At 62.5% G+C, this 57,671-nt stretch carries 51 protein-coding genes and 1 pseudogene (2 of these 52 running past the window's edge); 20 read left to right on the top strand and 32 right to left on the bottom strand.

The genetic code is table 11. The annotated features are described in order from the left end of the window. Both OCA5_RS07700 and OCA5_RS07695 read left to right on the top strand, forming a co-directional pair. A protein-coding gene (locus tag OCA5_RS07700; protein WP_013913021.1) for a TRAP transporter small permease subunit crosses the window boundary here: on the top strand, nt 1-101 show its end. The gene continues 496 nt to the left of window position 1, outside the view; 101 of the gene's 597 nt are visible here — the last part of the coding sequence; the start codon falls outside the window, past its left edge; its stop codon occupies nt 99-101. Between the two features lie 43 nt (nt 102-144). After that, on the top strand, nt 145-1,995 hold the full coding sequence (locus OCA5_RS07695; RefSeq protein ID WP_012563672.1) for a TRAP transporter large permease: 1,851 nt from the start codon (nt 145-147) through the stop codon (nt 1,993-1,995). A 105-nt stretch (nt 1,996-2,100) separates the two neighbouring features. Here the strand turns inward: OCA5_RS07695 and OCA5_RS07690 are convergent, their stop codons facing one another. From OCA5_RS07690 to OCA5_RS07680, 3 genes are all read right to left on the bottom strand, one after another. Next, the gene (locus tag OCA5_RS07690; RefSeq protein WP_012563673.1) at nt 2,101-3,186 is read right to left on the bottom strand and encodes a TRAP transporter substrate-binding protein; all 1,086 of its coding nucleotides are present in this window, start codon (nt 3,184-3,186) and stop codon (nt 2,101-2,103) included. Between the two features lie 189 nt (nt 3,187-3,375). Continuing rightward, entirely contained in the window at nt 3,376-4,464 is a 1,089-nt protein-coding gene (locus OCA5_RS07685; RefSeq protein WP_012563675.1) for a TRAP transporter substrate-binding protein, read from the bottom strand. A 141-nt stretch (nt 4,465-4,605) separates the two neighbouring features. After that, nucleotides 4,606-5,706 (bottom strand): Mrp/NBP35 family ATP-binding protein, encoded by a 1,101-nt coding sequence (locus OCA5_RS07680; protein ID WP_013913020.1) that lies wholly within the window; start codon nt 5,704-5,706, stop codon nt 4,606-4,608. A 253-nt stretch (nt 5,707-5,959) separates the two neighbouring features. Between OCA5_RS07680 and OCA5_RS07675 the strand changes: the two genes are divergently transcribed. The 6 genes from OCA5_RS07675 to OCA5_RS07650 all read left to right on the top strand — a co-directional run bounded on the left by OCA5_RS07675 (nt 5,960) and on the right by OCA5_RS07650 (nt 10,886). After that, on the top strand, nt 5,960-6,601 hold the full coding sequence (locus OCA5_RS07675) for a DUF47 domain-containing protein (RefSeq protein WP_013913019.1): 642 nt from the start codon (nt 5,960-5,962) through the stop codon (nt 6,599-6,601). Nucleotides 6,602-6,613: 12 nt separating this feature from the next. Next, complete coding sequence (locus OCA5_RS07670) at nt 6,614-7,618, top strand: inorganic phosphate transporter (protein WP_012563678.1); 1,005 nt, start codon at nt 6,614-6,616, stop codon at nt 7,616-7,618. 30 nt (nt 7,619-7,648) lie between these two features. After that, complete coding sequence (locus tag OCA5_RS07665; protein WP_012563679.1) at nt 7,649-8,344, top strand: MgtC/SapB family protein; 696 nt, start codon at nt 7,649-7,651, stop codon at nt 8,342-8,344. Nucleotides 8,345-8,502: 158 nt separating this feature from the next. Then, nucleotides 8,503-10,074 (top strand): sensor histidine kinase, encoded by a 1,572-nt coding sequence (locus tag OCA5_RS07660; protein ID WP_012563680.1) that lies wholly within the window; start codon nt 8,503-8,505, stop codon nt 10,072-10,074. Further along, on the top strand, nt 10,055-10,345 hold the full coding sequence (locus OCA5_RS07655) for a DUF1289 domain-containing protein (RefSeq protein WP_422836365.1): 291 nt from the start codon (nt 10,055-10,057) through the stop codon (nt 10,343-10,345). The genes OCA5_RS07660 and OCA5_RS07655 overlap by 20 nt, the downstream gene beginning before the upstream one ends. Before the next feature lie 28 nt (nt 10,346-10,373). Continuing rightward, nucleotides 10,374-10,886, top strand: a complete 513-nt coding sequence (locus OCA5_RS07650; protein ID WP_013913018.1) for a TIGR02281 family clan AA aspartic protease — start codon at nt 10,374-10,376, stop codon at nt 10,884-10,886. Here OCA5_RS07650 and dusA read toward each other — a convergent pair whose 3' ends face one another. Both dusA and OCA5_RS07640 read right to left on the bottom strand, forming a co-directional pair. After that, entirely contained in the window at nt 10,887-11,885 is a 999-nt protein-coding gene (gene dusA, locus OCA5_RS07645; protein WP_012563683.1) for a tRNA dihydrouridine(20/20a) synthase DusA, read from the bottom strand. It abuts the gene before it with no gap. A 112-nt stretch (nt 11,886-11,997) separates the two neighbouring features. Continuing rightward, a complete protein-coding gene (locus tag OCA5_RS07640; RefSeq protein ID WP_013913017.1) occupies nt 11,998-12,462 on the bottom strand; it encodes a cupin domain-containing protein in 465 nt (154 codons plus the stop codon). A 279-nt stretch (nt 12,463-12,741) separates the two neighbouring features. On the opposite strand from OCA5_RS07640, the gene OCA5_RS07635 reads away from it, so the two are divergent. The 3 genes from OCA5_RS07635 to OCA5_RS07625 all read left to right on the top strand — a co-directional run bounded on the left by OCA5_RS07635 (nt 12,742) and on the right by OCA5_RS07625 (nt 14,631). Further along, nucleotides 12,742-13,098 carry a YbaN family protein gene (locus OCA5_RS07635; RefSeq protein ID WP_012563685.1) on the top strand — a complete coding sequence of 119 codons (357 nt, stop codon included), beginning with the start codon at nt 12,742-12,744 and terminating at the stop codon, nt 13,096-13,098. A gap of 166 nt (nt 13,099-13,264) precedes the next feature. Beyond that, on the top strand, nt 13,265-13,957 hold the full coding sequence (locus tag OCA5_RS07630; protein ID WP_012563686.1) for a MarR family winged helix-turn-helix transcriptional regulator: 693 nt from the start codon (nt 13,265-13,267) through the stop codon (nt 13,955-13,957). 128 nt (nt 13,958-14,085) lie between these two features. Then, complete coding sequence (locus tag OCA5_RS07625) at nt 14,086-14,631, top strand: carboxymuconolactone decarboxylase family protein (RefSeq protein WP_012563687.1); 546 nt, start codon at nt 14,086-14,088, stop codon at nt 14,629-14,631. Between the two features lie 184 nt (nt 14,632-14,815). On the opposite strand, the gene frc is transcribed toward OCA5_RS07625, so the two are convergent. Further along, complete coding sequence (gene frc, locus OCA5_RS07620; RefSeq protein WP_012563688.1) at nt 14,816-16,090, bottom strand: formyl-CoA transferase; 1,275 nt, start codon at nt 16,088-16,090, stop codon at nt 14,816-14,818. Nucleotides 16,091-16,163: 73 nt separating this feature from the next. Further along, nucleotides 16,164-17,909: an oxalyl-CoA decarboxylase gene (gene oxc, locus OCA5_RS07615; protein WP_012563689.1), complete on the bottom strand. Its 1,746-nt coding sequence runs from the start codon at nt 17,907-17,909 to the stop codon at nt 16,164-16,166. Between the two features lie 669 nt (nt 17,910-18,578). On the opposite strand from oxc, the gene oxlT reads away from it, so the two are divergent. From oxlT to OCA5_RS07590, 5 genes are all read left to right on the top strand, one after another. Beyond that, entirely contained in the window at nt 18,579-19,883 is a 1,305-nt protein-coding gene (gene oxlT / locus OCA5_RS07610; protein ID WP_012563690.1) for an oxalate/formate MFS antiporter, read from the top strand. Between the two features lie 333 nt (nt 19,884-20,216). Then, nucleotides 20,217-22,349: an acetate--CoA ligase family protein gene (locus tag OCA5_RS07605; RefSeq protein ID WP_012563691.1), complete on the top strand. Its 2,133-nt coding sequence runs from the start codon at nt 20,217-20,219 to the stop codon at nt 22,347-22,349. 12 nt (nt 22,350-22,361) lie between these two features. Continuing rightward, on the top strand, nt 22,362-23,558 hold the full coding sequence (gene sucC / locus OCA5_RS07600) for an ADP-forming succinate--CoA ligase subunit beta (RefSeq protein WP_012563692.1): 1,197 nt from the start codon (nt 22,362-22,364) through the stop codon (nt 23,556-23,558). Nucleotides 23,559-23,562: 4 nt separating this feature from the next. Further along, nucleotides 23,563-24,471, top strand: a complete 909-nt coding sequence (gene sucD, locus OCA5_RS07595) for a succinate--CoA ligase subunit alpha (RefSeq protein ID WP_012563693.1) — start codon at nt 23,563-23,565, stop codon at nt 24,469-24,471. Nucleotides 24,472-24,631: 160 nt separating this feature from the next. Next, the gene (locus OCA5_RS07590; protein ID WP_193372370.1) at nt 24,632-25,369 is read left to right on the top strand and encodes a GntR family transcriptional regulator; all 738 of its coding nucleotides are present in this window, start codon (nt 24,632-24,634) and stop codon (nt 25,367-25,369) included. 274 nt (nt 25,370-25,643) lie between these two features. Here OCA5_RS07590 and OCA5_RS07585 read toward each other — a convergent pair whose 3' ends face one another. The 6 genes from OCA5_RS07585 to gcl form a co-directional block, all read right to left on the bottom strand. Then, nucleotides 25,644-26,417: a fumarylacetoacetate hydrolase family protein gene (locus OCA5_RS07585; RefSeq protein WP_012563695.1), complete on the bottom strand. Its 774-nt coding sequence runs from the start codon at nt 26,415-26,417 to the stop codon at nt 25,644-25,646. Nucleotides 26,418-26,453: 36 nt separating this feature from the next. Further along, a complete protein-coding gene (pyk, locus tag OCA5_RS07580; protein WP_012563696.1) occupies nt 26,454-27,863 on the bottom strand; it encodes a pyruvate kinase in 1,410 nt (469 codons plus the stop codon). Nucleotides 27,864-28,018: 155 nt separating this feature from the next. After that, nucleotides 28,019-29,038 carry a 2-dehydropantoate 2-reductase gene (locus OCA5_RS07575; protein WP_012563697.1) on the bottom strand — a complete coding sequence of 340 codons (1,020 nt, stop codon included), beginning with the start codon at nt 29,036-29,038 and terminating at the stop codon, nt 28,019-28,021. 64 nt (nt 29,039-29,102) lie between these two features. Beyond that, nucleotides 29,103-29,993 carry a 2-hydroxy-3-oxopropionate reductase gene (gene glxR, locus OCA5_RS07570; RefSeq protein ID WP_012563698.1) on the bottom strand — a complete coding sequence of 297 codons (891 nt, stop codon included), beginning with the start codon at nt 29,991-29,993 and terminating at the stop codon, nt 29,103-29,105. Nucleotides 29,994-30,032: 39 nt separating this feature from the next. Beyond that, nucleotides 30,033-30,803, bottom strand: a complete 771-nt coding sequence (gene hyi, locus OCA5_RS07565; RefSeq protein ID WP_013913015.1) for a hydroxypyruvate isomerase — start codon at nt 30,801-30,803, stop codon at nt 30,033-30,035. Between the two features lie 54 nt (nt 30,804-30,857). Next, a complete protein-coding gene (gene gcl, locus OCA5_RS07560; protein WP_012563700.1) occupies nt 30,858-32,651 on the bottom strand; it encodes a glyoxylate carboligase in 1,794 nt (597 codons plus the stop codon). Nucleotides 32,652-32,938: 287 nt separating this feature from the next. Here gcl and bhcR point away from each other — a divergent pair, with 287 nt between their 5' ends. Beyond that, nucleotides 32,939-33,763 carry an HTH-type transcriptional regulator BhcR gene (bhcR, locus tag OCA5_RS07555; RefSeq protein ID WP_012563701.1) on the top strand — a complete coding sequence of 275 codons (825 nt, stop codon included), beginning with the start codon at nt 32,939-32,941 and terminating at the stop codon, nt 33,761-33,763. Nucleotides 33,764-33,862: 99 nt separating this feature from the next. Continuing rightward, entirely contained in the window at nt 33,863-34,216 is a 354-nt protein-coding gene (locus OCA5_RS07550) for a GFA family protein (protein WP_012563702.1), read from the top strand. Between the two features lie 188 nt (nt 34,217-34,404). Here the strand turns inward: OCA5_RS07550 and sucD (OCA5_RS07545) are convergent, their stop codons facing one another. Beyond that, nucleotides 34,405-35,286 carry a succinate--CoA ligase subunit alpha gene (gene sucD, locus OCA5_RS07545; protein WP_012563703.1) on the bottom strand — a complete coding sequence of 294 codons (882 nt, stop codon included), beginning with the start codon at nt 35,284-35,286 and terminating at the stop codon, nt 34,405-34,407. A 1-nt stretch (nt 35,287) separates the two neighbouring features. After that, the gene (gene sucC, locus OCA5_RS07540; RefSeq protein WP_012563704.1) at nt 35,288-36,460 is read right to left on the bottom strand and encodes an ADP-forming succinate--CoA ligase subunit beta; all 1,173 of its coding nucleotides are present in this window, start codon (nt 36,458-36,460) and stop codon (nt 35,288-35,290) included. Between the two features lie 530 nt (nt 36,461-36,990). On the opposite strand from sucC (OCA5_RS07540), the gene OCA5_RS07535 reads away from it, so the two are divergent. Further along, nucleotides 36,991-39,426, top strand: coding sequence for a PAS domain-containing sensor histidine kinase (locus tag OCA5_RS07535; protein ID WP_013913014.1), 2,436 nt, complete (start codon nt 36,991-36,993; stop codon nt 39,424-39,426). Here OCA5_RS07535 and OCA5_RS18725 read toward each other — a convergent pair. From OCA5_RS18725 to OCA5_RS07460, 16 genes and pseudogenes are all read right to left on the bottom strand, one after another. After that, a pseudogene (locus OCA5_RS18725) lies at nt 39,347-42,244 on the bottom strand (bifunctional [glutamine synthetase] adenylyltransferase/[glutamine synthetase]-adenylyl-L-tyrosine phosphorylase); the annotation flags it as partial. The gene OCA5_RS07535 and the pseudogene OCA5_RS18725 sit on opposite strands and share 80 nt — an antisense overlap. Beyond that, nucleotides 42,241-43,650 (bottom strand): sensor histidine kinase, encoded by a 1,410-nt coding sequence (locus OCA5_RS07530; RefSeq protein ID WP_012563708.1) that lies wholly within the window; start codon nt 43,648-43,650, stop codon nt 42,241-42,243. The gene OCA5_RS07530 and the pseudogene OCA5_RS18725, both read right to left, overlap by 4 nt. Further along, a complete protein-coding gene (locus OCA5_RS07525) occupies nt 43,634-44,353 on the bottom strand; it encodes a response regulator transcription factor (RefSeq protein ID WP_041559586.1) in 720 nt (239 codons plus the stop codon). Before OCA5_RS07525 ends, OCA5_RS07530 begins: the two co-directional genes overlap by 17 nt. 140 nt (nt 44,354-44,493) lie before the next feature. Then, nucleotides 44,494-46,080, bottom strand: a complete 1,587-nt coding sequence (locus tag OCA5_RS07520; protein ID WP_012563710.1) for a Do family serine endopeptidase — start codon at nt 46,078-46,080, stop codon at nt 44,494-44,496. Nucleotides 46,081-46,242: 162 nt separating this feature from the next. Then, nucleotides 46,243-46,809, bottom strand: a complete 567-nt coding sequence (locus tag OCA5_RS07515; RefSeq protein ID WP_012563711.1) for a cytochrome c-type biogenesis protein — start codon at nt 46,807-46,809, stop codon at nt 46,243-46,245. A gap of 82 nt (nt 46,810-46,891) precedes the next feature. After that, complete coding sequence (locus OCA5_RS07510) at nt 46,892-48,877, bottom strand: heme lyase CcmF/NrfE family subunit (RefSeq protein ID WP_012563712.1); 1,986 nt, start codon at nt 48,875-48,877, stop codon at nt 46,892-46,894. After that, the gene (gene ccmE / locus OCA5_RS07505) at nt 48,874-49,368 is read right to left on the bottom strand and encodes a cytochrome c maturation protein CcmE (protein ID WP_013913013.1); all 495 of its coding nucleotides are present in this window, start codon (nt 49,366-49,368) and stop codon (nt 48,874-48,876) included. The genes OCA5_RS07510 and ccmE overlap by 4 nt, the downstream gene beginning before the upstream one ends. A 59-nt stretch (nt 49,369-49,427) precedes the next feature. Then, nucleotides 49,428-50,528, bottom strand: coding sequence for a c-type cytochrome biogenesis protein CcmI (gene ccmI, locus OCA5_RS07500; RefSeq protein WP_012563714.1), 1,101 nt, complete (start codon nt 50,526-50,528; stop codon nt 49,428-49,430). A 110-nt stretch (nt 50,529-50,638) separates the two neighbouring features. After that, nucleotides 50,639-52,021, bottom strand: coding sequence for a hypothetical protein (locus OCA5_RS07495; protein WP_012563715.1), 1,383 nt, complete (start codon nt 52,019-52,021; stop codon nt 50,639-50,641). A 128-nt stretch (nt 52,022-52,149) separates the two neighbouring features. Continuing rightward, a complete protein-coding gene (locus OCA5_RS07490) occupies nt 52,150-53,532 on the bottom strand; it encodes a sensor histidine kinase (RefSeq protein WP_012563716.1) in 1,383 nt (460 codons plus the stop codon). After that, a complete protein-coding gene (locus OCA5_RS07485; protein WP_012563717.1) occupies nt 53,522-54,196 on the bottom strand; it encodes a response regulator transcription factor in 675 nt (224 codons plus the stop codon). Before OCA5_RS07485 ends, OCA5_RS07490 begins: the two co-directional genes overlap by 11 nt. 148 nt (nt 54,197-54,344) lie before the next feature. After that, nucleotides 54,345-54,650, bottom strand: a complete 306-nt coding sequence (locus OCA5_RS07480) for a PilZ domain-containing protein (protein WP_012563718.1) — start codon at nt 54,648-54,650, stop codon at nt 54,345-54,347. A 158-nt stretch (nt 54,651-54,808) separates the two neighbouring features. Then, nucleotides 54,809-55,060 (bottom strand): hypothetical protein, encoded by a 252-nt coding sequence (locus tag OCA5_RS07475; RefSeq protein WP_012563719.1) that lies wholly within the window; start codon nt 55,058-55,060, stop codon nt 54,809-54,811. 1 nt (nt 55,061) lies between these two features. Next, complete coding sequence (locus OCA5_RS07470; RefSeq protein WP_012563720.1) at nt 55,062-55,454, bottom strand: hypothetical protein; 393 nt, start codon at nt 55,452-55,454, stop codon at nt 55,062-55,064. Between the two features lie 19 nt (nt 55,455-55,473). After that, the gene (locus OCA5_RS07465) at nt 55,474-55,722 is read right to left on the bottom strand and encodes a hypothetical protein (RefSeq protein WP_012563721.1); all 249 of its coding nucleotides are present in this window, start codon (nt 55,720-55,722) and stop codon (nt 55,474-55,476) included. 64 nt (nt 55,723-55,786) lie between these two features. Continuing rightward, on the bottom strand, nt 55,787-56,317 hold the full coding sequence (locus OCA5_RS07460; RefSeq protein ID WP_012563722.1) for a lysozyme: 531 nt from the start codon (nt 56,315-56,317) through the stop codon (nt 55,787-55,789). 104 nt (nt 56,318-56,421) lie between these two features. Here OCA5_RS07460 and OCA5_RS07455 point away from each other — a divergent pair, with 104 nt between their 5' ends. After that, a complete protein-coding gene (locus OCA5_RS07455; protein WP_013913012.1) occupies nt 56,422-57,093 on the top strand; it encodes an acetyltransferase in 672 nt (223 codons plus the stop codon). Nucleotides 57,094-57,133: 40 nt separating this feature from the next. On the opposite strand, the gene OCA5_RS07450 is transcribed toward OCA5_RS07455, so the two are convergent. Further along, nucleotides 57,134-57,671, bottom strand: the final stretch of a protein-coding gene (locus tag OCA5_RS07450; protein WP_012563724.1) for a DUF2793 domain-containing protein. The gene runs 932 nt beyond the window's last position; the window shows 538 of its 1,470 coding nt (coding positions 933-1,470); its start codon lies off the right edge, out of view; its stop codon occupies nt 57,134-57,136.

The following is a 57,671-nucleotide window of genomic DNA, read 5'->3' as shown; positions in this document are numbered from 1 at the left end:
GCCTGCTGCCTGATCCGAACAAACTCGCGCTCTCCGCCCATGAGCAGGCTGCCCTCGAGGCAGAGCGGCTTGCCGAGGCTATTTCGTCAGAAACCAAATAACAGTGCCACAGCGCCACTCTCTTAATTCAAAGGACGCAACTGAATGGCTGCGATGTTTATTCACTACATGGCGCCGATCATGTTCGCGTCGCTGGTGCTGTTTCTGCTGCTCGGCTACCCGGTCGCCTTTTCACTCGCCGCAAACGGCCTCCTGTTCGCAATCATCGGCATCGAACTCGGCCTGTTCCGCCCGGACTTCCTTCAGGCTCTGCCTGAACGCGTCTATGGCGTGATGAACAACGAGACGCTGCTCGCTATTCCCTTCTTCACATTCATGGGGCTGATCCTCGAACGATCAGGAATGGCCGAAGACCTGCTCGAAACCATCGGGCAGCTTTTTGGCAGCGTCCGCGGCGGTATCGCCTATGCCGTGGTATTCGTCGGCGCCCTGCTCGCCGCGACCACCGGCGTCGTTGCGGCCTCCGTCATTTCGATGGGTCTGATCTCGCTGCCCATCATGCTGCGCTACGGCTACGACCGCCGCGTCGCGACGGGCATCATCGCCGCCTCCGGCACGCTCGCGCAAATCATTCCGCCCTCGCTCGTCCTCATCGTGATGGCCGACCAGCTCGGGCGCTCCGTCGGCGACATGTATGAAGGCGCCTTCATCCCGGGTATCGTGCTCTCGATCCTGTATGCAAGCTATATCTTCCTGCTGACGGTCTTCGCGCCAAAGGCCGTGCCCGGCCTGCCGCTCGAGGCACAGACGCTTCGCGATCCTGAGACGGCGCACCACCGCCTGGTCCTGCCCGTCGCAGCACTTGCCGCCGCCGGCGCCGCCTACCTGTTCGCGGTCAAGATCGGCCTGTTCGACTGGACAGCGCCGGTCTTCAACATGATCACGGAGAATGCCCAGATCCGGCACGGATTCTGGTTCATGATCCTGCTCGCGATCTTCACGAAGCCGTTCATCGGCATCGTGCGCACCATGACGCTGTCGCTGTTCTTAGTGTTCATCATTTCGACGGCTCTCGCCATGTTCGCGATGAGCTTCACCAACGTCAAAGGCGGTGCGGACTACGTCGTGCTGACGATGTCGCTCGTCGTGGCAATCTCCTTTATCATCGCTGTCCTGAACAAGATCACCCGGCTCCACCTGCTCTCGCGTCTCGCCGAGCAGGTCGTGTTCGTCATGGTTCCTCCGCTCGGACTCGTCTTCCTCGTTCTCGGCACCATCTTCATCGGCGTCGCAACGCCCACCGAAGGCGGCGCGATGGGCGCTGCAGGCGCTCTCATCCTCGGCATGGTGAAGCGCCGGCTGACTTTCAATCTCACCCGCCAGGCCGTCGAATCGACCGCGAAGCTCTCCGCGTTCGTGATGTTCATTCTGGTCGGCGCGCGCGTCTTCTCGCTCACCTTCTACGGCGTCGACGGCCACCGCTGGGTGGAAGAGATGCTGGTGTCGTTGCCCGGCGGACAGATCGGCTTCCTGCTGTTCGTCAACGCCTTCGTCTTCGTCCTCGCCTTCTTCCTCGACTTCTTCGAGCTCGCATTCATCATCATCCCGCTGCTCGGACCGGTCGCGGAGAAACTTGGCATCGACCTGATCTGGTTCGGCGTCATCCTCGGCGTCAACATGCAGACCTCGTTCATGCACCCGCCGTTCGGCTTCGCCCTCTTCTACCTGCGCTCGGTTGCGCCAAAGGATTCGTATATCGACCGCATCAGCCGCAAGCGGATGGAGCCCGTCACCACCGCCCAGATCTATTGGGGCTCGGTGCCGTTCGTCATCATTCAAGTCATCATGATCTGCCTGGTGATCCTGTTTCCGCAGATGGTGATGCACTACAAGGGAGTGGCTTCGACCGTCGATCCAACCAAGATAGACATCCAGATTCCGCAGATCGATATGCCAATGCCAAATCTCGATCTCGGCATTCCAAACATCAAATAGCACTCCAAAACAAAGACCCGGCTCTCACGAGCCGGGTCTTTTGCTTTGAACAGGGTTTTTCAGGCGAAGCAGGCGCGCGCGCGAGAAGCTTTCGCCTCTCTCGCGTCAGCCACGGCGCGAGCGGATCTGGAAGTTGTCGAAGGTGAACTCGGCAACCTGCCACCACAGATATTCGTTGCCGCGGTAGGCATGCATCGCGTCGAACGTCTTCTTGAACGTCGCGTTCTTCGCAGAGATTTCGTCCCACAGCTCCTTGGTCGCCTTGTGGGCCGCCTCCATGATCTCAACACTGAACGGACGCAGCAACGTGCCGTTCGCGACAAGGCGCTTCAGCGCTTCGGGGTTCTGCTGATCGTAGCGCGCGGCCATATAGGTGTTGGCGTTCGCGGACGCATTGGCGAGGATCGCCTGATAGGTCTTCGGCAGCGAATTCCACTTCTCAAGATTGGTGAAGACGTGGATCATCGGGCCACCTTCCCAGAAGCCCGGGTAATAATAGAACGGCGCCACCTTCTGGAAGCCGAGCTTCTCGTCGTCATAGGGACCGACCCATTCGGCCGCGTCGATGGTGCCTTTCTCCAGCGACGGATAGATATCGCTGCCGGCGAGCTGCTGCGGCACGACACCGAGCTTTGCCATCACCTGCCCCGCGATGCCGCCGATACGCATCTTCAATCCGCGCAGATCGGCAAGCGTCTTGATCTCCTTGCGAAACCAGCCGCCCATCTGCGTGCCGGTGTTGCCGCATGGATGCGCGATCACGCCATATTTCTTGAAGAACTCATTCCCGAGCTGATCGCCCCCGCCCTGATACCACCAGGAGTTCTGCATCCGCGCATTGAGGCCGAATGGCACACAGGAGAACAGCGCGAAGGTCGGGTCTTTTCCGACATAGTAGTAAGCGACACTGTGGCTCATCTCGACCGTGCCGTTCGCGGCCGTGTCGAACGCCTGCAAACCGGGAACGAGCTCACCCGCAGCGAACACCTCGATCTGAAATTTGTTATCGGTCATTTCGGCGACTTGCTTCGCCATCATCAGGCCGGCACCGAACAGCGTATCGAGAGATTTCGGAAAGCTCGATGTCATTCGCCACTTGATCGTGGGCATCGATTGCGCAAGCGCCGGTGCAGCGACAGCCGTGCCCGCAGCACCAGCCACTGACGCTTTCAGAAATTCACGACGCTTCATCCGACATCCCCCAATCATGTTCCCAATCTTTTATAGAATGGGCTCTAGCATGGAATGACCAGCGCAAAAACTTTGATTCAGATTCTGCAGTGCAGCGGAATTGTTGTTGCATTCTTCATTACACAAATAAAAAACCCGGCCTCGATGGAGGCCGGGTTGTCTTTTTGAATGCGCTTCGAAGCGCCGCGATCAGCCGCGGGTACGCGAGCGGATCTGGAAGCTGTCGAACGTATATTCGGCGACCTGCCACCACAGGTACTCGTCGCCGCGATAGGCCTGCATGGCTTCGATCGACTTCTTGAAGTCCGCGTTCTTCGCGGAAATCTCGGCCCACAGCTCGTTGGTCGCCTTGAGGGCAGCCTCGAGGATTTCGTTGCTGTAGGGACGAAGCTGTGTGCCACCGGCGACGAGACGCTTCAGTGCGCCGGGGTTCTGCAAGTCGTAACGTGCAGCCATCAGCGTGTTGGCGTTGGCATTCGCGTTCGCGAGAATGGCCTGATAGTTCTTCGGCAACGAATTCCACTTCTCGAGATTGGTGAGCGAGTGGACCACGAGGCCGCCTTCCCAGAAGCCCGGATAGTAGTAGTACGGCGCAACCTTGTTGAAGCCGAGCTTCTCGTCGTCGTAGGGGCCGATCCACTCGGCTGCGTCGATCGTGCCCTTTTCCAGCGACGGATAGATGTCGCCGCCGGCGAGCTGCTGCGGCACGACGCCGAGCTTCGCAAGCACCTGCCCCGCGATGCCGCCGATGCGCATCTTCAGGCCGGAGAGGTCAGCGACCGACTTGATTTCCTTGCGGAACCAGCCGCCCATCTGCGTGCCGGTGTTGCCGCACGGATGTCCGATCACACCATGTTTCTTGAAGAACTCGTTAGCGAGCTTGTCGCCGCCGCCCTGATACCACCAGGAATTCTGCATGCGCGCATTGAGGCCGAACGGGACAGCCGCATAAATCGCGAAGGTCGGGTCCTTGCCAACGTAGTAATAGGTCGCGGTGTGGCACATCTCGACGGTGCCGTTCGAGGTGGCGTCAAGCGCCTGCAGACCCGGCACAACTTCGCCCGCGGCAAAGACCTGGATCTGAAACTTGTTGTCGGTCATTTCGGCGACTTGCTTCGCCATCAATTCGGCGCCGCCGTAAATCGTGTCGAGCGACTTCGGGAAGCTCGAGGTCAAGCGCCATTTGATCTCAGGCGATGACTGCGCAATCGCCGGCGAAGCAACAGCCGCCGTCGCGGCGCCTGCAGCCGTTACTTTCAGAAAATCGCGACGCTTCATTACTCTGTACCTCCCATTGGCATCATTTCGAGTCGGCCTTAAAGTCTCCGTCTAGCACGGAACTTTCAAGCTCAAAACGCGACAAGAGGCTCGGCACTTCTTAAACAAAGGTCGCATGATCGTTTGGGTAAGATTCAACGATCAGGCGACCACGGCCTGCAAGCGCAATCCGGTTTTGATCTTGTCGGCGATCGCGCGGTAGATTTCCGCGTGCGCACCGGTCGGGTCGGTCTCGACCACCGGCTGGCCCGCATCTGATCCCTCGCGAATCGACATATGGAGCGGAATTTCCCCAAGGAACGGCACGCCGAGCCGCTCCGCCTCGTGGCGTGCACCGCCATGGCCGAAGATGTCCGACCGCGTATTGCAGTGCGGGCACAGGAAATAGCTCATGTTCTCGACAATGCCGAGGGTCGGGACATCGACCTTCTTGAACATCGTGATTCCGCGCCGCGCGTCGATCAAGGCGAGGTCCTGCGGCGTCGAAACGATGACCGCGCCTGCCAACGGCACATGCTGGGCGAGCGAAAGCTGGACGTCGCCCGTCCCCGGCGGCATGTCGACCACCAGCACATCGAGTTCTCCCCAAGCGACATCCTGCAACATCTGCTTGACCGCCGACTGGATCATCGGCCCGCGCCAGATCATCGCGGTCTCTTCTTGCACGAGGAAGCCGATCGACATCAGCGACAGGCCGAAGCGCTGCAGCGGGATCATCTTCTTGTCGTCGGTGAGCTTCGGCATCTCCTTGACGCCGGTCAGCCTCGGGACCGAGGGACCGTAAATATCGGCATCCAGCAGCCCGATCTTGAAGCCGAGATCCCGCAGGCCGAGCGCAATGTTGATGGCCGTCGTCGACTTGCCGACACCGCCCTTGCCCGAAGCGACCGCAACGATCGCCTTGATGCCGGGAATGGCCTTCTGCTTGCCCATGGGCGAGTCGCCCGCCCCGTGCCGGTGCGAGGCACTCGGCTTGATGCCGGACGGCGATCCGGGCTGCCGCTCCGCCGTCAGTGCCACTAGCGCGGTTTTGACGCCCGGAATGGCGCGAACCGCCTCCTCCGCCTGCGCCCGGATGCCCTCCCAGGCGCGGGCTTCTGCGGCGTCCACCGTCATGGAGAAGAATACTTTGCCGTCGGTCGCCGTGATTTCGGAAAGGACCTTTGCGAGGGTGAGAGGGACCCCCCCGGGGGTCTGAATCTTCGCCAAGCTGTTCAAAACGTCGTCCTTAGTCACACTCACGTCGAGTCTCCTGACAAGCCGGCCTCACGGAATCCGTCTTCGCGCACCGGCCCTCCGGCGCTGTGCGGCCAGCACCGTCATACCACCGTGTTCCGGGGGCGACCACCACCACCCGTAATGATCCGGAGCCGGAATATGGTCGCACGCGAGGGTGCTTAAAGTGGTGGATGAAGCCCGAGGCTGCGGAAATTTCTGCGCCTGAAAGCAAAAATGACATAAAAGGTTCACGCGATCGAAAACTAGAGGCGTGTCCATGCAATGGCTTAAGGCATTGATGCCAAAAGAACATTCGTTCTTCGAGTTATTTGCCAGACACTCCAGGACTCTCGTGGACGGCGCCGAAGCCCTTCAGGGCATGCTGCGGGGCGGTGCCCAGATCGACTTCTACTGCGACAAGATCAGCCAGCACGAGAACGAGGCCGACAACATCACCCGCGAAGTGATGATGGCGATCCGCCGCTCTTTCATCACCCCGTTCGACCGCGGCGACATCAAGAACCTGATTGCCTCGATGGACGATGCGATCGACCAGATGCAGCAGACCGCCAAGGCCGTCCGGCTGTTCGAGGTGCGGGAATTCCAGCAGCCGATGCAGGAGATGGGCGCGATTATCGAGCATTGCGCCGAGCTCGTGGTGCGCGCCATCCCTCTTCTGCAGTCGATCGGCTCCAACGTCACCACCCTCTCGACCATCACCGAGGAATTGACGCGGCTGGAAGGCAAGGTTGACGACCTGCACGATCTCGGCCTCAAGGAGCTGTTCCTCAAGCACCGCGACGGCAATGCCATGGACTACATCGTCGGCGCTGAAGTCTACGACCACCTCGAAAAGGTCGCCGACCGTTTCGACGACGTCGCCAACGAGATCAACAGCATCGTGATTGATCAGGTCTGAACGGACAGCTTTGTGACCGCCTCACTCACGCCCCACCTGCTGATCGGCCTGATCGCCATCGCGCTCATTTTCGATTTTCTCAACGGCCTTCACGACGCCGCGAACTCGATTGCGACCATCGTCTCGACGCGGGTTCTGAGGCCGCAATATGCGGTTCTCTGGGCCGCTTTCTTCAATTTCATCGCCTTCCTGTTCTTCGGCCTGCATGTCGCCGAAACGCTCGGGACCGGGATCATCGATCCCGGCATCGTCGATCCTCGTGTGATCTTCGCGGCCCTTGTCGGCGCGATCGTCTGGAATCTGATCACCTGGTGGGCAAGCATTCCCTCCTCGAGTTCGCATGCGCTGATCGGCGGCCTCGTCGGTGCGGGTCTCGCGAAGGCAGGCTTTGTCGCGCTCGAATGGTCGGGTCTCACCAAGACCATTCTGGCGATTTTCCTTTCCCCGCTGATCGGCTTCGTTCTCGCCCTCATTCTTGTCGTCATCGTTGCCTGGTGCTCAGCGCGCTCGACCCCGTACATGGTGGATAGCGCCTTCCGCGTGCTGCAGTTCGGTTCGGCCTCGCTTTACTCACTGGGCCATGGCGGCAATGACGCTCAGAAGACCATGGGCATCATCGCGATCCTGCTCTACTCGCAGGGCTACGGCGGCGACCACTTCCACGTCCCATTTTGGGTGGTGCTGTCCTGTCAGGCGGCGATGGCGCTCGGCACGCTGATGGGAGGGTGGCGCATCGTGCGCACCATGGGCAGCCGCATCACCCATCTCACGCCCATGCAGGGCTTCTGCGCCGAGACCGGCGGCGCGCTGACGCTGTTCTCCGCGACCGCGCTCGGCGTCCCGGTCTCCACCACCCACACCATTACCGGTGCCATCGTCGGTGTCGGCTCGGCGCGGAGTTTGGCGGCCGTCCGCTGGAACATCGCAAGCTCCATCGTCGTTGCATGGATCATCACCGTTCCGGCCGCCGCCTTCGTCGCCGCTCTTGCTTACTGGCTCGTTCCGATTTTTCATTAGGCGGTCCCCCCTCAAGCAGAAGGGAGCGTCATGATCAGCAACGTCGAGATTCTGCTCAGGCTGGCCGTCGCCGCAGCCTTGGGCAGCCTGGTGGGCTTCGAGCGCGAACGTCTGCTCTGGGCCGCGGGCATCCGCACCCACATGCTGGTGTGCGTCGGCTCCTGCCTCATCATGGTCGTATCGGCCTATGGCTTCGCCGGCGTGCTGGGCCAGGAGCACACCGTGCTCGACCCGTCCCGCGTCGCGGCGCAGGTCGTCTCCGGTATCGGCTTCCTTGGCGCCGGCTCGATCCTCGCCCGCGGCGAGATCGTCAAAGGCCTCACCACGGCGGCGAGCATCTGGACCGTGGCGGCGATCGGGCTTGCGATCGGCGGCGGGCTCTACTTCGCGGGGGTCGCTTCGACCATCGTGATCCTCATCATCCTTGCCGGTGTGAAGCCGCTGGAAGAGGCCTACCGCGCCCGCAACCAGACCGCCCACCTCAAGATCACCGTGGATCACGGCACCTTCACGCCGGACGAACTGCGGCAGGCGCTCTCGCTGCGGACAAGCCAGATCAAGCGCTTCGTGGTCGAAAACCGCAACGGCGATAACGACAGCGACGAGATCGCGGTGCTGCTCAACAAGGTCTCGTCGGAAGACATCGCCGACTTCAAGGCAAGGCTGAACGATGTCGGCGTGGTGCGGAAGGTTGAGCTCATCAAGCGTTCGCCGACAAGCGGCTGATCCCGCCGCATGGCAGCGGTAAAGCGCATGGCCCGCCCGAAAATTCACGCTTCATTAACCAGATTAAACCTGAGTTTAAGGCCTGTCTTAATGATTTCCCGCCAGAAATAGATGGGCGGGTGTTGTGGCCTGTTGCGTACCGGGAAGTATGTTTGTCGATGAGTGATCTCGTGCCCTCTCCGGCCGATACGGCGTCCGCTGCGCCTGCACGGACACGGCGCGTGGCCGCCCAGCGCGTGAGGGAAGCGCGGGATCGCCTGACATCGTCGAGCGGCACGCGGCCGGCCTTCGACCACGAACTGTTGCGCCAATACGCCCAAACCCGCACGTCTGCCTCGCTCGTCGTCATCCTGCTCGTCGTCACCACCGGCGCGCTGTCGAGCCTCTGGGTCTCGATGGTGAATGCGGCGCTCTGGACCTGCGGCATTCTCGCAATCCACGCAGTGGTGATCCGTTCCTGCGCAAAATTCCTGGGTCAGCCGCCTGCCCCCGCCACCACGCGGAAGTGGCGGCGCCGTTTCGTTACCCTCGATCTGCTCTACGGCCTCGGCTGGACGGTGATCCTCATTCACCCGACTGACGTCGGCGTCGTGTCGAACACGCTGATGCTGTTCATCATGCTGCTCGTCGTTGCGGTGTCGAGCATGCTCGCCGCAAGCCTGCCGATTGCAGCTTTTGCATCCACCGTGCCGGTGACCGCGGCGATCGCCACCAACTTCGTGTTGCGCGGCACGCTCGACAATTACATCCTCGCGGCACTCGCGGTGCTGGCCGAATGCTATTTTGCCCTGCTCGCTCACCGCCTGCACTCCACAACGCTCGCAACGCTCGAAGCGCGCGCCGAGAAGGATGCACTGATTGGCGAGCTCGAACAGGCGAAGGCGATTTCAGACGAGGCACGCCACCGCGCCGAAGCCGCCAACGTCTCGAAATCCCGCTTTCTCGCGCAGATGAGCCATGAGCTGCGCACGCCGCTCAACGCCATCCTCGGTTTCTCCGAGGTGATGAAGAGCGAGATCTTCGGCCCGCATGCCGTGCCCGTCTACAAGGACTACTCGGCCGACATCCACAATTCGGGCGTGCACCTTCTCAATCTCATCAACGAAATTCTCGATCTGTCGCGCATCGAGGCCGGTCGCTATGAACTCAACGAAGAACCGTTCTCGCTCGTGCATGCGGTGGCCGATTGCCATCACCTGTTGAAGCTGCGTGCCTCGAACCGCGGAATCACGATCCACGAAGCCTTTGAAGAAGACATGCCAAAGCTGTGGGGCGACGAGCGCGCGACGCGCCAGATCGTGCTCAATCTTCTCTCGAACGCCATCAAGTTCACCCCGCAGGGCGGCGAGATCTGGCTGAAGGCCGGTTGGACCGCGTCAGGCGGGCAATACCTCATCGTCAAGGACACCGGATCCGGCATTCCGGACGACGAAATCCCGATCGTGCTCGCCTCCTTCGGGCAAGGCTCGAACTCGATCAAATCCGCCGAGCAAGGCGCAGGCCTCGGTCTGCCGATCGCAAAGAGCCTGATCGACATGCACGGTGGCACCTTCACGCTGAAATCGAAGCTGCGGATCGGCACGGAAGTCATCATCACCTTCCCGCCTGAGCGCGTGATGGCCGCGCTTGCGCCGCTGCCGGAAGACACGCCGCCGCTGCAGCCGGACGACAGCTATGAAAGGGCAAGCGCGCGCGGACGCCCGATCATGAATGCGGGGACGGGACTCTGAGCCATGGCACAAGGCACGGCTTGCGCTGACGCACCAGCGGTTCTTTATAGGAGGCATGAGCTACGAGTCGCCCTGCATTGCTGTCTGCGTCATAAGCCACGAGACCGGGCTATGCCGAGGCTGCGGTCGGACGCGGCAGGAGATTTCAGACTGGGCCACCCTCACACCCGAGGAGCGAGCCACCATTATGACGACGCTGGTGCAGCGCATGACCAACGCCGGCATGAAAGTGTCGCCCGCGCTGGTGCGCTGGCTCGAGGTCTGCTGCTGACCCCTGACAGCATCATGGCAGGTGCGTGGTGATCCGGTTTCTGACAGTCGTCATCGTGCTGCTCGGCACTGCCGGCTCGATCTACGCCGTGCAGAACCCTAAGGAGTTCGAGAGCGCCAAACGCACCGCGCTGAACGTCGTCAATCGCTATACCCGCCCCAGCACCCGCGCAGTCGAGATCTCCCGCACCCACAGCGGCGAATTCTCGCTGCGCGCCAAGATCAACGGTGTCGCAACGCCGATGGTGATCGATACCGGCGCAACATCCGTCGTCCTCACCTATGAGGCCGCGAAGGCCGCCGGCCTGCCGCTCGATCTTGCAAGCTATGACATCGATGTGGAAACCGCAGGCGGGCGCGTGCGTGCGGCGCGCGTAACGCTCGAGCGACTTGCGATCGGCAAGCTTGTCGAGTTGTCAGTGCCGGCGCTTGTCGTGCCGCGCGGGCGGCTCAAGACCAACCTGTTGGGCATGAGCTTCCTCAACCGGCTGGAGAGCTGGGAAGTGCGGCCCGATAAACTCCTTCTGCGCGGTTATCCGTAATCAGGCCGCGACGCTTGCAGCGCTGACCGGCGTGACCAGCCGCAGCGCCGCACGCAGTTCATCGATCCCCGCCTCCGGCTTCACACAGGTCTCCGCAAGCGCACGGCGAAACGCGCGCGCACCGGCAACACCGTGAAACGCGCCGACCATATGACGGGTGATCGAATGCAGCCGCGTACCGCGAGCCCGCTCTTTCTCGATATAAGGAAACAGCGTCTCGATCGCCTCATGCATCGAGGCATGCGGCGGCGGCGCGTCGAACAACTCAGGATCAACCGCGAGCAGCCGCCACGGCTCCTGATAGGCAGCGCGCCCCAGCATCACGCCGTCGACATGCTGCAAATGGCCCCGTGCCTCTTCGATCGACGCAATGCCGCCATTGATCGCGATCGTCATATCCGGCATCGCCGCTTTCAGACGATAGACGCGATCGTAATCGAGCGGCGGAACGTTGCGGTTCTCTTTAGGTGACAGACCCTGCAGCCACGCCTTGCGCGCATGCACGATCAAAGCATCAGCACCTGCTGTCACCACGCTGCGTGCAAGATCGTCGAGCGCGCGCTCCGGGTCCTGATCATCAATGCCAATGCGGCATTTCACCGTGACCGGCACACGCACGGCCGCTTTCATGGCAACAACGCATTCGCCAACGAGTTGCGGCTCGGCCATCAGGCAGGCACCGAAGCGGCCATCCTGCACGCGATCCGACGGGCAACCGACATTGAGATTGATTTCGTCGTAGCCGAAGCCCTCGCCAATCTTCGCGCTCTCGGCGAGATCGCGCGGATTCGAGCCTCCCAGTTGCAGCGCCACTGGGTGTTCGCATGCATCGAACCCGAGGAGCCGCTCGCGACTGCCATGGATCACCGCACCGGTCGTCACCATCTCGGTGTAGAGAAGCGCACGACGCGTCAGCGCACGATGGAAAACACGGCAATGCCGGTCAGTCCAATCCATCATCGGGGCGACGGAAAAGATCGGGGTCGAGGGGTGGTTCATGCCCCCTATTTGTCCAATCTCTCGCCCTCGGTAAAGGGCGATTGCGCATCCCCGGCCGGCAAACGCTGCACCACTAACGGATTGCCAGAGCCGGGTATGGCGGGGCGTCCCGCTATTTGGTTCCGAGCCACGTCGGCGCGACCGATGCCTTCGGCGCGGCCACCAGCATCAATTCGACCGGGCCGTTCCCGGTGCGGGCGAAATGCTTGGGATCGGTATCGCGCAAAACGATCACGCCACCCGGAGCAACCGTCTTCAGGCCCGCTTCATCGAACTTGTCGCCAAGGCCGATCTTGAAGTCGCCCGACAAGACCACAACGATTGCCACCTTCCCGGCAGGGTGCGCATGCGGAGCGATATCGCTGTTCGCCGGCAACGACACACGGGCCGACGTGGTATCCCCACCCGGCTGCAGGAACGGCCGCACAATTAACTTGTCCGGCGTGGTCTTGCCGGGCAAGGCGTTGATCGCCGCCGCATCGAACGTGATCAGATTTTCCGCGTCGGCAACACCCGGCATCGCAAGCAGCGCAGCGAATCCGAATGACGCTGCCAACACCTTGATCATCTTTTGCATGTTCTCTTTCCCTTGCATGACAGGCGCTTCGTCGCCGCCAATAAAAAAGTATTTCAGATGCATCTTATCTGAGCATCGGAGCCGGACAAGGCATGGAAGCCGTCAGCAGCGTTGCAACTGACATTCGATTTAATTGACCTGTCTCAAAGCGTTAGGACACCAGCGCTGCATGCAGCACGATTAGAAATCCTCGAAGCTATTGCCTTTTGAGGAAGCGTCGTCCCTGTGGCATCCTTGCGGGTGAGGTCACGGGGTTAACTTGCATGGTGGCAGCATCCGATGCGTCGCGTCTATCTTGTTCTGGGTCTCATATGCGTCGCGCTGGGTTTCATCGGCGTGTTTCTGCCTGTGCTCCCGACGACACCGTTCCTCATCCTCGCGGCCGCCTGCTTTGCCCGTTCGTCCCCGCGGCTTGAAAACTGGCTGCTCTCGCATCCTCGCTTCGGGCCGATGCTGCGCGACTGGCGCGAGCGAGGCGCAATTCCCCGCAAGGCAAAACTGATGGCGCTCGCCGGCACGAGCATCGGCTTTCTCGCGTTCTGGGCGGGAAGCAATCCCGGCCCGCTGCTGATGGCCGGCGTTGCCATCCTGATGCTGTCGGGTCTCGCTTACGTGTTCAGCCGGCCCTCGGCCTGATTGAGCGCGAACAAGCGTCGCGGCGTAGAAACAAGTCACGCCACGATCACGCGTGCGGTCTCCTTCCTGCTCTGCAGCACCGCTCCCATAATCGATACGTGCCGCCACACCTCACAATCGGCTCTCTTGACTCAATTAGGAGTCCTAACTATCCTGGAGCATCGGCATGGGCGAGCATCCACCATTCGATTTCGAGACTGCGAGCCAGCCGGTTGCCGCGCGCGTCGGCGCGGGGCTTGCCAAGATCGGCATCGCCCTCAAAAGCCGCGCCTGGCGCGACGCGGGACCCGAACGCCTCACCCCGACCCAAGGTCAGGCGATCGTCATCCTCAAGAATGCGCAGCGCGGCCTGCGTCTCGACGAGATCGCCGTGGCGCTTGGCGTCACCGCGCCGACCGCGAGCGATGCCGTCAAAGCCCTGGTGCAGAAAAAACTCGTCACGCGGCGGAACGCCAAGGACGATCGCCGGGCCGTATCCGTGACGTTGACGGCGCGGGGTGAAGAACTCGCCGGCCGCGTCGCCGGCTGGCCGGATTTCCTGCTGCGCGCGCTCGATACGCTCGACGAAGCCGAGCAGACCGCCTTCCTCCGCTCGCTGGTGAAGATCATCCGCGGGCTGCAGGACGCCGGCGACATCCCCGTCCAGCGCATGTGCATCGGCTGCCGCTTCTTCCGCCCTCATCTGCACGACGATCCGGTGCAGCCGCACCATTGTGCGTTTGTGGATGCGCCGTTCGGCGATCGGCATCTGCGCCTCGATTGCAACGAGTATGAATCAGCCGCGCCGGATGAGGCCCGCTCGAACTGGCGTTCATGGAGCGGCAACGCACCGGCATCCGGCCTCGAAGGAGCGATATGAGTTTTTTGTGAGCTTCCCCCGGAAGATCAGACCACAAGTTGATCTTCCGGTTGAAGAAGTGCGGCCGCCGACTGGCATCGGCGACCGCGTATGAAAACCACCCCTACCGCAAAGCAAGGAGAGTCTTCATGACCCGAGTTAATCTCGTCGATCCCGCGTCCGCAAGTGGAGCTGCCGCCCCTCTGCTCAAGGACATCACCGGCGCATTCGGCGTCACACCCAACATGTTCCGCGCCGTCGCGAACTCCCCCGCCGCTCTCAAGAGCATGTGGAGCTCATTCGGAGCGCTCGGCGGCGGCAAGCTCGGGGCAAAGCTCGGCGAGCAGATCGCCGTGGCGATCGCCAACCGCAATGCCTGCCAGTACTGTCTGTCGGCACACACCGTGCTGGGCCAAAAGGCCGGCGCGACCGCCGCACAGATGGCGGAGGCGCAAACCGGACGTTCGTCCGATCCCAGGACCGCGGCAGCGCTCGCGTTCGCTCTCAAGGTGGTCGAACACCGCGCCCAGGTAAACGATGCCGACGTTCAGGCGCTGCGCGCGGCGGGCTTCAACGACGAGGAGATCGTCGAGATCATCGCTCACGTCGCGCTCAATCTGTTCACTAACTACGTCAACGTCGCCTTCGACGTGCCGCTGGATTTCCCGGCAGTAGCGTTGCGCAAGGTTGCCTGATCGCCTTCGCCCAAAACAAAACTGCCGCCATGAAAATGGCGGCAGTTGCATTTGATGACGAGGCTACTGATGCCCTCGTCATGTACCGGCATAAAAGCTGTCGGCAATATTGCATCGCAGCACGATGGAGACAAAAAAATGCCGGGGCTAAGCCCCGGCAAGGTCATCCTCGGGGGAGAGGTAATTACTCTGCGGCGAGCGGAACTTCGCCGAGAGCGCCGGACGAACGGATGTCCGACACCTGGCTCTCGGAGAACTTCAACACGTCGCGAAGGATTTCGTCGGTGTGCTCACCGAGCAGCGGCGAGCGGCGAACGTCCGCCGGGCTGTCGGACAGCTTGATCGGGTTGCCGACCGAGATGTACTTGCCGCGGGTCGGATGATCGACCTCGACCAGCGTGCCGGTCGCGTACAGCGACTTGTCCTCGGCGATTTCCTTCATCGACAGGATCGGGCCGCACGGAATGTCGAACGGGTTGCAGATGTTCATGACTTCGAACTTGGTCTTGGTCATGGTCCACTGCTCGATGCGGCCGAAGATCTCGTTCAGACGCGGCAGACGGGCACCCGGCTTGGCGTAGTTCGGGTCGGTCTTCCAGGTCGGCTCACCGATGACGTCGCAGATCTTCTCCCACACAGCCGCCTGCGTGATGAAATAGATGTAAGCGTTCGGGTCGGTCTCCCAGCCCTTGCACTTCAGGATACGGCCCGGCTGGCCGCCACCCGAGTCGTTGCCGGCGCGCGGGGTGGCATCGCCGAACGGAATGCCTTCGCCGAACTGGCTGTATTCCTTGAGCGGGCCGTGAGCGAGACGCTGCTGGTCGCGCATCTTGACGCGGCAGAGGTTGAGCACGCTGTCCTGCATCGCGACGGTGACGCGCTGGCCCTTGCCCGAGTGGGTGCGGTGGAAAAGAGCGGTGACGATACCGAGAGCGAGGTGGAGGCCGGTGCCGCTGTCGCCAATCTGGGCGCCAGTCACGAGCGGCAGACCATCACGGAAGCCCGTGGTCGAAGCCGAACCGCCGGTGCACTGCGCGACGTTCTCGTAGACCTTGCAGTCTTCGAACGGGCCCGGACCGAAGCCCTTGATCGAGGCAACGATCAGCTTCGGGTTGATCTTCTGAATGTTCTCCCAGGAGAAGCCCATGCGGTCGAGCACGCCGGGGGCGAAGTTTTCGACCATCACATCGCAGCTCTTGATGAGCGCTGTCAGAACTTCCTTGCCCTTGGGGTTCTTCGCATCGAGGGTGATCGAGCGCTTGTTGTGGTTCAGCATCGTGAAGTAGAGGCTGTCCGCGTTCGGAACGTCCTGCAGCTGTCCACGGGTGATGTCGCCGGTGCCGGGACGCTCAACCTTGATCACATCCGCGCCGAACCACGCGAGCAATTGAGTACACGTCGGACCCGATTGCACGTGCGTGAAATCAAGAATCCGAACACCGTTGAGCGCCTTTGCCATAACTTTCCTCCAGTTGTTTCTTATCGGCCGCTGAACCCGACGCCGTCTTTCGGACGGCGCCGGAGTTGATCTCTTACTTCTTCCTCACGACAACGCTCTGCGGGTTGAGGCTGCCAATGTTGCCGCTCTCGGTGCCCGCCGCGGGGTCAATGACCGCGTTGATGAGGGTCGGCTTGCCGGAGTCCATCGCAGCGCTGACAGCGCGCTTGAGCTCGTCCGGGGTCGTGACATGCACGCCCACACCGCCGAAGGCTTCCATCATCTTGTCGTACCGGGCATCCTTGACGAACACCATCGGCGCAACATCCGGACCGCCCGTCGGGTTGACGTCAGTGCCGCGATAGATGCCGTTGTTGTTGAAGATAACGATGCAGACCGGCAGGTTGTAGCGGCAGATCGTCTCCACCTCCATGCCGGAGAAACCGAAGGCGCTGTCGCCTTCGATCGCGAGCACCGGCTTGCCGGTTTCGACCGCAGCCGCCACCGCAAAGCCCATGCCGATGCCCATAACACCCCAGGTGCCGACGTCGAGGCGCTTGCGCGGCTGATACATGTCGATGATGCCGCGGGCGAGGTCGAGCGTGTTGGCACCCTCGTTGACCAGGATCGCGTCCGGACGCTCCTTGATGACCGCACGCAGCGCACCGAGCGCGCTGTGATAGTTCATCGGCGAAGCGTTGTTCATCAGCTTCGGAGCCATCTTGGCGATGTTGGCTTCCTTCTTGGCGTTGACGGCGCCGGTCCAGTCGGAAGGTGCCTTCGGCCACTTGCTGTCGATGCCCTCGAGCAGCGCGGAAATGCACGAGCCGATATCGCCGACGAGCGGAGCAACGATCTCGACGTTGCTGTCCATCTCGCGCGGCTCGATGTCGATCTGAATGAACTTCTTCGAATAGGGCTCGCCCCAGGCCTTGCCCTTGCCGTGCGAGAGCAGCCAGTTGAGGCGTGCACCGACCAGCAGCACAACGTCCGACTCCTTCAGCACGGTGGAGCGTGCCGCGCCGGCCGACTGCGGATGCGTGTCGGGAAGAATGCCCTTGGCCATGCTCATGGGCAGGAACGGAATGCCGGTCTTTTCGACGAACTCGCGGATCACCTCGTCAGCCTGCGCGTAAGCTGCGCCCTTGCCGAGAACGATGAGCGGGCGCTTCGCACCCTTGAGCACGTCGAGCGCCCGCTTGACGGCAGCCGGACCAGGGATCTGCTCCGGAGCCGGATCGATCACCTTGACGAGCGACTTGGCGCCCTCTTCCGCGCTCATGACCTGCGAGAAGAACTTCGCCGGCAGATCGAGGTAGACGCCACCGGGACGGCCCGAGCAGGCCGCGCGGATCGCGCGGGCAAGACCGATGCCGAGGTCCTGGGCGTGAAGAACGCGGAAAGCCGCCTTGCAGAGCGGCTTTGCAATCGCGAGCTGATCCATTTCCTCGTAGTCGCCCTGCTGCAGGTCGACGATCTCGCGCTCGGACGATCCGGAGATCAGGATCATCGGGAAACAGTTGGTGGTGGCGTTCGCCAGCGCGGTCAGGCCGTTGAGGAAGCCCGGCGCCGAAACGGTCACGCAAACGCCCGGCTTCTTGGTGAGGAAACCAGCGATCGCGGCGGCGTTGCCGGCGTTCTGCTCGTGGCGGAACGAGATGACGCGAAGGCCTTCGCCCTGCGCCATGCGGCAGAGGTCCGAAATCGGAATGCCCGGCACGGCATAAAGCGTGTTGATGTCGTTGAGCTTCAGCGCGTCGATGACGAGATGGAAGCCATCCGTCAATTCCTGCTGTGCCTCAGCGGTGTTAACGTCTTTTGCTACTGCTGCTACTGACATCAGTATTCTCCCAGGATTTCCGCTTGTTGCGGTTTCTATTGAAGTGACTCGCTCGTGCGGATCGAGCTGCCCGTAAGTTGGTGAGCCGTTCGAAACGACACCATGGTTCACAGATGAAATTTACATCCGCTGCAGACCTAAATTGACTGGTGAACGTACAACGCCGCCAAATGTCAAACCGCACAAACCAAACTGCGGACTTTGACCTGACCGGCTTGCCTCGTTGACCGCCACAGGTTGCACCCGACAAATCACATCATGACTATGGCATCGTTGCTGGCTGATCCCATTGGCATACCAAATACCAACTGTCAACACCTCCGCGACGCCGCGCCGCTCTCCCGCTAAGCGCCAAATGTCGCAGACAAGCTGTCGCGGATAAAGTTGTCGCAGACACCAGGTTGTCGCAGCATTTAGGCGTAGACACCGGGATTTGTCTCGAGTGCCGATAATTTTGCGAAGGGCCGTTTTCAATCGTCGCGAGCTTGAAATTTTCTAAATATTATAAAGGCTAAGGAGACAGCACCTCAGTACGCTTTAATTTGCGGACGTAAAAAGACCGAGAATGCCCACCGGTTTTTGCGCCGGCCCCCTCTTGCCTATTGGCATATCATATACCAAAATCCGTTCTACGCACTCCCTGCAAGAGAGTGCGATTGGGAGGATTAAATGACGGTATCGGTAGGAAACGACACCACGCGTGTCAGTGAGGCATATCGCTGGACACAACTCGCCATCGGCGTCGGCTGCATGGTGATGATCGCCAATCTTCAATACGGCTGGACGTTCTTCGTCCCTGACATTCAGAAGCAGTTCGGCTGGGACCGCGCAGCCATCCAGTGGGCCTTCACCCTCTTCGTGCTCTTCGAGACATGGCTCGTGCCGATCGAAGGCTGGATCGTCGACAAGTACGGCCCGCGTCTCGTCATCATGCTGGCCGGCGCCCTCTGCGCCATCGGCTGGGTCATCAACTCTTACGCGACCTCGCTCACCGAATTTTATATCGGACAGGTCATTGCGGGCGTCGGCGCCGGCGGTGTGTATGGCACCTGCGTGGGCAACGCGCTCAAGTGGTTTCCTGACAAGCGCGGCCTGTGCGCCGGCATCACCGCAGCCGGCTTCGGCGCGGGCTCCGCGTTCACCGTCGCGCCGATTCAGGCGATGATCAAGAACGACGGATTCCAGGCGGCTTTCTTCAATTTCGGAATTGGCCAGGGCGTGATCTGCATGATTCTCGCCATCTTTATTCTGGCTCCGAAGCCCGGCCAGACCCCCGCCCCGGTGGTCAACGCCGCGATCCAGCAGACCCGCCGCGACTACGCTCCGACCGAAGCTGCTCGCCATCCGGTGTTCTGGCTGATGTATTTCATGTTCGTCATCGTCGGTGCGGGTGGCCTGCTCGTCACCGCGAATCTCAAGCCGATCGCTGCCGACTGGCACCTCACCGACCTGCCGGTGACGCTGATGGGCCTCACCATGACGACCGTGACCTTCGCCGCGACGATCGACCGCGTGCTGAACGGCCTCACCCGCCCGTTCTTCGGCTGGATCTCCGACCGCATCGGCCGCGAGAACACGATGTTCGTGGCTTTCGGCATCGAGGGCGTCGGCATCCTCGCGCTCTACCTGTGGGGCCAGAGCCCGATCGGCTTCGTGCTCCTGACCGGTACGGTGTTCTTCGCCTGGGGTGAGATCTACAGCCTCTTCCCCGCGGTCTGCACCGATACCTTCGGTTCGAAGTTCGCGACCACCAACGCCGGTATGCTTTATACCGCCAAGGGCTTCGCGGCTCTCTTGGTGCCGTTCGGCAACTACATGCAGGAAGCCTCGGGGAGCTGGGACGGCGTCTTCCTGCTTGCTGCAGGTGCGAACATTCTGGCCGCCCTGCTCGCGGTTTTTGTTCTCAAACCGTGGCGCAAGGTCATTGTGGCGAACAGCCAGCTTCCAAACGCCGCAGGGCAGTTTGCCACCTAACCCTGTTAAAAACAGGCTCGCCGACCCTGTCGGCGGGCCTCATCCCTTTGACAAATCCCATTTCTGGAATACGAAGGCTGATATCCAAAATACCACGACTGATATCCAGAATACCAAGACCCACAAAAAGGTCGAAAATAACAAGCCGCGTCCCAAAAGCGGCGCCGAAGAAATTATAAGCTGATCATCCGCCGCCTAGGGAGGCCGCGCGGGGCAAGATCGGACCTCGGGAAAGCAATCTGAACAGGTGCGCGAGCGCCTCGTTCGGTACACGAGCAACGCCGATACCCCATCGGCAGACGCAATTAACGTTGAAAACATCGGAGTTATCTAATGGCAATCGACAAAGCATCCGTCCGCAAGGTTCTTGACAAGGTCAAGGCCGACGGCCGCAACAGCTTGACCGCGCCGGAAGGCAAACTGGTCTGTGACGCCTACGGCATCGCTGTCCCGGGTGAAGGCCTCGCGAAGTCGGCCGACGAAGCGACCAAGCTCGCTGGCAAGATGGGCTATCCGGTCGTGATGAAGATCGTCTCCCCTGACATTCTTCACAAGACGGAAGCTGGCGGCGTCGTGGTTGGGGTGAAGGACGATGCTGCGGCGAAGGCTGCTTACGACCAGATTCTTGCGAACGCCAAGAAGTACAAGGCCGACGCGAAGATCGAAGGCATCCAGGTTCAGCAGATGCTGGCGGGTGGCACCGAGGTCATCATCGGTTCGATCACCGACGATTCGTTCGGCAAGCTCGTTGCGTTCGGCCTCGGCGGCGTGCTGGTCGAAGTCCTGAAGGACATCACCTTCCGCATGGCACCGGCCACCAAGGAAGACGCGCTCTCGATGCTTGACGGCATCCAGGCCAAGGAAATGCTGCACGGCGTTCGTGGCGGCGATCCGGTGAACCGCGACGCGCTCGCCAACATCATTGTCGGCGTATCGCAGCTCGTGACCGACTTCCCGGAAATCGTCGAACTCGACCTCAACCCGGTGTTCGCCACCAAGAAGGACGCGATTGCCGCCGACGTGCGCATCGTTGTCGACTTCAACTACAAGCCCAAGGAAGCTCCCCGTCCGGACGCGGAAATCGTTAAGGCGATGAACCGCATCATGATGCCGAAGTCCGTTGCGGTGATCGGCGCATCCGCCGAAGACGGCAAGATCGGCAACTCCGTGATGAAGAACCTCATCAACGGCGGCTACAAAGGCCAGATCTATCCGGTACACCCGAAGGCCGCCGACATCCTCGGCCACAAGGCCTACAAGAGCGTCAAGGACATCCCCGGCGATGTCGACGTGGCGGTGTTCGCGATTCCGGCGAAGTTCGTCGCCGGCGCGCTGACCGAATGCGGCGAGAAGAAAATTCCCGGCGCCGTTCTCATTCCGTCGGGCTTCGCCGAAGCCAACGAGCCTGAGCTTCAGGAAGAGATCGTCAAGATCGGCAAGAAGTACGACATCCGCCTGATGGGGCCGAATATTTACGGCTTCTATTACACTCCGGCCAACCTCTGCGCGACCTTCTGCACGGCGTTCGACGTCAAGGGTTCGGCGGCGCTGTCGTCGCAGTCCGGCGGCATCGGCATGGCGATCATCGGCTTCTCGCGCTCGGCCAAGATGGGCGTGTCCGCGATCGTCGGTCTCGGCAACAAGTCGGACATCGACGAGGACGATCTGCTCGCCTTCTTCGAGCAGGACAAGAACACCAACGTCATCGCGATGCATTGCGAAGACCTCAAGGACGGCCGCGCCTTTGCGGAAGCCGCACGTCGCGTCTCCAAGAAGAAGCCGGTCATCGTTCTGAAGGGCGGCCGCACCTCGGCCGGCGCCAAGGCGGCGGCGTCGCACACCGGCGCGCTCGCCGGTAACGACAAGATCTACGAGGACGTCTTCAAGCAGTCCGGCGTGATCCGTGCGCGTTCGCTACGCCAGCTTCTCGAGTTCGCCCGCGGCGTTCCGCTGCTGCCGACTCCGAAGGGCGAGAACGTGCTGATCATCACCGGTGCCGGCGGTTCGGGCGTGCTCCTGTCCGACTCCGTGGTCGACAACGACCTCCACCTGATGACCATGCCGGAAGATCTCGACAAGGCCTTCCGCAAGTTCATCCCGCCGTTCGGCGCTTCGGGCAACCCGGTCGACATCACCGGTGGCGAGCCGCCGATCACCTACGTCAACACCGTGAAGCTCGGTCTCACCGACGACCGCATCCACTCGCTGATCCTCGGCTACTGGCACACGATCGTGACCCCGCCGATGGTCTTCGCGAAGAACATGGTCGAGGTGAAGAACGAGATGAAGGCCAAGGGCTTCGAGAAGCCGATGGTCGCTTCGCTCGCGGGCGACGTCGAGGTCGAGGAAGCCTCCGAGTATCTCTACCAGAACGGCATTCCCGCCTACGCGTACTCGACCGAACTTCCCGTGGAAGTCCTCGGTGCGAAGTACAAGTGGGCGCGCGGCGCCGGTCTCATCAAGTAAAGGGCTCTACGAATGAATATTCACGAGTATCAAGCTAAAGCCGTCCTGCGGGAGTTCGGCGTCTCTGTTTCCAAGGGCGTTCCGATCCTCAAGGCGTCGGACGCGGAAGCAGCCGCCAAGCAGCTCGGCGGTCCGGTGTGGGTGGTGAAGAGCCAGATCCACGCCGGCGGCCGCGGCAAGGGCAAGTTCAAGGAAGCCTCTGCCGGCGACAAGGGTGGCGTTCGTCTCGCCAAGTCGATCGACGAGGTGAAGCAGTTTGTCGATCAGATGCTCGGCAAGACGCTTGTGACCGTGCAGACCGGCCCCGCCGGTAAGCAGGTCAACCGCCTCTATCTCGAGGAAGGTGCGGACATCGACAAGGAGTTCTACCTGTCGGCGCTCGTTGACCGCGAGACCTCCCGTATCGCCTTCGTGGTTTCCACCGAAGGCGGCATGGACATCGAGAAGGTCGCCCACGATACGCCCGAGAAGATCGTCACCTTCTCGGTCGATCCGGCGACCGGCATCATGCCCCATCACGGCCGCAAGGTCGCGCAGGCGCTGAAGCTGAAGGGCGACCAGGCCAAGCAGGCCGAGAAGCTCGTCAACCAGCTCTACACGGCCTTCATTGCGAAGGACATGTCGATGCTCGAGATCAACCCGCTGATCCTGTCCAAGCAGGGTGAGCTGCGTTGCCTCGACGCCAAGATCTCGTTCGATTCGAACGCGATCTATCGTCATCCCGACGTGATGGAGCTTCGCGACGAGACCGAGGAAGACGCGAAGGAAATCGAGGCGTCAAAGTACGACCTCGCCTACATCGCGCTCGACGGCACCATCGGCTGCATGGTCAATGGCGCCGGCCTCGCGATGGCCACGCTCGACATCATCAAGCTGTATGGCGAGAGCCCGGCCAACTTCCTGGACGTCGGTGGCGGCGCTTCCGAGGAGAAGGTCACTGCTGCGTTCAAGATCATCACTGCCGATCCGAACGTGAAGGGCATCCTCGTCAACATCTTCGGCGGCATCATGAAGTGCGACGTGATCGCTGCCGGCGTTGTTGCCGCGGTGAAGGCCGTCGGCCTCAAGGTGCCTCTGGTGGTTCGCCTCGAAGGCACCAACGTCGAGGAAGGCAAGAAGATCATCCGTGAAAGCGGCCTCAACGTTCTGCCAGCCGACGATCTGGACGACGCCGCGCAGAAGATCGTCAAAGCTGTGAAGGGAAAGTAAGCCTATGTCAGTCATGATCGACAAGAACACGAAGGTCATTTGCCAGGGCTTCACCGGCAAGAACGGCACCTTCCACTCCGAAGCGGCGATCGCTTACGGCACCAAGATGGTCGGCGGTACCTCGCCGGGCAAAGGCGGCCAGACCCATCTCGGCCTGCCGGTGTTCGACAGCGTCTCCGAAGCCCGCGCCAAGACCGGTGCAGATGCTTCGGTCGTCTACGTCCCGCCGCCGGGCGCAGCAGATGCGATCTGCGAAGCCATCGACGCAGAGATCCCGCTCATCGTCTGCATCACCGAGGGCATTCCGGTGCTCGACATGGTGCGGGTGAAGCGCGCCCTCTCCGGTTCGAAGTCGCGTCTCCTCGGGCCGAACTGCCCGGGCGTCGTGACCGCCGGCGAATGCAAGATCGGCATCATGCCGACCAACATCTTCAAGCCGGGCAACGTCGGCATCGTGTCCCGTTCAGGCACGCTGACTTACGAAGCCGTGTTCCAGACCACCCAGGCCGGCTTCGGCCAGACCACGGCGGTCGGCATCGGCGGCGATCCGGTCAAGGGCACCGAGTTCATCGATGTTCTTGAGATGTTCCTTGCGGACGACAAGACGGAATCGATCATCATGATCGGCGAAATCGGCGGCTCGGCCGAAGAAGACGCCGCTCAGTTCCTCAAGGACGAGGCCAAGCGCGGCCGCAAGAAGCCGGTCGCCGGCTTCATCGCGGGCCGTACCGCCCCTCCCGGCCGTCGTATGGGCCATGCCGGCGCCATCGTGGCGGGCGGCAAGGGCGACGCGGAATCGAAGATTGCGGCCATGGAAGCGGCCGGAATCGCGGTTTCGGCCTCTCCGGCACGCCTGGGCAGCACCCTGGCCGACCTGCTTAAGGGAAATAAGCCAGCAAAACGCACGGCTTAAAATCCCCAGGACGGGATAAAAAATCCAAAAAGTGACCAAGGCCCCGTCAGGGGCCTTGGTTTTATGTGGCAAGACCCACTACAATAGGAATCGTACCCTAAACCATAAGAATGCCAGTCACTGGCATATGGCGGGCCTTATGCCAGATCAGAATCTCGGGATGGAACGTGTGAAACCTCTTGCCCACCGGGCACCTTTGTCGAAGCCGGCCCCTGAACTCGTCGTCGGCCGCTTCGCGCCTGAACAAACCTTCAAGACGCGCGCCTACGAGGCCCTCAAGCAGGCGATCCTCGACATGGACATCTACGCATCGTCGGAGCCTGCATGGATCGACGAGCGTCAGCTGTCCGAACAGCTCGGTGTCAGCCGTACTCCGGTACGGGAAGCCATCGTGATGCTCGAGCACGAAGGCCTCGTCAAATCAGTCCCGCGCAAAGGCGTGATGGTGCTGAAGAAGACGAAGCGCGAAGTCATCGACATGATTCAGGCCTGGGCGGCGCTGGAAAGCATGGCCGCACGGCTTGCGACACTGCACGCGAGCGATGAATCGATCGCCGGCCTGCGTCGCCTCTTCCGCGGATTCGACGACGCTCACAAGCCCGCCGATCACCTCAGCGAATACTCCTCGGCCAACATCCTGTTTCACCAGACCATCGTGAAGCTCTCGGGCTCGCAGGTTCTGGTCGATATGACCGAGCAGGTGCTGCTGCACGTGCGCGGGTTGCGTCAGATTACGATCGGCCGTGACGATCGCGCCTCGCGCTCGATCATCGATCACCTCGCGATCATCGATGCGATCGAGAAGCGCGACACCGAGCGTGCGGTGCGTCTCTCGCGCGACCACACGCTCGGCCTCGCCGACTACGTGGCCGCGCACAGCGACGGCATCTTCGAGTAAGGCTCGAGTCGGCCCGCACCGCCCTGCCCGCTCTACCGGGGATTGAAAATTTCACAGACCGGCCATGTGCCGTGCGAAATCCCCGCCCAATAAAAAAAGCCGCCTGGTGCTCCCAGGCGGCTTTTTCGTACCAATTTTTAGTGTGGCCGTATTGTGTTCTCCGGCCGAGACGCGGCTGGAGCGGTTTCGCTTAGCCAGGTTCAGGAATCCAAGCCGAACGATATTTGAGTCCCACCTCTCCCCACCGGGGAGAGGTGAAGAAAGAGCCTGCGTTTTAGTTCGCGTACACGTTGTGCAGCGTGCCGATGCCCTCGATCGTCACGTCCATGGTGTTGGTCGGCTCCTTCATCGAGCCGACGCCGATCGAGGTGCCGCAGCAGATCAGGTCGCCCGGATTGAGCGTCATGTCGTGAGAGATCAGGCTGACGAGCTTGTGCGGCGGGAAGATCATGTCGGAGAGCTTGTAGTTCTGCCGCTCGGCGCCGTTGAGGACGAGGCGCACCGATTCCTTGGTCGGGTCGATGCCGGTGGCAACCACCGGGCCGAACGGGCCGAACCCGTCGAAGCTCTTGGCGCGCACCCACTGGGCGAAGCTTTCATCCTTGGAGATGATCTCGGCCGCGGTGATGTCGTTGACGCAGGTGTAGCCGAAGATCGCCTTGGCGGCTTCTTCCTCGGAGGCGTTGGTGCAGGTCTTGCCGATGATGATGCCGAGTTCGCCTTCGTAGACGACCTTGCCGGCATAGGACTTCGGCCGCTTGATGGTCGCGCCCGGCGAGGTGATGCTGGAGTTCGCCTTCATCAGATACAGCGGCTCCGGCGGGATCGCCGCCTTGAGCTTGGTCGCGAGCTCGCGGAAGTTATTCCACAGCGCGATCACCTTGGTCGGCTCGGACGGCGGCAGCACTTCGACGCTCGACAGCGCGAGCGTCTGGCCGGTCGCCTTGGGCGAAGCGAACATATCGCCGGTGTGCTCGGCGATGGTGTCGCCATTCAACGTGCCGAAGCCAACCTTGCCGTTCGCACGATATCGAATCCACAGTGTCATCAGATTCCCCACTCTCACATGGCGCAGCCGCGACCGTCAGACGGTCACGACCCGCAGATTGTTGGTCGATCCAGACTTGCCGAAGGGCACGCCCGCAACCACGACGATACAATCGCCATCGCTCGCAAGGCCGCTGCTCTTGGCGTTCTGAACCGCATGGCTCACCATCTCGTCATACGACGAAATCTCGTCGGAGCGAATGCTGGTCGAGCCCCACAGCCAGGCAAGCTGGCGCGCGGTGGATTCGTTCGGCGTCACGCTCAGGATCGGTGTCGGCGGGCGCTGCCGCGCGATGCGGTAGGCCGTGGTGCCGCTCGAGGTGAAGGCGACGATGCAGGCCGCGCCGATCGACTTCGCAACCTCGGCCGCGGCGGCGGAAATCGCATGCTGTGGCAACGGCTCCACCTCGGGGTGCAGCGCCTCGATGATGTTGCGATAGGCCTTGTGCTGCTCGGTGCGGCGGATGATGCGATCCATCGTCTCGACCGCCTGCACCGGAAACTGGCCGGAGGCCGATTCCGCAGACAGCATCACCGCGTCAGAGCCGTCATAGATCGCAGTCGCGACGTCGGAGGATTCCGCGCGCGTCGGCGTCGGCGTGTGGATCATCGACTCCAGCATCTGCGTCGCGATGATCACCGGCTTGCCGGCGAGGCGGCACAGCCGCACCAGATCCTTCTGCGCACCCGGCACGTCTTCCGGCGGAATTTCAACGCCGAGATCGCCGCGCGCCACCATGATGGAATCCGACAGCGCCACGATGTCCTCGATCACCGACATCGCTGCCGGCTTCTCGATCTTCGACATCACGCCGGCGCGGCCGCCGACGAGCGTGTGCGCCTCGATCAGATCGGATGCGCGCTGCACGAACGAGAACGCGACCCAGTCGACGCCGAGCTCGAGACCGAAAGCGAGATCGACACGATCCTTGTCGGTAATCGGCGACAGCGCGAGCACGGTGTCCGGCAGGTTGACGCCCTTGCGGTCGCTGACGATGCCGCCCGAGATCACCTTCGCATCGATATAGCCCGTGCCGACATCGGTAGCGGACAACCGCACCTTGCCGTCGTCGATCAGAAGCTGGTTGCCCGGCACCACCGCATCGAACACTTCCTTGTGCGGCAGCGGCAGGTCGTTACCCTTGGCAGTGGCACTGCAGACGAAACGCACGGTGCTGCCGTTGGTCAGCTCGCGCTTGCCACCTTCCAGCGGCCCGAGGCGGATTTTCGGGCCCTGCAGGTCCTGCAGGATCGCGATCGGCGTGCCGACCTCGCGCTCGACTGCACGGATGGCTTCATAGCGGGCGCGATGATCCTCATGCGTCCCGTGGCTGAAATTGAGCCGGAACATATCCACGCCCGCGTCGTAGAGCTTCCGGATCATCTCTGGCGAGGAGCTCGCCGGACCCAGCGTCGCTACGATCTTCGCCCGCCGATTGCGGCTCATAGTGAAATCCTTCCATCAACAATCTGAATAATCATCGTTTCAAATAATCTGATTCAGATTGCAAATAAATATCCCCGACGCGACGCCCGCGAGACGGACCCCACGCTCGGAGTGAAGTACGCCGGCTTCAAGAGCCGGCGCACGAAACATATCGATCAGGCCGTGACGGCTTCCGGGGTTCTGACCTCCTCGGGGAAGGTCGGATAGACGCCGTGGGAGCGGCCCATCTGCTGCACCAGCGCAAGCACCGTGTCGATATACGGCGTTTTGACGTTGGCGAGATGGCCCATCTCTTGCACTGCGGTAAGCAGTGCATCGATCTCGAGCGGACGGCCCTTGTCGAGGTCCTGAAGCATCGAGGTGCGATGGGCGCCGACGCCGGCGGCACCGTTGATGCGGCGCTCCACATCGACGCGGAAATGCGCGCCGAAATGCTGGCCGATCTGCTGGGCCTCGAGCATCATGTTCTTCGCCACCGTGCGCGTGCCGGGATCGGTCGCGACGATGTCGAGCGTGGCATGGGTCAGCGCGGACAGCGGATTGAAGCAGAGGTTGCCCCACAGCTTGATCCAGATGTCGTCGCGAATGTCGTCGTAAAGGCGCGGCCGCAGTCCGCCCGCAGTCAGCGCATCGGCAAACGCGGTGAGGCGCTCGCTCGGCTGACGGTTCGGCTCACCGAGGCCGAACTGGTCGCCATAGATGTGCTTGATGACGCCGGGCTCGGTGATTTCAGTCGCCGGGTACACGGTCGCACCGATCACGCGCTGCGGGCCGATCGTATTCCACTGGCGATTGCCGGGATCGACGCTCTTGAGGCGCAGATCGGCAAACTTCTCGTCGAGGCCGTAGAAGTACCACCACGGAACACCGTTCTGCGCGGTGACGACAGAGGTGTTCGGGCCGAGCAGCGGCTTCAGCTGATCGACGGATTCCCACGCCTGATGCGACTTGAGCGCAATGATGACGTAGTCCTGGTGCCCCAGCTCCCGGGGGTCATTGGTCGCCGGCATCTCAGCCGACAATTCCTTGTCCTTGAACACGACCTTGAGGCCATTGGCCTTGATCGCGGCAAGATGGGGTCCGCGCGCGACGAGAGAAACGTCAACGCCGCCACGTTTCAGCATCACGGCCATGTAGCCGCCGATCGCGCCAGCACCGAAAATACAAATCTTCATGGACCCCTCCAAACTATCTTGCGTGCGGGCATCCGGGGCGTTTGCCCCGGATGTCCGTGCGTCGTTACTTCTTGCCGGCAACCGGATGGTTAGCCATCAACTCCAGAGCCTTGACCATCGCCGAGTGATCCCACGCCTTGCCGCCGTTGGCGGCGCAAGCGTTGAACAGCTCCTGCGCGGTCGCGGTGTTCGGCAATGAGACGCCGAGCGCCTTGGCACCCTGCAGTGCGAGGTTCAAATCCTTCTGGTGCAGTTCGATACGGAAGCCCGGATCGAAGGTGCGGTTGATCATGCGCTCGCCATGCACTTCGAGAATGCGCGAGGACGCAAAGCCGCCCATCAACGCCTGACGCACCTTGGCCGGATCCGCGCCCGCCTTCGATGCGAAGATCAGGGCCTCGGCCACCGCCTCGATGTTCAGCGCGACGATGATCTGGTTCGCGACCTTGGTGGTCTGACCGTCGCCGTTGCCGCCGACATGGGTGACGTTCTTGCCCATCAGGTCGAAATAGGGCTTCACGGTTGCGAAGTCCTCGGCGTGACCGCCGACCATGATGGTGAGCGAAGCTGCCTTGGCGCCGACCTCGCCGCCGGACACCGGCGCGTCGAGATATCGTGCACCGAGCTTCTCGACCTTCTCGGCGAACTTCTTGGTCTCGATCGGCGAGATCGAGCTCATGTCGACGACGATCTTGCCCTTGCCGAGGCTCTCGGCAACGCCGTTCTCACCGAACAGCACGGAGTCCACATGCGGGGTATCCGGCACCATGATGATGATGATGTCGGCGTTCTTCGCCACGTCGGCAGCGCTCTTCGCAACCTTGCCCTTCTTGGCAAGATCGGCCGGCACACCCTCGATGGTGTAGAGATGAACCTCGTGGCCCGCGTCGATCAGATGGCCAGCCATCGGCGCACCCATGGTGCCCAGTCCGATGAAGCCCAGTTTCTTAGACATCGAAAAACTCCATAAATCTTTGAGGATGGCTACAGGCTTTTATTTCGGCAACCAGCCAAGCCCTGCGACCGTGTCGGTCTTAGGCTTGTACTCGGCGCCGATCCAGCCCTTGTAGCCGATCTTGTCGAGGAACTGATACAGGAAGGGATAGTTGATCTCGCCCGTGCCCGGCTCGTTGCGGCCCGGATTGTCCGCAAGCTGGATGTGCGCGATTTTTGGCAAGTTCGCCTCGATCGTGCGGGCCAGATCACCTTCCATGATCTGCATGTGATAAATGTCGTACTGATCGTACAGATTGTCGGATCCGACCTCGGCGATGAGATCGAGCGCCTGCTGCGTACGATTGAGGAAGAAGCCCGGAATGTCGCGGGTGTTGATCGGCTCGATCAGGAGCTTGATGCCCTCGTTCTTCAGCGCACCGGCTGCGAACTTCAGGTTCGACACCAACGTATCGTGAGCCTTCTTCGCGTCGCCGCCCTGCGGCAGCACGCCGACGAGGCAGTTGAGCTGTTCGCACTTCAGCGCCTTGGCGTAAGTGATCGCCTTGGTGACGCCAGCCTTGAACTCGTCGACACGGTCCGGGAAGATCGCGATGCCGCGCTCGCCCTTGCCCCAATCGCCCGCGGGCAGATTGTGAAGAACCTGTGTCAGGCCATGCGTCGAAAGCTGCTTGGCGAGATCCTCAGCCGGGAAGTCGTACGGAAACAGATATTCCACACCCTTGAACCCGGCCTTGGCGGCCGCCGCGAAGCGCTCCATGAACGGCACTTCGTTGAACAACATCGTGAGATTGGCTGCAAAGCGCGGCAAAGCGCCCTCCTTCATTTCCAGTTTCGGTCAGATTGCGGGATCGCCGCTGCAGCCTTAGACAGGCTGCAGCTTGCGAGGATTACCCTGACCTGCCGGGACTTCGTCAAGCGGAAGATCGAGGACCTCCTCGAACTCGACGATATTATCGATCTCCGTACCCATGGAAATGTTGGTGACGCGCTCGAGGATGAACTCGACCACCACCGGCACGCTGAACTCCTTCATCCAGGCCTTGGCCTTGGCGAATGCAGCCTGCGCATCCTTCGGGTCGGTGACGCGGATCGCCTTGCAGCCGAGGCCTTCCGCGACCTTGATGTGATCGACACCGTACTCGCCGATCTCCGGCGTGTTCACGTTATCGAACGACAACTGGACCTGATAGTCCATGTCGAAGCCGCGCTGCGACTGACGGATCAACCCGAGATACGAGTTGTTCACCAGCACGTGGATGTAGGGCAGCTTGAACTGCGCGCCGACCGCGAGCTCCTCGATCAGGAACTGGAAGTCGTAGTCGCCCGACAGCGCGACGATCTCGCGCGACGGATCGGCAGCACGCACGCCGAGCGCTGCGGGCAGCGTCCAGCCGAGCGGACCGGCCTGACCGGCGTTGATCCAGTGGTTCGGCTTGTAGACGCCGAGGAACTGACCGCCCGCGATCTGCGACAGGCCGATGACGCTGACGTAGCAGGTGTCGCGACCGAACGCCTTGCTCATCTCCTCATAGACGCGCTGCGGCTTGATCGGCACGTTGTCGTAGTGACTCTTGCGCAGCATGGTGCGCTTGCGATCCTGACACGCAGCCGGCCACGCCTGACGCTCCTTGAGCTTGCCGGACTTCTTCCACTCCTTCGCGACCTGCACGAAGAGTTCGAGTGCGGCCTTGGCGTCGGAGACGATGCCGAGATCGGGATTGAACACGCGACCGATCTGCGTCGGCTCGATGTCGACGTGAACGAACTTGCGGCCCTTGGTGTAGGTCTCGATCGAACCGGTGTGACGGTTGGCCCAGCGGTTGCCGATGCCGAGCACGAAATCGGACTCGAGCATGGTGGCGTTGCCGTAGCGGTGGCTGGTCTGCAGACCGACCATGCCGGCCATCAGAACGTGATCGTCCGGAATGGAGCCCCAGCCCATCAGGGTCGGGATCACCGGCACGTTCATCGTCTCGGCGAACTGCACCAGAAGATCGGACGCGCCGGAGGAAATGATACCGCCGCCCGCGACGATCAGCGGCTTCTCGGCGGCATTGAGCATCTCGAGCGCCTTCTCGATCTGCTTGCGGGTCGCCGACGGCTTGTAAACCGGCAGCGCCTCATAGGTCTCTTCGTCGAACTCGATCTCGGCGACCTGCACGTCGAACGGCAGATCGATCAGCACCGGACCCGGACGGCCCGAGCGCATGATGTGGAAGGCCTGCTGGAACACGCGCGGCACCAGCGCCGGCTCGCGCACCGTGACCGCCCACTTGGTGACGGGCTTGGCGATCGACTCGATGTCGACGGCCTGGAAGTCTTCCTTGTAGAGGCGTGCGCGCGGCGCCTGCCCGGTGATGCAGAGGATCGGAATGGAGTCGGCGATCGCCGAGTAAAGGCCGGTGATCATGTCGGTGCCGGCCGGGCCGGAGGTGCCGATGCAGATGCCGATGTTGCCGGGCTTGGCGCGGGTGTAGCCCTCCGCCATGTGGGATGCACCTTCAACGTGGCGCGCCAGCACGTGCTTGATCGAACCGCGCTTCTTCATCGCGGAATAGAACGGATTGATGGCTGCGCCAGGAACCCCGAACGCCTGAACGATGCCCTCCTTCTCCAGAACGGCAACAGCGGCGTCGATTGCTCTCATACGGGCCATGGGCCTCTCCTGATTTTTTTCTTGATCCTGGCATACAGAATGCCAAAAGTCTCACTACGTCAACTCATTTCAGAATATTTTTCCAATTCTGTCTATAAAAAAATTCATGTTACAATTCAATTAGATGGTATTATAAAGATATCTATTGGGCTTCATAATAAAAAATGTTTCCGTAATATATGAAGTTCGATGAGAGTAAGGACGACTCTCGGACTTTTCTGATTCCCTTCGGATTTCGTGGGGGGCTGCAGACTTTCCTTGAGAGTTTTTGGGAGCTTAGAAGGCTGATGAGCACGGCAGACCATCGCAAGCGAGGACGGCCGCGAAGCTTTAACCCCGCGAAGGCCGGATCGATCCAGGCACTCGACCGCGGGCTTGCGCTTCTGCGCCTCGTTGCCGACGCCGATGGGCTGACGCTCACCGACCTCGCCCAGCGCTCGGGGCTCGCCCCATCCACCGTCCATCGCCTGCTGTTCACGCTCGAGGCGCATCGCTTCGTCTTTCACGACGAAGAGCGCGGGCTGTGGCTGATCGGCGTCGATGCCTTCAAGACCGGCGCCGCCTTCCTGCGCAACCGTCGCCTCGCCGGCATGGGGCGCGAGGTGATGCGCGAATTGATGGAGCAGACCGGCGAGACCATCAATCTCGGCATCGAGGACAATGGTGAGGTGGTCTTCATCTCGCAGATCGAAAGCCACAACACGCTGCGCGCCTTCTTCCGCGCCGGTACGCGCAGCCTGATGCACGCCTCCGGCGTTGGCAAGGCGCTGCTTGCGGGTTTCCCGGAAGAGCGCGTGAAGCAGATCTTCTATACGCGCGGACTGCAGCGCTTCACCGAGAATACCCGCGTCGATCCCACGGCCCTGCTCGCAGAACTGGCCGAAAGCCGCGCGCGCGGCTGGGCGATCGACGACGAGGAACGCACGCCCGGCATGCGATGCATCGCAGCGCCGATCTATAACGAACTCGGCGAGACCATCGCCGCAGTGTCGATTTCGGGGCCTGCAGTGCGACTTACCACGCAGCGGCTCGGTGAATTCGGTCCGATGGTGATGCGCGCGGCCGATCACATCACATCGTCGATCGGCGGCGTGGTGCCGCGCCGCACCTGAGCCTCACGACAGAGTTTTCCTACTTGCTGCGCGCACCGTCATAATGGCGCACCGATTCCGGCGAATGATCGCCGGATCACGCGCCACGAGGGAATGCATATGCCGAACACCTACAGCGGCGGCTGCCAATGCGGCAACGTCCGATATGAAGCGACGCTCGAACTCGACGGCGTCATCGCCTGCAACTGCTCGCGCTGCGGACGGCTCGGCTCGCTGCTCGCGTTCGCGCCTGCCGGCTCGTTCAAGCTTCTGAAAGGCGATGACGCGCAGACCGACTACACGTTCAACAAGCACATCATCCATCATCTGTTCTGCAAGACCTGCGGCATCGAGTCGTTTGCACGCGGCAAGAGCCCCGACGGACAGGAGATGGTGGCGATCAACGTGCGTTGTCTCGACGGCGTCGATCCCGACGCGCTGTCCGTGAAGAGGGTCGACGGCAAAAGTTATTGAGGGGGCCGCTTCGCTTCACGCGAAGGCACGACTGACCGCAGGTCGTCATGCGCGGGCGCCCGTCCCCGACTTGATCGGGGATGACCCGCGCATCCACGCCCTTCCTTCCTTAAGTTAAAACTCCTAAGACGTGGATGCCCGGCATAAAGCCGGGCATGACGACTGAGGTGATGCGCTCTTCCTTCAGTTCACCGCGCGCGCAGCAGTGCATCGCGGATGGTGCGGCCGACGAGATGCGAGCTCGGCGCGATCTCGACACTGGCGCGCTCGAGCGCGGCGATCTTGCTGCCGGCATCACCGCGGCCATACATCGTGAGCGTGCCGGAATGGCCCATGCGACGCTCCGGCGGTGCATATTGCCCGGCGATCAGCGCGACCACCGGCTTCGACGCCTTGCGGGCCTGCAGATACTCCGCAACTTCCTGCTCCTCGGTGCCGCCGATTTCGCCGATCAGCACGATGCCTTCGGTCTCCGGATCGGCGAGGAACAACTCCACACACTGAACCATGCTCATGCCGTGGATCGGATCACCGCCGACGCCGACCGTGGTCGACTGACCGAGCCCCTCGCCTGAAATCTGCGCCACCACCTCGCTTGTCAGCGAGGCCGAGCGCGAGACGATGCCAACACCGCCCGGCCGTTCGCTGCCGGTCGCCATCACGCCGATCTTGCAGATCTCGGGCGCGAGAATGCCTTGCGAGTTGGGGCCGACGAGGCGCGTCTTGGAGCCATCGAGCGCCTGACGCACCCGCACCATGTCGAGTGCCGGCACACGTTCGGTGACGACGACGACCAGCGGAAGCTCAGCCTCGATCGCCTCGATCATCGCTTTCGCCGCGTTGGCGGGCGGCACGAAGATCATGCTGGCGTTGGCGCCGGTCTCGGCTTTGGCCTGAGCCACCGTGTCATACACCGGCAGTTCGAGATGGGTGCGCCCGCCCTTGCCCGGCGTCACGCCCGCGACCACCTCGGTGCCGTATTCCATCATGCGCGCAGTGTGGTGAGTGCCTGCCCAGCCGGTCATGCCCTGGCACAGCACCTTGGTCTCTTTATCGACGAGGATGGCCACCTCATCCTCCCTTCTGCGCAATGGCCACGACCTTGGTCGCGGCCGTCCACATGTCCGGACAATCGACGACCGGGCAACCGAAATTGACGAAGCGCGAACGCGCGAACTCGGCGTTGTTGCCAGCGAGCCGCGCCACGATCGGCAACGAGCGGCCGGTGCGGCGCATGGCGATGCCGAGGCCTTCCGCGATGGTGTCGCAAGGCTGCATGCCGCCGCCGTGGACATTGAGGAAAATCGCACGCGTCGCGGGATTGTCGAGCAGGAGGCCGAAGCCGTAGGCGACATCGAGGCTCGTCGCCGTGGTGCGGATATCCATGAAGTTCGCGGGCTTGCCGCCCGCCGCACAGACGAGGTCGACGCTCGCAAGGCCTAAGCCCGCGCCGTTGGCGACCACGCCGATATTGCCGTCCATGCTGACGAAGTTGAGCTGGTGGCGCTGCGCCTCGACCTCGCGATGATCAATCTCGTCCTCATCGCGCAGTGCGGTGAGGTCGGGATGGCGGAACAGCGCGTTGTCTTCCAGCACCATCTTGACGTCGAGCGCCTGGAAGCTGCCGTCGCGCAGGATCGCGAGCGGGTTGATTTCGATCAGGCTTGCGTCGAGATCGACAAAGGCGCGGCGCAGGCCATCGACGATCTTCTCGAAGGCCGCCACCGAACCGGCATCGATGCGGATGCGCGTCGCAAAAGCCGCGACGTTGTCGGCCTGCCGCTTGGAGCCATCGCCGAGGCTGAGACGCTCGAGCCGCAACTCGCCGCGCGCGGCACGCTCCTCGATATCGTCGCCGCCACGGGCGCTGCCGAACAATGTGAGGGTACCGGAGGAGCCGTCGATCAGGAGTGCGACGTGCAGCTCGCGCACGGGCTCGACCGCCTTTTCGAGATAGATGCGCCGGACCACGCGCCCGGCCGGGCCGGTCTGCGCGGTGACGAGCTTCTTGCCGAGCAGCGAGGTCGCGACCGCCTTTGCCTCTTTCTCGGAATGGACGATCTTGACGCCGCCCGCCTGTGCGCGGCCACCGGCATGGACCTGCGCCTTGACGGCCATGTCACCGCCGCCGAGCTCATTATAAATGGCGACAGCCTGTTCGGCTGTGATGGCAACCTTGCCGCCCGGCGAGGGCAACCCGTAGCCCGCCAGGATTTGTTTGGCCTGAAACTCGTGCAGATTCACGCGCATCTCCCAGTCGATGGCTTCGACCGATGCTGCGTGGTTTCGCCCTTCGATTCAATCATGAAAGGGCCGCGAGGCCGACTTCGCACCGAGCGACTTCGGAACCGGAATACCAAACTCACGGCCCCTCCGCAACGCACGAGACTGCGAAGGGCTTGCAGCAATAAGAAGGGACCGGCCGCCCTACCCGTAACCAGTTTGGTGCTTTGCTCCGGGACAATGTCAGGCCGCGGCGGCGTGCGTGAGCGCGCAAACGATTCGTCGCGCGGATACGATCCATCATCACCATGCGCACGAGGGTTAACGCGCGCGGATAGATATGGCGTGCGAAATAAAGCGCCCTACCAGGGCGTTCTCGGTTCGGACTCAGGTCGCGATCAAAAAGAAGCGTTGGATAAAATTATTTTCGATTAAGGATTCGTTGACTCTCGACAGAGTCGAAAAACTGGATTCAAATCGAGACACGATTCGAGAGCATGTAGCGTGTCGGCTTTCGGAGGGGGGACAGCGGAAAAATCCGGGGGCTGTATATGGCGCGCGTGCACGCGGCAGAATCGTGCGTTCAATCCGATTCCATCAAGGGGTTGGCGCAATCGATCGCCCAACCGGCGTATAACCGCCTTCTCATCGTCGAGCCGCTTCTTCGACGCGCAGTCCCCACCCTCATCATCGCTTTCCTGGCCACCATCCTGATCGGCGCCTGCGTGCAGGTGCTCGATCAGAACCGGCAGAAGCATAATGCGGTGACGCGCGAGATCGCCTCGCTTGCGGACCTCGTCACCGAGCGGATCGAACGCTTCGCCGCGCGCCGCCCCGACAGCACGCTCTCCGCCGACCGCCTTCTCGCTGCGCTGCCCGGCATGGTGCCGCCATGGGCCAACGCCTCCGGCCGCACCATCGTCGTCAGCGGACTCGACCGCGCGAACGTGCAACTCGCGCTCGACGGCAAGAGCGACGCGATCCTCGACAACCTGCTGCCCGCCCAGCTTCAGGCGCTGAGCGCAAACCCGAATGCCGCGATGGAACTGACACTGCAGGATGGCCGCAAGGTGATGGCGGCCGAACGCGCGCTCTCCACACAGGGCCGCGTTATCGTGGTGCAGGACCAGAACGCCGCCTCATGGCGCTCCGATACGACGCTCTTGATTACGCTGTCGGCGACCACCGGCTTCGTGGTGTTGATCCTCGGCTTCGCCTTCCACTGGCAATCGAGCCGCGCACGCGAAAGCGACCTCATCAACGACGCCGTGCGCGGACGCATCGACACCGCGCTCAATCGCGGCCGCTGCGGCCTGTGGGACTGGGACCTTTCGCGCGGGCGCATCTTCTGGTCGCAGTCGATGTTCACCATGCTGGGGCTCGACGGTCGCAACGACCTGCTCGCTTTCGGCGAGGTCAATGCGCTGGTGCATTCCGAAGACATCGACCTGATGGCGATCGCGGACAAGCTTCTGTCGAGCGAGATCGACCACATCGATCAGACCTTCCGCATGCGCCACACCAACGGCCACTGGATCTGGCTGTGCGTGCGCTGCGAACTCGCCGAGACCGGTGCCAACGGCAGCCACCTGATCGGCATCGCGCTCGACATCACCGAGCAGAAGTGCCTCGCGGAACGCAAGATCGAGGCCGACCTGCGGCTCCGCGACGCGATCGAGACCATTCCGGAAGCGTTCGTGCTGTGGGATTCGGAAAACCGCCTGGTGCTGTGCAACTCGCACTTCCAGCGCCTGCACAAGCTGCCGGATTCGGCGGTGGTCGCCGGCACACCCTATGAGACAGTGATCGACGTCGGCCACATGCCGGAAATCCGCGCACGGGTTGCGGGCAGCGATATCTCGACGCCGGGCGCGCGGACCTTCGAGGCGCAACTCAACGACGGAAGCTGGCTGCACATCAGCGAGCGGCGCACCAAGGACGGTGGCTTCGTGTCGGTCGGCACCGACATCACCCAGATCAAGCATCACGAGCAGCGCCTCGTCGACAACGATCTGCGGCTCACCGCTTATGTCGTCGATCTCAAACGCTCGCAGACGGCACTTGAGCGGCAGGCGCGCGAACTGGCCGACCTCGCGCAGAAATACGCCGAGGAAAAACGCCGCGCCGAGGAAGCGAACCAGACCAAGTCGAAATTCCTCGCCAACATGAGTCACGAGCTGCGCACGCCGCTCAACGCCATCATCGGCTTCTCCGAGGTGATGGGCCGCGGCATGTTCGGCGCGCTCGGCTCCGAGCGCTATCAGGAATACTGTCAGGATATTCTGTCGAGCGGCAATTACCTGCTCGAAGTCATCAACGACGTGCTCGACATGTCCAAGATCGAGGCCGGGCGCATGAAGCTCGATCCGGAAGAGCTCGATCTGTCGCAGACGATTTCCGAATCCATGCGCGTCGCCTCAAGCCGCGCCGACGGCAAGAGCCTCACGCTCGATGCGCGGATCGACGGCGCGATCCCGATCGTCGCGGATCGCCGCGCGATGAAGCAGATCATGGTCAACCTGCTGTCGAACGCGGTGAAGTTCACGCCGGATGGCGGCCGCATTCTGGTACGCAGCCGCACCCGCAGCGGCAAGGTGATCGTGACGATCGCCGACAGCGGCATCGGCATTCCGAAGGAAGCACTCGCCCGCCTCGGCCGCCCGTTCGAGCAGGTCGAAAGCCAGCTCACCAAGAGCTATCACGGCTCCGGCCTCGGTCTTGCGATTGCAAAATCGCTCGCGCATCTGCACGGCGGCACGCTGAAGCTGCGCTCTCGGCTCGGTATCGGCACCGTGGTCAGCATCATCCTGCCGAGCAACGGTGCGACCGTAGAGGTTCTCAGGGACGCGCCTGCATTAGCTTCAGAAACAGCTCCCGCACCTCGGCTTGCGTCTCCCGAAGCCGCGCCTCGACCGCGGAAAAGTCGGGCGCGTCGGCGGCCCGCGCCATCACCCGCAGCAGATCTTCCCCAGCCGTATCTGGTTTGAACGTCTCCGAGACGCACAGCCGCAACACCTGCGTCAGGTTCTGATAGAGCCGCGCCGCCGGCCGCAGGATATCGGCATCGGATGAGGCCAGCACGCCGAGCTTCACCGCGTTGTCGTAAACCTGCATGGTGTTGACGTTGAGAATGCCGGGTTTCTCGGCAGCGTGGATGAGCTGCAGGTACTGCGCCAGGAATTCGATATCGACGATGCCGCCCGCGGCATACTTCAAATCCCAGATATCGCTGTCGCCCTTCTCGTCGGCAACCGCCTGACGCATCTCAAGCACGTCATTGGCGATGATGTCGATGTCGCGCGGGCGCATCAGCACGCGCGCGATCAAGTCTTCGATTTGCTTTTGGAACACAGGCTGCGCGGAGATCACACGAGCGCGGGTCAGCGCCATGTGTTCCCAGGTCCACGCCTCGTTGTCCTGATAGTCCGCGAAGGAATCGATCCGCGTCGCCACCGGCCCCGCTCGCCCCGAGGGCCGCAGCCGCATGTCGATATCGTACAGCACGCCGTAATTGGTGCGCGTCGTGAACGCGCTGATGAGGCGCTGGGTGTAGCGGGCAAAATACTGCGCGCCGTGCAGCGAGCGCTTGCCGTCGGAATCTGGATTATCGTGATCGAAATCGTAGATCAGGATCAGATCGAGGTCGGACGACGCAGTCATCTCGCGCCCGCCGAGCTTGCCCATCGCGAGAATGGCGCTCTGCTGATCCTTGATCGAGCCATGCTGCTCGACGAACTGCCGCGCGGTGAGATCGTGCACGGTGCGCACGATGCCTTCCGCCACGTCGCCAAACGCCGTGCTCGCCTGCTGGGCGGAGACCGTGCCGGAGAGGATGCGCGTGCCGATCAGGAACAGGCTCTCCTGCCCGAACATCCGCAGCCGGTCGAGAAACTCCTCGTAGGAATCGGCATCCGCCAGCGTTGCGGCCAAGCGCGCCGACAATTCATCGCGATCCGGCATCGCGCCGAAGAAACGCGGATCGATCAGACCGTCCATGATCTGCGGATGGCGCGCCAGCATGTCGCCAAGCCGCGGCGCGGCACCAAGGATCAGCGCCACCAGCGCCACCACATCCTTGTTCTGCGCGAGCAGCGAGATCAGGCGTCCGCCGCGGGTCAGCGCCTGCAGGAAACGGTCGAATTCATTGACGGCGGCATCGGGATGCTCGGCGCGCGACAGGCCACGCAACAGGTTCGGCAAAAATTCGTGCAGCGCCTCGCGCGTCGCTTCCACCTTCAGCGCACGATATTCGCCCGCCATCCAGTGCTGCACGGTCTCGGCCACCGTCTTGGGCGACTTGAAACCGAGGCGGCGCAATTGATCGATCAACCGCGCATCGTCCGGCCCCGCGCCATAGTCGACATCGGGCGCTTTCTCGGGCTCGGTCGGGTCGCCCTCGAACAGCCGCTCGTAATGCCCCTGCACGCAGTTGAGGTGACGCAAGAGATCGGCTGCAAAGGCCGCGCGGTCGGCATAGCCGAAGAAGCGCGCGAACCGCTCGATGCCCTCACGATCCGCCGGCAACGTGTGGGTCTGCTCGTCGGCAATCATCTGGATGCGGTGCTCGACCCGGCGCAGGAAGTCGTAGGCGCGGGCAAGCTCATCACGCACCTCCGCGGTGATCCATTTATCGGCGGCGAGCACGTCGAGCGCCTTGAGCGTCGGCCTCACCCGCAATTCGGGATGACGGCCGCCCGCGATCAATTGCTGGGTCTGCGCGAAGAACTCGATCTCGCGGATGCCGCCGCGGCCGACCTTGACGTTGTGGCCTTCGACCGAAATCTCGCTCTGGCCACGGAAGCTCTGCATCTGCCGCTTCATGTCGTGGACATCGGTCAATGCGGCGAAGTCGAGATGCTTGCGCCAGACGAACGGTGAAATCTCCGACAGCATCGCCTCGCCAGCCGGGATATCGCCCGCGCACGGCCGCGCCTTGATCATCGCGGCGCGCTCCCAGGTGCGGCCCTCGCGCTCGTAATAGTTCATTGCAGCTTCGACCGACACCGCCGGGGGCGTCGAAGCCGGGTCTGGCCGTAACCGCAGATCGACGCGGAAGACGTAACCATCGCCGGTGCGCTGCTGGAGGATGCGCGCGATGCCCTGCGCGAGGCGCGCGAAGAACGGCGAAGCCTCGACGCTCTCCGACAACTGCCCCTTGTCCGGGTCGTAGAACACGATGAGATCGATATCGCTGGAGAAGTTGAGCTCGCCCGCGCCCATCTTGCCCATCGCGAGCACGATGAGGCCGCTGCCCTCTTCCGGATGCTGGGCGTCCTTGACGAGAAGCCGTCCGCGCTCGACTTCCTGCGACAGCAGAAAGCGCACCGCACATTGCACGGCGGCCACCGCGACGTCGGTCAGCGCGGCGGTGACCTGCGCCACCGACCAGACACCGCCGATATCGCACAGCGCGATCAAAAGCGCCGCCTCGGCCTTCAGCCTGCGCAGCGCGACCATGACGGTGGCTTCGTCGGCGGCTGAGGCAGCCTCCTGGCGCGCCTGCGCGATCAGCGTGGCGATATGCTCCTCCGGCTGACACGCAAGCAGCCGCAGGCCACGCACGGGATCGAGCCGGATGAGGTCGAAGAGATAGGGGGAGAATTCGGCGATGCCGGAGACGATCGCGCCGGTGCGGGGATGCGTCGTCATCGCCTCGCGCCAGGCCTCCGCCTCGCCCGGGGCGAGATCGGCAAGCCAACCCGCGATCCGTTGCTGCGCCTCGTCGGGCGCAAAGGATTCGGGATTTGTCACAAAACGGGCAGCCAGCGGCCGAAGGCCGGTGGCGCCTGCACGCGCTGACGTCATGCCGACGCTTGTTCCACGTCTCGCCCCGGCATGGCAAGGGTCGCGCGCACGCCGGGCCTCGCATCGTCGAGCCGCAGTTCGCCGCCGTGAAGCACCGCCACCGCGGAGGCAAGACTTAAGCCTAATCCCGAGCCCGGCAGGGTCCGGCTGGCCTCAAGCCGCACGAACCGTTCCATCGCCCGGCGGCGGTCGGCTTCGGGAATACCGTCGCCGTGATCGGTGACGCTGAGCTTGACGCCCTCGGCGTCGCGGCGGGCCTCGATCAGCACCGAAGGCTTCTCGCCGGGCACGGGCGTCGACGGCTTGCCGTATTTGATCGCGTTCTCGACGAGGTTGGCGAGTGCCTGGCTGATGAGTTCGCGATTGCCGCGAATGACGGCGGGGTCGGTCTGCACCTCGAGGGCGAGGCCGTTGTCGTCCGCGAGCGGCTCGTAGAGTTCCTGAATGTCGCGCGCGACGGTCGCGGCATCGAAGTCGATCATGTTGTCGCGCGCCTGCCCGGATTCCGCCCGCGCGATCATCAGAAGCGCATTGAAGGTGCGGATCAGGCCGTCCGATTCCTCGATGGTGCGTTCCAGCGCCTCGCGATACGACGCCTCGTCATGGCCATCGGCCAGCGCCTCCTCGGCGCGGTTGCGCAGCCGCGTCAGCGGCGTCTTGAGATCGTGGGCGATATTGTCGGAGACTTCCTTGAGCCCCGCCATCAGCGCCTCGATCCGGTCGAGCATGGCATTGAGATTTTCGGCAAGGCGGTCGAGCTCGTCGCCGCTGCGGCCGACCGGCAATCGCTCGGTAAGATCGCCTCCCATGATGCGCTGGGTGGTGCCGGTCATCGCGTCGATACGATGGAGAACGCGCCGCGCGACGAAGATACCGCCGCCGAGCCCGAGCAGCAGCACGATTGCGATCGACCACTGCGCCGCCTTGGCGACGATGCCGAACAGCCGCCGCCGCTCTTCGAGATCGCGCCCGACCAGCAGACGGAATCCGCCGGAGAGTTCGGCAACGCGCACCAGCGCGAAATGGTTCTTGGCGTCACTCTCGTCGAGGCGATGGTAGAACGTATCGGCCCAGCCGATGTTGTTCATGATGCCGGGCTGCAGCGAGGAGATATTGCCCGCGACCGCCTGCCCTTGCGGCGTCGTCAGCAGATAGACGTTGGCGCCGGGGCTCATCGCGCGATTTTCAATCGCGAACACCAGCCCGCGAATGCCGCCGCGCGTATATTGTTGCTGCAGTTCGACGACTTCGCTGTTGACGGTCTCGGTGATCTGCTCGGTGATCATCCGCCGCGTGTTCCAGGCGAAATAACCGAGCAGCGATGCGGCGAACAGCGCAAACAGGAAAAGGTACACCAGCGTCAGACGAAACGCCGTGGTGCGGATCAGTTTACCGAAGGCCGTCACGTATCATGTACCCGGCGCCGCGAATGGTATGCAGGAGCGGCACCTCCTGCCCCTTGTCGATCTTCGAGCGCAGCCGCGAGATATGGACGTCGATCACGTTGGTCTGCGGATCGAAGTGATAGTCCCACACATTTTCGAGCAGCATGGTGCGCGTCACCACTTGGCCCGCATGCTTCATCAGATATTCGAGCAGCCGGAACTCGCGCGGCTGCAGCGTGATTTCAGTGCCGCCGCGCTTCACCTGATGCGACAGCCGGTCGAGTTCGAGATCGCCGACGCGATAGCTCGTTTCTTCCGACGGCCCGCCGCGGCGGCGCGACAGCACCTCGACGCGCGCGAGCAGTTCGGCGAATGAATAGGGTTTCGGCAGGTAATCGTCGCCCCCGGCGCGCAGGCCCTTGATGCGGTCGTCGACCTGCCCGAGCGCGGAGAGGATGAGCGCAGGCGTAGTATCGCCTGTCTCGCGCAACGTGCCGATCACCGACAAGCCATCGCGCTTCGGCAGCATGCGATCCACCACCAGCACGTCGTAACCACCGGACTGCGCGAGCGCGAGCCCTTCCTCGCCATCACGGGCGAGTTCGGCGACATGGCCGGCTTCGCGAAATGCTTTCGCGAGATATTCGGCCGACTCGCGGTCATCTTCGATAATCAGCAGGCGCATCTGCGATGAAGTGGGCTCGGGACTGTTCATTGTCACCATGGCGCGACGACCATTTTCTTGCAAGGCATGGAGGCGCCCCGAAAAGCAGATGGGCGGCGAAGCTGGGGAAACCTCACCGCCCACCCTTAAACCTTCCGACGGAGGGGGGGCGTTATCCATCGAAAGGAGCCTCGATCTAGTTAGCCCTTGCCGACCGGCAATGCGACAAAGCGCGAAGCATCGCCGCTGCGGATACGGATCAAGACGCTGTTCTTGTTCTCGTCGCGGGCGGTCGTCAGCGCGCTGCGAATATCGCCCGCAGTTGCCACCGACTTCCCCGCAACCTCGAGAATAACGTCGCCTTCCTTCAGGCCGCGCTCGGCCGATGCTCCGCCCGGATCGACGGAGGTGATGACGACACCTTCCCTGCCCGCGCCCGCAACCGAACGCGCCGGCGCAACGGTAAGGCCGAGGTTAGGCACGTCCGCGCCCTGGCCGGGTCTCTCGCTCCTGCTCTCGGGGTTGAACGATTTCGGCGAGACGTTGTTCGGCAACTCGCCGAGCGTCAGCGTCACGGTCTTCTCGGCGCCCTTGTGCAGCACGCCAAGCTTGATCGAGGCACCCGGTGCGAGACCGCCGATGGTGCGGGCGAGTTCGCGCGCGTCCTTCACCGGCTGATCGTTCACCTTGTTGATGACGTCGCCCGATTCAATGCCGGCCTTCGCCGCCGGACCATTCGCCTGCGGCTCAGCCACCAGCGCGCCTTCCGGCTTCTTCAGGCCGAGGCTATCGGCGATCTCCGGCGTCACCGGCTGAATCTGCACGCCGATCCAGCCGCGGCTGACGCTGCCCTTGTCCTTGAGCTGCGCCACCACGTTCTTCACGGTCGCGGACGGGATCGAGAACGCGATGCCGACGCTGCCGCCGGACGGCGAATAGATCGCGGTGTTGACGCCGATCACCTCGCCCGCGGTGTTGAACGCCGGGCCACCGGAGTTGCCCTTGTTCACCGCGGCGTCGATCTGAATGAAGTCGTCATACGGGCCATTACCGATGTCGCGGCCACGCGCCGAGATGATGCCCGACGTCACAGTGCCACCGAGGCCGAACGGATTGCCGACCGCAAGCACCCAGTCGCCGATGCGCGGCTCGCTATCGGAGAGTTTCGCGAACGGGAAGTCGCTGCCGCCCTCGACCTTGATAAGCGCGAGGTCGGTGCGCTTGTCGGAACCGATCACCTTCGCCTTGTAGGTCTTGCCGTCATCGGTCGTGACTTCGACCTGCTCGGCGCCATCGACGACGTGATTGTTGGTCACGGCATAGCCGTCAGCCGAAATGAAGAAGCCGGAGCCCTGTCCGGTCGTCAGATGACCGCGCCCGCGCGGACCACGGCCGCCCGGGAAGCCATCCGGTCCGCCGAAGCGACGGAAGAAACGCTCCATCGGAGAGCCCGGCGGGAACGGCAGATCGTCCTCGTTGGCCGACTGCTTTTCCTCGATCTTGACGCGCACGGAGATCACCGAGGGTTTCACGCGCTCGACGATGTCGGCAAAGCCGATCGGACGCTCGACCTGGCGCACGTCCTTGTTCACCTGCGCATGAGCGGCGCTGACGAAAGACGGAGGCGCCGACGGCGCGAGCCCATAGGCGGCAGCACCGAGGCCGGCGACGACCGAGGCCATCAGGGCAAACCGGCGCGCGGAGAACAGGCCGCAGCGCGGCGCAGTGGAGGGATTGGAATTGGAAGAAGACGTATCGGCGGGATTGGTCTCTGAAGGATGGGTCATGGGTCACTCCGGGGAAGCAGAATCGGGCAGCGCGGGTGCGCCTTCGGAGTGAAGATGGGGGATGCGCCCTTACGGCGCGCTGTCGGGGGGATTAAGGTTTGGTAATCAACGCCGTTTTCGGCTGCGGACAGATGCCGCAGGGCGCCCGGTGCAGGGCACGGATCAGGTCTTTGCCTGAGAGTCGGGAATGTCCGCCATCAGCTTTTCCAGCCGTGCGGTTTCCTCCGGCGTCAACGCCGTCACGTCTTCGGGGCGGGATGCCCACCGGCGGCGATTGTAGAGCCACAGCCCTAGGCCGCCGCCAATGAGAACGGCCGGCGTGAGCAGCCACAGGATGAGCGTCTGCCCTTCCACCGGCGGCTTCAAGAGAACGAACTCGCCATAGCGCGTGACGAGATAGTCGAGCACCTGTTTGTCGTTGTCGCCGGCCGCGATGCGCTCGCGCACGAGCAGGCGCAGATCGCGTGCGAGCGGTGCTTCGGAATCGTCGATCGACTGGTTCTGGCAGACCATGCAGCGCAATTCGCGCGACAACGCCCGCGCCCGCGATTCCTTGGCGGGATCGCGCATCACTTCATCGGGCTGCACGGCGAAAGCGGCAGACGGCAGGAAGATCGTCACAGCGACGAACAGAATGGCGATCCAGTGAGCCAACGCTCGCGCGACAAACGCAATGCGCCCCCTCGCCCCGCTTGCGGGGAGAGGGTTGGGGTGAGGGGTTTTACGCATGACGACCTCTCCCCAACGGGGAGAGATGAAGGCGGAGGATCGCCCCGCGCAAAAACTTGTCGGCCGAACGCCCACCATCGTCCTACTCCGCAGGCTGCGGAACGCCGAGCTTGGCGCGCGCGGGCTTCGGCGCGCCGACGCGCAGGCGGCGATCGGACAGCGACAGCATGCCGCCGAACGCCATCAGGATCGGACCGAACCAGATCAGCAGCACCAGCGGCTTGTAGTAGATCCGCGCGGTGATCGAGCCATCGGCCTCCGCCGCGCCGAGCGAGATATAGAGCTGGCTCGCGCCACGCGTCAGCAGCGCCGCCTCGCTCGTCGCCATGCCGCGGGTTGAGAAATTGCGCTTCGAGGGCGTCATGGTGCCGACCACGCGGTCATCGCTGCGGATAGTGAACGCTGCGATATCCTCGCGATAGTTCGGACCCTGCTGCGCTCTCAAACCGTTGAACGTCACGCTGTAGGCGCCGAGCTGCGCGGTGTCGTTCGGGCGCATCGTTGCGATGTGCTCGATGTTCCATGTCGACTCGCAGACGATGCCGATCAGCGCGATGCCAAGGCCCGCATGCGCGAACGCCGTGCCCCACGCGGAACGCGGCAGGCCCTTGGCGCGGTGCCATGAGGTGTTGAACGACGCCTGAAACAGCTTCACGCGCTCCGCGATGTCGACGATCGCGCCGAGCACCACGAACACCGCAAGCCCGATCGCGAACGGCGCGAGCGCAGCCCCGCCGCTCTGCCATGCCCAGACGATGGCAATGGTCACAAGAGAAACGACGCCCGCCATCATCAGACGCTGCATCGCGCCCGGAAGATCGCCGCGCTTCCAGGCGAGCAATGGGCCGAACGGCACGGCGACAAGAAGCGGCACGAACAGCGGCGCAAAGGTGAGATTGAAGAACGGCGCGCCGACGGAAATCTTGGCGCCGGTCAACACCTCGAGCGCCAGCGGATACAGTGTTCCGACGAACACGGTGGCGCAGGCCGTCGTCAGCAACAGATTGTTGAGGACGAGCGCGCCTTCACGCGAGATCGGCGCGAACAGCCCGCCCTGCTTCAGCGAGGCCGCGCGCCACGCATAGAACGTCAGGCTGCCGCCGATGAAGACGCAAAGGATAATGAGGATGAAGACGCCGCGGGTGGGATCGGTCGCAAACGCATGGACCGAGGTGAGCACGCCCGAGCGCACGAGAAATGTGCCGAGGAGCGACAGCGAGAAGGTGAGGATCGCAAGCAGCACGGTCCAGATTTTCAGCGCCTCGCGCTTTTCCATCACCACCGCGGAGTGCAGCAGCGCGGTGCCGGCGAGCCACGGCATCAGGGACGCGTTCTCGACCGGGTCCCAGAACCACCAGCCGCCCCAGCCAAGTTCGTAATAGGCCCAGTAGGAGCCCATCGCGATACCGAGGGTGAGGAAGATCCACGCCATCAGCGTCCACGGCCGCACCCAGCGCGCCCAGGCGGCATCGATGCGACCCTCGATCAGGGCGGCGATAGCGAAGGAAAAAGAAATCGAAAACCCGACATAGCCGAGATAAAGCATCGGCGGATGCAGCGCGAGGCCGGGGTCCTGCAGCACGGGATTGAGGTCGCGGCCCTCGATCGGCGGACGTGCGATCCGCAGGAACGGATTCGAGGTCAGCAGGATGAAAAGATAGAACGCGGTCGCGATCCATCCCTGCACCGCGAGCACATGCGCGCGCAGCGAGGGCGGCAGGTTGACGCCGAACAGTGCGACCATCGCGCCGAACAACGCGAGGATGAACACCCACAAAAGCATCGAGCCTTCATGATTTCCCCAGACGCCGGTGATCTTGTAGATCAGCGGCTTCAGCGAGTGCGAATTCTCGTAGACGTTGGCGACGGAGAAATCCGACAGAACATGCAGCGAGATCAGCGCAACGAACGAGATCAGCACGAACGCGAACTGTGCGAGCGCGGTGGAGCGCGACACGTTCATCAGCGCAGGATCGTTGATGCGGGCGCCGATCAGCGGCACCACCGACTGGATCAGTGCAAGGGCGAGCGCCAGCACCAGCGCATAATGGCCGCCTTCGACGATCATCTCACCGTCCCGGGCGTATCGGCGGCAGAGGTTTTGCCGTAGTCACCCTTCTTGAGATAGTCGTCCTTCCAGTGGCCGTCCTTCTTCAGTTCGTCGGCCACCGCCTTCGGCATGTAGGTCTCGTCGTGCTTGGCGAGCACGGTGTCGGCATGGAAGATGCCACTCGTATCGAGCGCGCCTTCGGAGATCACGCCCTGCCCCTCGCGAAACAGATCCGGCAGGATGCCCTGATAGGCCACCGGCACCTTTGCGTTGCCGTCGGTCACTTCGAAACGGACCTTCAATTGATCGCCGCGAACGAGTGAGCCCTGCTCGACCAGGCCACCGAGGCGGAAGCGCGTGCCGGGGGCGATCTGCTGCTCGGCGATCTTGCCCGGCGTCGTGAAGAACATGATGGAACTGCGCATGGCGTTGAGGACCAGCGCGGCGGCGATTCCCAGCACGGCGAGCGCGCCTGCAATCATCGTCAGCCGCCGTTGTTTGCGCGTCATAGCTTCCTTCACCCACAACGTCCGCCCAAGGTCCTAAACCCTTCCGGCGGCGCTGTTTTTTACCCGTCTAACCCCAGCCCCTTCAGGCCGTCATTGAGCTGGCGCAAATGTTCCGGCGTGCCGGTCAGCGCCTGCCGCGCCTCCTCGCGTGCCGCCTGCGCCTTGTCCTTGTCGCCGAGCACCATATAGGCCCGGACCAGCCGCAGCCATCCTTCGACGTCATCCTTGTTCGTTTTGAGACGGCCCGCGAGGCGTTCCACCATGCCCTCGATCAGGGCTTTCTGGTCGCCCGCGGCCATTCCCTGCACAGCCGCCATCTGCTCGTTGGACAAGGCCGGAGCCCGGGGGCCGGAAACCCGCGCCAACGCTTCCTGCACGAGCGGACGCCATGTCGCATCGGCCGGAGCCTTGGCCAGCATGTCGCGCCAGATATCGGCGGCCTTGGCGCCCTGCCCGTCCTGTTCCAGCGCAAGCCCGGTGAAATACCGTGCCTTCGCCTCGTTCGGATCGAGCGCGAGCGCGCGGTCAAACTCGGCCTTGGCCTCCGCCGTCACCACGCCGTTGGCCACCGCCGTCATCGCCTCGCCGAGATCGGAATGGCGGCCGGCGGTCTCGCCGTTATAGGTGAGCGAATTGCGATAAGCCTGCACGGCCTCGTTGAAGCGGCCGAGCTTGAACAGCACCGGCGCCAGCACATTCCAGCCGCGACCATCTGTCGGGTTCTTTTCCAGAATGCCCTGAACCTGCGCCACGAGACTCTCGAGCGAGGCGTTCTGCGGGGTCTGTTTACGGGCGGCGAGCGGAAAATCGGGAAGCGAGGGCGAGCCGACCTGCAGATAAAGGCCGATCGCGAGCAACGGCACGCCGATCAGCGCCACGATCGAGACGGCGCGGCGCGAGAAGCGACTCGCCGTCGGTGCCGCCTGCGCCGCGTGATCCGTTGCGGCGAGCAGACGGCGGCTGATTTCAACCCGCGCGGCTTCCGCCTCGACCGGGCCGATCAATCCGGCCTCCGCGTCGCGCGTCACCTCAGCAAGCTGATCCTGATAAACAACGGCCTCGCTTGCCTGCGGGGCGCGGCTGACACGCCGCCCGAGGGGCCATAGCACCGCGAAGACCGCCGCAGCCGTCATCAACGCGAGCAAGAACCAGAGCGACATTGCAGCTTCCAGACGCAGCGGGAAAACCCGCGAAACTTCAAGACGCGGCGGGGTTACACCATGCGCGGGCTGGCTTGCAAATAACTATTTCGCGGAAACCTTGCGACAGATCAGGTCGCGCGGGACTTTTTGCGCTCACCGGACTTGGCGACCTCGACCGCCTTGTTCATCAGCGAGGCATAATCCGGCCCGAACATCACTTCGCAGAAGCGGATCGCGGCCTGCGCCTGCGCGTAACGGAACGGCCGCGTCCGGGCGTCGCTGGCACGCAGCGTCTCCACCAGCGCTTCCGTCGCCTTCTCGATATATTGCTGCAGATCGCTGTAGGTGCGCCGCGTCACCTCGTTGATCGCAAGCTCGCCCGCATAGTTGCGGCATGTAGCGACGAAATCGATGAAAGCCGCGGTTTCCGTGACTTCCATCTCGTCGACGCGGCTGTTCGCGGTGATGTCCTTGTCCGGCCGCTGACGCAGCAGACGGCGGACACGGCCCGGCACGCTGCCGATTTCCGACTGCAACGCGTTGGAGATTTCGGCACGCATCGACGACAGTTGGCGGCCCCAGGTCGAATCCGAGCGAATATCGAGTTCGGTGCGCAATCCACGCAAACCGTCGTGCAGCACCTTCATGATGTTGGCGGTGTCGTCGAACTTGCCGCGGCGTACGTCGTTGCGCAGTTCCCCGACAAGACGGGAGAGATCGTGGATCGCCATGGTGACGGCCATGCCGTACGGCGTACCAGCAACGCGCACCTCGTCATCGGACGCCGCAACAGAAATGGCGAGCCGGATGATCTGCCAGGGTGACATCAGCCGCTGCATCACGATCGACAATGCGAACGGCAGCGCCTGTGGCGTTTGCAGGGAGGGAATGTTCATCGCCGCGGTGACGGCAGAGATATGCGTCTCGGTGAAGGCGCGGATCTGGCCCGGCAGGCGTGCACCGAAGATCTCGAGGGACTCGCGAACCCTGAGGACTGCGCCGATCGCCGGAATGTCCTCCACGGCGGCAGGCGTCCCGATCCGGTTGAAACCACGACGGTCGGTGCCGTTCGCGGCCGCCTCGATCGCCTGTGCGGCAGCCAATTGCACCTGACGAACCACCCGGCCGACCTCGGCGGCGCTCAACTGCGGGTTCTTCAACTCCGCTTCATAGGTGCGGACGGCATCCTGCGCACCCTCACGCGACAGCCACATCCAGACCGGCATCAGCGACGAGCGGCGGACCTGCCCCGGCCGCACCGCGCCCGAGCCTTCGATCAGAAACGGCTCGACCGGCTCGAACATCAGCCGTGCGGGGTCATCGGTGCGGGGCGTCGCATCATCGGAAGCGCGCACGATCTTGCGCAGTTCGGCGAGAACGATATTGGCAATCGCAGCGTCGGCTCCGCCATTCTCGATGGCGCGTTCGAACTCCCGCATCAACAGCGCCTGCGATTTGGGCGGGAGCTGTGCGAGAAACTCTCTCAGGCGATCGAGTGACGAGGGGCCCATAAATAAACACTGCCAGCCGCGAATGCGGACGGTTCTCTCGCCTGAGCTAACCCGAACGTCGTTAATATCGCGTTAGGAATGGGCCGGCCGACGCCCCTTGAGGCGAGGTTCGTCAAGGCGTTAGCCGCTCAGGAAACCGCCGGCAGGGTTAGTTCAGCCCGGAGCCCACCGATGGGAGCGTCATCGAGCTTTAAGCTCCCCCCGTAAAGCCCTGCCAGATCGACAACAATCGCGAGCCCGAGGCCCGAGCCGGGCTTCGATTCATCGAGTCGCTGGCCACGCCGGGCCGCCTGCCCCCGCTCGGTCGCCGACAGGCCCCGGCCATCGTCGTCGACGACGATTTTCAGCATCGGATTGAGTTCGCCGGGCTGCGGCGGAACGACCGAGACGGCAATCCGCACCTTGTGGGTCGCCCATTTGCAGGCGTTGTCGACGAGGTTGCCGACCATCTCCTCGAGGTCCTGCCGCTCACCGCGAAATTTTGCGCCCTCCGGCGCCTCCCAGTCGAGCACGATGCCGCGGTCGCGGTGGATTTTCTCCATGGTCCGCACCAGAGCGTCCAACACCGGCTCGATGTCGGTGACGGTCGCAACAACCGTCAGGCGCGCCGCGATCCGCGCCCGTTCCAGATGATGGGCGACCTGATTGCGCATGATCGCCCCCTGCTCCAGGATTTTGCCTGCGAACGGGTCGGCGTGGCGGGTGTTGGCTTCGTTGATGATGACCGACAGCGGCGTCTTCAGCGCATGCGCAAGATTGCCGACATGGGTGCGGGCCCGCTCGACGATGGCGCGGTTGGCATCGAGCAGCGCGTTGGTCTCGCGCGCGAGCGGCGCGATCTCGACGGGGAAACGGCCCTCAAGCCGCTCGGCCTTGCCGGAGCGGATATCGGCGAGTGAATTGGAAATGCGTTTCAGCGGAGCAAGGCCGAAACGCACCTGAAACAGCGTCGTCAGCAGAAGAACGACGGTGAGCGCCACGAACGTGCTGCCGAGATACCAATCAAACAGCCGCGTTTCGGCAAAAATCTCGCCGGCATCGCCCGCGACGGTGACAAGATAAGTGCCCTCGCTGCCGAGATCGATCGGCCGCTCCACCACGCGCAGGTTCTGGTCCTCCGGACCCTTCACATAGCCGAGCCGGACACCCAAGGGAGACAAGGGAATTTTCTCGTCGAGTTGCGGCAGCGTCGCATCCCACAGCGAACGCGACGCGCGTGCATCCTGCTTCGAGGGATCGACGCTTTCGATCTGCCAGTACCAACCCGACAGCGGCAACTCAAACAGCGGCTCGCCGAGCGCGGGGATGCTCTTCTCGGGATTCTTTTGATCGTCGGGCGAACCGACTTCTGCGATCAGCGTCCGCAGATAAAGATTGAGTCGGCGATCGAAGGCGCGCTCGACCGAGTGCTTATAAAGGGAGGACAGCGCAAAGCCGGTAACGGTGAGAATGAGGACGACCCACACCGTCGCCGACAGGAACAGGCGTGTGGCGAGCGAATTAGCGCGCATCGGGTGACGGCGGCGCCAGCAGATAGCCGAGGCCGCGCACGGTCTGGATGATTTCGACGCCAAGTTTCTTGCGGATGCGGCCGACAAACACTTCGATGGTGTTCGAGTCGCGGTCGAAATCCTGATCGTAAAGATGTTCGACGAGCTCGGTGCGGGACACCACGCGGCCGGCATGATGCATGAGATACGCCAGCAGCCGGTACTCGTGCGACGTCATCTTGATCGGATTGCCATCGACCGTGACGCGGCCGGTGCGCGTGTCGAGCACGACGGAGCCGCAGGTCAGTTCGCTTTGGGCATGGCCGGTCGAGCGGCGCAGCAGCGCGCGAATCCGCGCCAGCACTTCTTCGAGGTGGAAAGGCTTTGCGACGTAATCGTCGGCACCGGCATCGAAGCCCTGCACCTTGTCGCTCCAGCGGTCGCGCGCCGTCAGAATGAGGACGGGCATGATCCGCTTGTTGCGCCGCCAGGATTCCAGCACCGAGATTCCGTCCATCTTCGGCAACCCGATGTCGAGCACGACCGCATCATAAGGCTCGTTGTCGCCGAGGAAATGGCCTTCCTCGCCATCGAACGCGCGGTCGACGACATAGCCCGCATCGCTCAAGGCCGTGGTGAGCTGGCGGTTGAGATCGGGATCATCTTCGACAACGAGAAGGCGCAAGGCAGGCTCCAACATCCTGAACTGATGCGCTCAAGATGAACCGCGCACGGGTGAATGGCAAATGAATGTCGAGCGCCCGGCAAGGCCGGCCAACCTTACATTTCGGTCAGGATCGTCACCCTGGCCGAGAAGCCGCCAGGCCGCTCGCTCAGATCGCGTGACTGCTCGCCTTGGACGAGGCGCGCTCGTTGGACTTGATGAAATGGACGCCCATCTGGCTGCCGTTGATCCACGCAAGGCGGCAGCGGCGGAAGGCCACTCCGGTCGAGGACAGCATCAGGAAAAATTCGTCGAGGACGAGACCACCGAGAGAATCCTGAAACTGAAGCAGCGCTCCGTCCTCGGAAACGTCGAGGATTTCACAAGCCCGGTACCAGGAGCCGTCGATCGCGATGATCTTCATCGCAAAACCTTTGCCGAACTGGATCCGGCTGCTTTTACGCTTCTGCTCCATCTCAAATTACCAACAATCATCGCAATGGTTGATCGTTAGAAAAGAACTTTAAATAATCACTTAAGCTATTCCTTACGCTGGCGGTTTTGCCTCTCACAGCGGCGTGATGCCTCAGAGAAGGTAGTATTAGGATACTTCTTCCTTGAAGACGATATGCCTCATGTCGTAGTCGAACCGTCATCCGGCGGCAGCGGCGTCAAGAACTCATCAGTCGCGGCGTTGATGCGCGCAAGCACCGCATCGATCTCCTCCGGCGTCGCGTTCGTGCCCTGCAGGAGGCCGGCAATCGCCTGCACATAAGGCAGAGACGACACAACGCCGCGCTCGATCGCAGGCGCGGCTTTCACGATGGCTGTCACGATCGCTTCCGCGATCGCGATGCCGGCTTCGATCTCAGCGATAGTCACCATGTCAGTTCGCTCCCGATGCAAGAACAGCCTGAACGTCGGCAAGCGCCGTCTGCGCCGCCGCAACGAAATTGGAGATGTCGAGCGTCGGATACGCCCGCTGGAATGCGACGAGATTGTTCACCGCGATCCGCGCTCGCCGCATCGCAGCCTGCAGGTTCACGATCACCGAGCGTCTGGCGCAGATGTTGGTGGCGCTCGGCCTCGTGCCGGTCTTGCACAACGGCAGCGCCTTGTAGGTATTGGCCGCGTTGACCGCGATGCCATAGGCATTCTCGATGCCGTAGACGGTGTTGAGCGCCACCGCATTCGAGATATTGAGCATCGGCGGTGTGGTCTGACAGCCGGCCAGCATGAGGCCAGCCATCATCATCGCTGCGATATAAATTTTTCTCATGAAACCTCCTTTCGAGTGATTACTTTTCGACCGGCGGCTGCGGCTTGATGAGGCCGCCGAGACCATCGCGGACAATGTTGACGATCAGCTTCAGGCCCTGCAGTGCGGCGATAACCGCGGTCGTATAGGCCGGATTGATCCATGATCCCGAGCAGTCAAAAATGCCGCCCGGCGTTTGCGCGCAACCGGACACCAGCAAGGCAGCCGTGCCGGCGGCAAGGAGCAGCGAGGCAATATTCGCCGCGTTGTGAAAAGCGTTGCTGTTCACGTCAGTTCTCCAGTCGGTGATGTGAGGATTTGCGCGAAGCCGTCCGCAGCGGACGACGAATGGGTCATGCATGCGCGAGCGCCAGCGCGCCCTTGACGTCGCCGGCGAACATCAGCCCTTCCGCTTTGCGGCGGCGCGTCAGCCCGGCCAATACTCTGCCGCCTGCCCTGTTCCACTTCGCAAGCTCGATTGGCACGGCTTTCTTGTTTCCGGCGTTAAGTTTCTTCCAGAGAGTCGCAGTGGCCGGCCCGCCCGTATTGAAAGCCCACGACACCAACGCATCGAACTCATGTTGCGCGAGTTCGATTTTACAAAGCCGCTGTACGTACCGCTCGAACGTGATCATGTCGCCCGCGAGCGCGGCATCGCACTCAGCCTGCGTCCAGACGGCATCGCGCGTAAAATGCGGCAGATGATGATTGGTGTGGCCCCAGCCGATGGTGAGAATGCCCGCCCTGTCCCGATATGGTCGGAAACATCCCGGCCTGCCCTTGATCCTTGCCATACAGCTCTCGAACGCCTTCACAAGCTCGAGGCCGCTTTCGCTGATCTTTGCAGGCACGACGACGCGCACCGCCGGGGCAGCGTGAAGCATTGGATTTCCTCTATTGGATACGGCTATTTTTCGGATAGAACGGGAGCCGCGGATCAATGAGCGATCGCGCACTGTTCGTATCGCGCATGCAGGAATCGGCCTTGATGAAAACGACCTACGGCATCATCGGATGCGGCGGCTTCGGGCGCGAAGTCGCGCCCCTGGTTCAGCTCGAGCGGTCGCGCGACTGCACGGAGAACGGCAGCAGAGTTGTTTTCGTCACCGAAGGCCAACCCTCCGATCCGACAGTCAACGGTGTACCTGTCATATCACTGGATCAGTTTCTGAACCTCGGCGACAATCGACGCTTCACGATTGCCATCGCCGACTCGCACGCACGAGAACGCCTTGCCAACACCTGTTTGGTGGCGGGTGCGGAATCATTCAGCGTGACCGCGCCCACGGTCCGGGATCTGGGTAACAACAAGATCGGCGAAGGGGCGATCTTGTGCGACTTCTCCATGCTCACATCCAACGCAACGATCGGAAAATTCGTTCATCTGAATATCTATTCTTACATCGCGCACGATTGCGTAGTCGGCGATTACGTCACCTTCGCGCCCGGCGTGAAATGCAACGGACACGTGATCATTGAAGATCATGCCTATATCGGCACCGGCGTCGTTATCAGGCACGGCAGCCCAAAACCTATCAGGATCGGCAAAGGCGCTATCGTTGGCATGGGCGCGGTGATCACAAAAGATGTCGAGCCCTACACCCTCGTCGTCGGAAATCCGGCCAAGATCGTTAGAAAACTTGAGCAGCCGGTTTCTTAGGTGCACTAAGCGCAGGAAGGCTCGTCAGAATCAAACCTCATCACAGATACTGCCCTCCGCTTGCCGTACTCCCGGCGGTTGAACCCGGGAAGAAATTAGGGCCGGCGCCGCCCGTGTAAATCACGCCATTGATGAGGACGATATAACGAGCACCTGTCGCTCCTCCCGAGAAAGACGTCCCGGACCAATCGGCGACTGAACATCCCGATGCTTGTGCGAATGTCGTAAATGCCGGTGTGCCGGTCAGCGTTACGACAATGCCGCTGACGAACATGCTGGATGTGGACGTCGCAACGGAGTGCTGTATCGCTCCACCCGTTATTGTGTAGCCGGAGATCGCCCTTATGAAAGCTCCGGGCGCACCCGTGAAGCAGTGAGCATTCGCAGCAGCCCCGAAGACAAGACTCCCGATGAGGATTGTTCCGGCTGCACGGTGGGAGATGCCGTTGCCGGCAGCGGCCGTCTGAAGCTTCAAATTCTTGATGGTGAGAGGACCAGGCAGCGGCGCCGCGGTCGCAATTGCATCGGCATTCGTGGTCGAAAGCAGCACGCTCGCCGGCGTCGATGCGTTGCCTTGA

Source organism: Afipia carboxidovorans OM5 (assembly GCF_000218565.1).
GTDB classification, from domain to species: Bacteria; Pseudomonadota; Alphaproteobacteria; order Rhizobiales; family Xanthobacteraceae; genus Afipia; species Afipia carboxidovorans.
Note: the sequence above shows the minus strand (reverse complement) of the source record. Positions and strands in the feature narration are given on the sequence as shown.

Coding starts and splice junctions, on each gene's coding strand:
- OCA5_RS07695 (WP_012563672.1), top strand. CDS start 145: ATGGCTGCGATGTTTATTCACTACATGGCGCCGATCATGTTCGCGTCG.
- OCA5_RS07690 (WP_012563673.1), bottom strand. CDS start 3,186: ATGAAGCGTCGTGAATTTCTGAAAGCGTCAGTGGCTGGTGCTGCGGGC.
- OCA5_RS07685 (WP_012563675.1), bottom strand. CDS start 4,464: ATGAAGCGTCGCGATTTTCTGAAAGTAACGGCTGCAGGCGCCGCGACG.
- OCA5_RS07675 (WP_013913019.1), top strand. CDS start 5,960: ATGCAATGGCTTAAGGCATTGATGCCAAAAGAACATTCGTTCTTCGAG.
- OCA5_RS07665 (WP_012563679.1), top strand. CDS start 7,649: ATGATCAGCAACGTCGAGATTCTGCTCAGGCTGGCCGTCGCCGCAGCC.
- OCA5_RS07660 (WP_012563680.1), top strand. CDS start 8,503: ATGAGTGATCTCGTGCCCTCTCCGGCCGATACGGCGTCCGCTGCGCCT.
- OCA5_RS07655 (WP_422836365.1), top strand. CDS start 10,055: ATGCGGGGACGGGACTCTGAGCCATGGCACAAGGCACGGCTTGCGCTG.
- dusA (WP_012563683.1), bottom strand. CDS start 11,885: ATGAACCACCCCTCGACCCCGATCTTTTCCGTCGCCCCGATGATGGAT.
- OCA5_RS07640 (WP_013913017.1), bottom strand. CDS start 12,462: ATGCAAAAGATGATCAAGGTGTTGGCAGCGTCATTCGGATTCGCTGCG.
- OCA5_RS07635 (WP_012563685.1), top strand. CDS start 12,742: ATGCGTCGCGTCTATCTTGTTCTGGGTCTCATATGCGTCGCGCTGGGT.
- OCA5_RS07630 (WP_012563686.1), top strand. CDS start 13,265: ATGGGCGAGCATCCACCATTCGATTTCGAGACTGCGAGCCAGCCGGTT.
- OCA5_RS07625 (WP_012563687.1), top strand. CDS start 14,086: ATGACCCGAGTTAATCTCGTCGATCCCGCGTCCGCAAGTGGAGCTGCC.
- frc (WP_012563688.1), bottom strand. CDS start 16,090: ATGGCAAAGGCGCTCAACGGTGTTCGGATTCTTGATTTCACGCACGTG.
- oxc (WP_012563689.1), bottom strand. CDS start 17,909: ATGTCAGTAGCAGCAGTAGCAAAAGACGTTAACACCGCTGAGGCACAG.
- oxlT (WP_012563690.1), top strand. CDS start 18,579: ATGACGGTATCGGTAGGAAACGACACCACGCGTGTCAGTGAGGCATAT.
- OCA5_RS07605 (WP_012563691.1), top strand. CDS start 20,217: ATGGCAATCGACAAAGCATCCGTCCGCAAGGTTCTTGACAAGGTCAAG.
- sucC (WP_012563692.1), top strand. CDS start 22,362: ATGAATATTCACGAGTATCAAGCTAAAGCCGTCCTGCGGGAGTTCGGC.
- sucD (WP_012563693.1), top strand. CDS start 23,563: ATGTCAGTCATGATCGACAAGAACACGAAGGTCATTTGCCAGGGCTTC.
- OCA5_RS07590 (WP_193372370.1), top strand. CDS start 24,632: ATGGAACGTGTGAAACCTCTTGCCCACCGGGCACCTTTGTCGAAGCCG.
- OCA5_RS07585 (WP_012563695.1), bottom strand. CDS start 26,417: ATGACACTGTGGATTCGATATCGTGCGAACGGCAAGGTTGGCTTCGGC.
- pyk (WP_012563696.1), bottom strand. CDS start 27,863: ATGAGCCGCAATCGGCGGGCGAAGATCGTAGCGACGCTGGGTCCGGCG.
- OCA5_RS07575 (WP_012563697.1), bottom strand. CDS start 29,038: ATGAAGATTTGTATTTTCGGTGCTGGCGCGATCGGCGGCTACATGGCC.
- glxR (WP_012563698.1), bottom strand. CDS start 29,993: ATGTCTAAGAAACTGGGCTTCATCGGACTGGGCACCATGGGTGCGCCG.
- gcl (WP_012563700.1), bottom strand. CDS start 32,651: ATGGCCCGTATGAGAGCAATCGACGCCGCTGTTGCCGTTCTGGAGAAG.
- bhcR (WP_012563701.1), top strand. CDS start 32,939: ATGAGCACGGCAGACCATCGCAAGCGAGGACGGCCGCGAAGCTTTAAC.
- OCA5_RS07550 (WP_012563702.1), top strand. CDS start 33,863: ATGCCGAACACCTACAGCGGCGGCTGCCAATGCGGCAACGTCCGATAT.
- OCA5_RS07535 (WP_013913014.1), top strand. CDS start 36,991: ATGGCGCGCGTGCACGCGGCAGAATCGTGCGTTCAATCCGATTCCATC.
- OCA5_RS07525 (WP_041559586.1), bottom strand. CDS start 44,353: ATGGTGACAATGAACAGTCCCGAGCCCACTTCATCGCAGATGCGCCTG.
- OCA5_RS07520 (WP_012563710.1), bottom strand. CDS start 46,080: ATGACCCATCCTTCAGAGACCAATCCCGCCGATACGTCTTCTTCCAAT.
- OCA5_RS07515 (WP_012563711.1), bottom strand. CDS start 46,809: ATGCGTAAAACCCCTCACCCCAACCCTCTCCCCGCAAGCGGGGCGAGG.
- OCA5_RS07510 (WP_012563712.1), bottom strand. CDS start 48,877: ATGATCGTCGAAGGCGGCCATTATGCGCTGGTGCTGGCGCTCGCCCTT.
- ccmE (WP_013913013.1), bottom strand. CDS start 49,368: ATGACGCGCAAACAACGGCGGCTGACGATGATTGCAGGCGCGCTCGCC.
- ccmI (WP_012563714.1), bottom strand. CDS start 50,528: ATGTCGCTCTGGTTCTTGCTCGCGTTGATGACGGCTGCGGCGGTCTTC.
- OCA5_RS07495 (WP_012563715.1), bottom strand. CDS start 52,021: ATGGGCCCCTCGTCACTCGATCGCCTGAGAGAGTTTCTCGCACAGCTC.
- OCA5_RS07490 (WP_012563716.1), bottom strand. CDS start 53,532: ATGCGCGCTAATTCGCTCGCCACACGCCTGTTCCTGTCGGCGACGGTG.
- OCA5_RS07480 (WP_012563718.1), bottom strand. CDS start 54,650: ATGGAGCAGAAGCGTAAAAGCAGCCGGATCCAGTTCGGCAAAGGTTTT.
- OCA5_RS07475 (WP_012563719.1), bottom strand. CDS start 55,060: ATGGTGACTATCGCTGAGATCGAAGCCGGCATCGCGATCGCGGAAGCG.
- OCA5_RS07470 (WP_012563720.1), bottom strand. CDS start 55,454: ATGAGAAAAATTTATATCGCAGCGATGATGATGGCTGGCCTCATGCTG.
- OCA5_RS07460 (WP_012563722.1), bottom strand. CDS start 56,317: ATGCTTCACGCTGCCCCGGCGGTGCGCGTCGTCGTGCCTGCAAAGATC.
- OCA5_RS07455 (WP_013913012.1), top strand. CDS start 56,422: ATGAAAACGACCTACGGCATCATCGGATGCGGCGGCTTCGGGCGCGAA.